This window comes from Mesorhizobium sp. M0106 (assembly GCF_040322715.1).
In the GTDB taxonomy this organism is placed as follows: domain Bacteria; phylum Pseudomonadota; class Alphaproteobacteria; order Rhizobiales; family Rhizobiaceae; genus Mesorhizobium.
This window is the reverse complement of the sequence record NZ_JAMYUA010000036.1, coordinates 1-54529: the sequence shown is the minus strand read 5'-3', so window position 1 is coordinate 54529 and position 54529 is coordinate 1. Positions and strand designations below refer to the sequence as shown.

The following is a 54529-nucleotide window of genomic DNA, read 5'->3' as shown; positions in this document are numbered from 1 at the left end:
GACGTTTCGAAGTAAAACGGCTTTCTCGTGTGGGCCGAATGCCGGCCCGCGTCGTTCGTATCGCGGCGAGCTGTCTTTCGACGGCCCGCCGCTTTCGCGTGATATGAGCGACGGCAATCTGGCAAGGAGGAGCCTTCGTGCCGCACTGGCTGCAATTGATGCTGGAATCCCTGCCTACGCTGCTGTGGGCTGCACTGATCTTCACCGTGCCGTTGACGCTGCTGTCGTTTGCATTCGGTCTTGTCCTAGGCCTGGTTGTAGCGCTTGTCCGGCTGTTCGGTCCCAAACCGCTGGTCGCCGTGGTCCGCTTCTACGTCTGGATATTCCGCGGCACGCCGCTTCTCGTGCAACTGTTCCTTATCTTCTACGGCCTGCCATCGGTCGGCATCCTGCTCGACGCCTTTCCAGCAGCACTGATCGGCTTCACCTTGAACATCGGTGCTTATTCGTCGGAAATCATCCGCGCCGTCATCGGTTCGGTGCCCAAGGGCCAGTGGGAAGCGGCCTATTCGATCGGCATGACCTGGGCCCAGGCAATGCGGCGCACCATTCTTCCACAGGCGGGCCGCGTCGCCGTGCCGCCGCTGTCCAACACCTTCATCTCGCTGGTCAAGGACACTTCGCTCGCCGCCGCCATCACTGTGCCGGAGATGTTCCAGGCAGCGCAGCGCATCGTCGCCACCACCTATGAGCCGCTGATCCTCTATGTCGAGGCAGCGGCCCTCTATCTGGTCATGAGCTCCGTGCTGTCGGCCTTGCAGGCGCGGCTGGAAACGCGGCTCAACCGTTATGGCGGCTTCCTGGAGGCGCGCGCATGATCGGCCTCACCAACATCGAAAAGCGTTTCGGCGACAATTTGGTGCTGAAGGGCGTCACCGTCACGATCGAGGAAGGCAGCGTTACGGCGCTTGTCGGGCCGTCGGGCGGAGGGAAGAGCACGCTTTTGCGCTGCATCAACCTGCTCGAGCTGCCGACTTCAGGCACGGTACGGATCGGCGACGATGCACTCGAATTCCATCCCGGCGGCAGGGTCTCGACCAGGGATATCCAGCGGCTGCGGCTGCAGACCGGCATGGTGTTCCAGAATTTCCAGCTGTTTCCGCATCGCACTGCGATCGAGAACATCATGGAGGGGCTGGTGACGGTGCTGAAATGGCCCAAGGAGAGGGCGCGCGAACGGGCGCTGGCCCTGCTCGAAAAAGTCGGCATGGCGCACAAGGCCGATGCCTGGCCGGCGACCCTGTCGGGCGGCCAGCAGCAGCGCGTGGCGATTGCCCGGGCGCTGGCGCCTTCGCCGAAGGTCCTGCTCTGCGACGAGCCGACCTCGGCACTCGATCCGGAACTGGCGCAGGAGGTGGTTGACGTGCTCGGCAAGCTCGCCAGCGAGGGCACGACCATGGTGATGGCGACGCATGACCTGCGGCTCGCCTCCAAGATCGCGCGGGAAGTGGTGTTCCTCGATGCCGGCAACATCGTCGAACAAGGCCCGGCCGCGGTGCTGTTCAGCAACCCGGAACGCCAGCGGACCAAGCGGTTCATCGCCACGCTGAAGCACGAGGCGGAAAGGGAGGGCGGCGAAGGTTAGATATGCCCGTCGCCGGTCAGCTAAGACAAAAAAACCCGGCGCGAGGCCGGGTTTTCCATGTTTCCTGGGCGAAAAGGCTCAGGCAGCTTCTTCCTGCTCGGCTTCCTCGTTGTCGGCCTTGGCGCCGCGCTTCGGGCCCTTGTTGAGGTTCACCTCGATGAGGCGGACCGCTTCGGTCTCCGACATGCGGTTGACGGCCGCGATCTCGCGGGCCATGCGGTCGAGGGCCGCCTCGTAGAGCTGGCGCTCGGAATAGGACTGCTCCGGCTGGTTATCGGCGCGGTAAAGGTCGCGCACCACTTCCGAGATCGAGATCAGATCGCCGGAGTTGATCTTGGCATCATATTCCTGGGCACGGCGTGACCACATGGTGCGCTTGACGCGGGCGCGGCCCTGCACGACCTTCAGCGCGCGCTCGACATAATCCTCTTCCGACAGCTTGCGCATGCCGATCGAGGTCGCCTTGGCGACCGGCACCTTGAGGCGCATCTTGTCCTTCTGGAAGTCGATGACGAACAGCTCCAGCTTGTGGCCCGCGACTTCCTGCTCGTCGATCGAGACGATCTGGCCGACACCATGCGCCGGATAAACGATGTACTCGCCGGTCTTGAAACCGTGGCGCGCTGCGGTGGACTTCTTCTGCGGGGTGATCGTTGCCATTACGCCCTGAACTCCTTGTTGTGGTACCGGCATCGTGCCGGCCCGAACTCGTGCGACCGGGGTGACCGGTCCTCAGCCACACAACGATGAACTCACCGGAAAGGCCAGGACCGGCAAATCGCAACATTGCGACCGCCTGCCCCAGATCGCTCTGGTCCGGATTGAGAAATTCACCTTTCAGTGATTTGGGGCGTTTGCGCCATAAATCGACGTTGTGTCACCGGCATGTTTGGTTGATATAACACAAAAAGTCGGAAGAATCAAGGTTTTGCTGCACGCGCGAAGGCCACGCGCCGTCGCCGCCTGTCAAGGCGGTTAATGTATCACGGCTGTTACGCGGCGTCAGGCCGCCGCAGCCGGCAGGCTCGTCAGTCGCCTTCGCCGGGCTCGGGGGAGAAATATTTCTCGAACTTGCCAGTTTCGCCATCGAAATTCTTAGCGTCGGCCGGCGGCTCCTTCTTGGCGGTGATGTTGGGCCATTTGTCGGCATATTCGGTGTTGATCTGCAGCCATTTGTCGAGGCCCGACTCGGTGTCGGGCTTGATCGCGTCGGCCGGGCATTCCGGTTCGCAGACACCGCAATCGATGCACTCGTCCGGGTGGATGACGAGCATGTTCTCACCTTCGTAGAAGCAGTCGACCGGACAGACCTCGATGCAGTCCATGTATTTGCATTTTATGCAATTGTCGGTCACGACGTAGGTCATTGGTCGGCTCCGGGACGTCCCATTTTGTTGGGCTTTTTTGGTGAGGTAACGCCTTTGTCCGCCGGTGGCAAGGGCGGCCCCTGCCAGCGGTGCCGCGGTTTCCGGAATGGAATTCCGGAAGGCCGGCAAAGCGGGCGTTCGACCTTGCTCAATCGTCGCCGAGCAGGCGGTCGGTCTGGCGGCGTTCCTTCTTCGTCGGGCGACCGCTGCCGGCCTCGCGCAACGGCGGCACCGCATCCGGAAGCGCCTCGCCCTTGGGCGCGGGGGGCGGCGACATGTCCTCGTAGAGCAGGCGGGCCTCTTCGGCCGGGCCACGCCGTACGCCGGTGCCAAGGACTTTCCAGACGAAGATCCGCCGCTCCAGCGTGATGGTCAAAACGTCGCCCGGCCGGACCGTATCGGAGGCCTGCGCTGCTTTGTCGCGATTGATGCGGACGCGTCCGGCGACGACCAGCTTGGCTGCCAGCGTGCGCGATTTTACCGCGCGCGAGAAGAACAGCCACTTGTCGATGCGCTGGCGGGCATCAGTGACCATTGGACGAGCAGCTTACTTCTTCAGCTGGTCGCGCAACGCGGCGAGCTTGGCGAAGGGCGAGTCCGGATCGAAGCGGACCGGGCGTTCCTCACGCGGCTTTGGCTGGAACGCCGGCTTTGCGCCTTGGGCGCCGCCTTTGCCGTCCTGCCGGCCAGCCTTCCAGTCGGGCCGGTTTTCGCGCCGGTCCGGGCGTTCACCTTGCGGCTTGCCGGCGCGCTGATCTGCCGCGTCGCCTTGCGGCCTGGGCTTGAACTTGCTGCGATCGAAGCGCGGCTTGCCGGCGCCGTCGCGCTGGTCGTGGCGCCCCTGACGGGCGGGCCGGTCGCCCGGCGTCGGTTGCCCGCCGGCATCTACCGGCGCATCGCTGCGGCTGTCCGGCGCAGCTTGACCATTGCGCGCGCGATTGTCCCGATGATTGTCCCGGGGGCGGTTGTCATGCTGGCGATGACGCGGGCGCTGGTCGAAACGACCCTGCCGCCATAACAGGATGGGTTTTGGCTCCTCGGCTTCTGGAGCAGCTTCGCCGGCGACGGCTCCTGCCGTCGCTGCAGGTTCGGCCGGCGATGCTTCCGTAGTGTCGGAAACCGGCGGTTCTGCCGGTGCCGCAGCCTCAGTTTCCGCCCCAGGTTCCGCCGTTGGCTCGGCCGCCGGTTCCGCAGGCGCTTCAGCAGTCGCCTCCGCGGCGGGCCGGGTCTCTTGCGTGACTTCTGCCGCAGCTTCAGGGGCTGGAGCTTCCGCGACAGGCTCTGCCGTCGCTTCGGTCACAGCTTCGGCCGCCGCCTCCGCAACAGGAGCCGCATCCGACACAGGTTCCGAAGCCTCCGCCGGCGGCTCTGCCGCGGCAGATGCTTCCGCCATCCTCGCCTGCTCGACTCGCGCAGCCTCTTCCGCCGCCTGCTTTGCAGCGGCCGCGTCACGCGCGGCATTATCCTGTGCTTCGAGCCGCGCCTTGACCTCGGCCGCCGGTTTGGCATCGGCGCGATAGCCGAGTCCCTTCAGGATTTCTTCCATGTCGTCGGCGGTGGCGCCGAGAATCGACATCATCGGCGGCGTCACCATGAAGGACTGGCCGTCATAGGCGCCGTCGGGGCGAGGACCGAGGCCCGGCTTCCAGTTGGTCGCCGGCCGGATCAGGTCGGCCAGCCGTTCGAGAATATCGACGCGTACAGCACGCCGGCCAAGATTGCGGTAGCCGGCAAGCTTGTAGAAGGTCTTGTCGAAGGTCGGATCGATGACCACCGAGGTGCGGCCGGAGGCCAGTGCGTGAACGACATCGCCGAAACCGGGCTTGTCCTTGCCGTCGTTTCTCAGCGCCCACAGCAGCGTTATCAGCCCGGCCGGCGCCGGTTTGATCAGCGCCGGCACGAAGACATGGTAGGCGCCGAAGCGCACTCCGAGACGGCGAAGCGCCGCGCGGCCTTCCTGGTCGAGCGACTTCATCTCGTCGGCGATGTCGCGACGGTTGATGAGGCCGAAATGCTCGACAAGCTGGAAAGCGATGCCGCGGCCGATGCCGGTGATCTGCTCGGCATTCTTGAGATCGACCAGCGGCTTCAGCAGGGATTCGATCTGGAAATTGACGAAGCGCTCGGCGCGCGCCGCAACCTTGTCGCGGGCCGGGCCGGTGAGTTGCTCGTCGGCCAGCAGAACCAGACGCGGCTTCAAAGCGTCTTCGCCGGCGACCAGCGTGCCGATCGGGGCGCCGATCCAGCGCAGCGTGCCATCCGAACCCAGCGCGATGTCGCCATTGGCCGAGGCGCCGAAGCGCTCGGCCCGCGCCTCGAACTCGGCGGCAAGCGCCTTCTGCGCCGCCGCCCGCACCGCCTTGGCGTCTTCGCCGCCGGCGCTCTGGTCGGCGGTGAAGCGGAAACCTTGCAACTCGCCGACGTGATGGCCTTCGACGAGGACGGTTCCGGTTGGGCTGATTTCGGCTTCAGGCATCGTGTTTTCTCTAAGGCGCCGCATGAGGACGGAAGTCCTGCGGTCTACAAAACGTTTCGTCAACCGCTCATGCAGCGCATCGGACAATCTGTCTTCGATTTCGCGCGTCTTTTCCTGCCAGTGTGCCCGATCGGCCAGCCAGCCGGGCCTGTTGGAAACGAAGGTCCATGTGCGGATCTGGGCAATCCTGTGCGATAACGTGTCGATGTCGCCTTCGGTGGTGTCGGCACGGCGCACCTGCTCGGCCATGTAGTTCTCGTCGACATGGCCATGCCTGGCAAGGTCCATGTAAATGGAGGCAATCAAGTCGGCGTGCTGGGCCGGCGCGATCTTCCTGTAGTCGGGCAGCGCGCAGGCTTCCCACAGCAGCGCCACGCGCCTGGCATCGGTGGTGAGTGCCCGGACGTCCTCGTCGCGCGACAGATGCTCGAGCGCCTGTGCGTCTACTGCCGGCAGCGCGCGCGTCAGGCCTTCGACCGGGGCGTTGGTCTCAATCGACCGCTTCAGCGCATCGAGGTTGGCGAAATCGAAATGCGCGGTGCGCCACTGCAGTACTTTCACCGGGTCGAAATCATGCGCCTCGATTTTGTTGACCAGTTCATCATCCAGCGGATCGACCTGGCCGGTGACGCCGAAGGTGCCGTCGCGCAGATGCCGGCCAGCGCGGCCGGCAATCTGGCCGAGCTCGGCCGCCGTCAGGTTGCGGTACTGGTAGCCGTCGAATTTGCGGTTCTGGGCGAAGGCGACGTGGTCGAGGTCGAGGTTGAGGCCCATGCCGATGGCGTCGGTGGCGACGAGGTAGTCGACGTCGCCCGACTGGAACAGCGCCACCTGGGCGTTGCGGGTGCGCGGGCTGAGCGCGCCGAGCACGACGGCGGCACCGCCCTGCTGGCGGCGGATCAGCTCGGCGATGGCATAGACCTCGTCGGCCGAGAAGGCGACGATCGCGGTGCGCCGCGGCAGGCGGGTCAGCTTCTTCGAGCCGGCATAGGCAAGATGCGATAGGCGTGGCCGGGTCACCACCGACACGCCCCGCAGCAGGCGCTGCAGGATGCCGTGCATGGTGGCCGCGCCCAGCAGCAGCGTCTCCTGCCGGCCGCGCAGATGCAGGATGCGATCGGTGAAGATGTGTCCGCGTTCGAGATCGCCGGCGAGCTGGACCTCGTCGATGGCAACGAAGGCGGCGTCGGTCTCGCGCGGCATCGCTTCCACGGTGCAGACCGAGTATTTCGCGCCCGCCGGCTGGATCTTTTCCTCGCCGGTGATGAGCGCCACCTTATGGGCGCCGACCTTCTCGCAGACGCGCGTATAGACTTCGCGGGCAAGCAGCCTGAGCGGCAGGCCGATGACGCCGCTTTCATGCGCCACCATGCGTTCGATGGCGAGATGGGTCTTGCCGGTGTTGGTCGGGCCGAGCACGGCCGTCACGTCTCGACCCGACAGGATCAGCGGTTCAGTGTGTTTCGGATGGATGTTCATCGGCCTGGAAATAAGGCTCTCTGCCTCGCATTGTCGGGAGCGCGCCCATATTGGCCGCGTATGACAGGCGACACATAGGGATTTCGGGCGCGAAGCGAAAGCGGAATATGCCGAGGGCAGGCCGATTGGTTGGTTCGAAGCCAGAAAATCTGTTCCCGATTAACAGTTGGAACGAGTCTGGAACGAATCAGCGACGAATCACTGACTCGCGCTGATTCAGGGTTTGTTCACGGCTACATCTGGGTTTTCTGTCGGCGTATCTCACCACATGCTGAATCACGGAAACTGGCCCGATTTATGCAAGCGGCATCCAAGCGAGCACTGCGGTTAACCTTTGCCGGTGAATGGTCGTGGCCGGCCAATCTGCTTCGCACAACGTTATGAAATTATTGATGTTTCCTAACGCGCTTTAATCATTTCGAGGGTGTTTTCAGCTCTCGCCGTTAACGTTCCGCTCAAAGCCGGAACGAATCGGCGACGAATCAGAGATAGCCGAAGTTTCTTGGTTTGTTCACCGCAACATGTTGTGTTGTGAACAGCTTTTCCACCGAGAATCCACAGGCTGCCGGGCGGCTTTTGCACAAGCTGCGAGTTTGCCGTTAACCTTTGCGTGCCGGATTGGGGCAGCGTGCTGCATCGAGATCTTGCAACGGGAAGACCGCTATAGAAACGGGCCGTTTTGCAGGCCCGTTCGTCCAAGCGCGGATCTGTCTCAACGTAAAGACAAACGATCAGGCGACGTACTGGCCGCCATTGGCTGATATGGTCGAGCCGGTGATGAAACCGGCATCGTCGGAAGCGAGGAAGACGACGCAGCGCGCGATTTCCTCCGGCTCGCCGAGACGGCCGACCGGGATGTGCGGGATGACCCGCTCGTTGAGGACCTTCTCGTCCATTGCCTTGACCATCTCGGTGGCGATGTAGCCGGGGCAAATGACGTTGACGGTGATGCCGGCGCGCGCGCCTTCCTGGGCCAGTGCCTTGGTGAAGCCGATATCGCCGGCCTTCGAGGCCGAATAATTGACCTGGCCGACCTGGCCTTTCTGGCCGTTGATCGAGGAGATGGTGATGATGCGACCGAACTTGCGGTCGCGCATGCCGCCCCACAACGGATGCGTCATGTTGAAGACGCCGGAAAGGTTGGTGTCGAGGACCTCTTTCCATTGCTCGCGGGTCATCTTGTGGAACATCGCGTCGCGAGTGATGCCGGCATTGTTGACCAGTACCGAGACGGGACCGAGATCGGCTTCGATCTGTTTGATGCCGGCGGCGCAGGCCTCGTAGTCGGCGACCGACCATCTATAGACCGGGATGCCGGTCGCGGCCTTGAACTTTGCCGCCGCTTCTTCATTGCCGGCGTAGTTTGCGGCGACCGAATAGCCGGCGCTTTTCAAGGCGACCGATATCGCCGCGCCGATGCCGCGCGACCCGCCTGTGACGATTGCAACCTTTGTCATATGTCCTCCCGGGAAATGCAGATGACTGAGCGTTGAAGCGGTGGGGTTTGCCCCCTATTCCCTACTCGCTTTGCGCCAGCATCCTATTCGTATCGCTTATCTCATCACAATGCTTCCACGCACATGGCAACACCCATGCCGCCGCCGATGCACAGCGTGGCAAGGCCTTTCTTGGCACTTCTGCGGCGCATCTCGTAGACCAGCGTGTTGAAGATGCGGGCGCCCGAGGCGCCGACCGGATGGCCGATGGCGATGGCGCCGCCATTGACGTTGACGATGGCCGGATCCCAGCCCATGTCCTTGTTGACGGCGCAGGCCTGCGCGGCAAAGGCCTCGTTGGCTTCGACCAGATCGAGGTCGCCAACCGACCAGCCGGCCTTGGCCAGCGCCTTGCGCGAGGAGGGGATCGGTCCCGTCCCCATGATCTGCGGGTCGACACCGGCGGTCGCCCAGGAAACGATACGCACCAGCGGTGTGATGCCGCGCCTTGCGGCTTCCGCTTCGGTCATCAGCACCACGGCGGCGGCGCCGTCGTTGATGCCGGAAGCATTGGCAGCCGTCACCGTGCCTTCCTTGTCGAAGGCGGGCTTGAGCTTGGTCATGGCATCGATTGTCGCGCCGTGGCGGATGTATTCATCCTGGTCGACTACGGTGTCGCCCTTCCTGCCCTTGACTGTAAAGGCAACGATCTCGTCCTTGAATTTCCCGGCTTTCTGCGCGGCCTCGGCCTTGTTTTGGGAAGCCAGTGCGAACTGGTCCTGGTCGTCGCGGGTGATCTGAAACTGGCGGGCGACGTTCTCAGCGGTGTTGCCCATATGATAGCCGTAGAAGGCATCGGTCAGGCCGTCCTTGATCATGGTGTCGATCAGCTTGAAGTCGCCCATCTTGACGCCACCGCGCAGATGTTGCGCATGCGGAGCCATCGACATCGATTCCTGGCCGCCGGCAACGATGATTTTTGCATCGCCCTGGGCGATCTGCTGCATGCCGAGCGCGATAGCGCGCAAGCCCGAGCCGCAGAGCTGGTTCAGGCCCCAGGAGGTCGCCTCCTGCGGTACGCCGGCAGCCATTGCCGCCTGCCGCGCCGGGTTCTGCCCTTGAGCCGCGGTCAGAATCTGGCCGAGAATGACCTCGTCCACCTCCTTGCCGTCGACGCCGGCACGGACCAGCGCTTCCCTGACGGCGACGGCACCCAATTCATGGGCTGGGGTGTTGGCGAAGGCGCCGTTGAAGGAGCCGACGGGCGTGCGCGCTGCACTGGCGACAACGATGGCGTTGGAAGCGGACATGTTCTTCTCCAGGCTTTCGGGGAATGATTTCGGGTGCCGTCGGGGACTTTTCTTGCCCTTTCCACAACCCGAGTCAAACCCGAAATGGGCATGGCGTCCCACTGCCGCAAGTATGCCGCCCGTCGCTGCAACGGCGGCCCGTCCGTGCTGCGCAGCATAAAATGTTCCCGCACTGCACAAACTGCTTGGATTCATGACGCTTTTGCGCATATCCTTTAAAAAGGCGCAATCGTTACCGGCGGCTTACTTAAGCTGCCCGGTGTCCGGGGAGGATGCAGATGGCCGCAAAAGACGAACCTATTGTTATCAAGAAATATGCCAATCGCCGTCTCTACAATACGGGCACCAGCACCTATGTGACGCTCGAGGATCTCGCTGAAATGGTCAAAAGAGGCGAGGACTTTACTGTCCAGGACGCCAAGACCGGTGACGACATCACGCATCCGGTACTGACCCAGATCATCTTCGAGCTGGAGAACAAGGACGGGCAGAACATGCTGCCGATCCCGTTCCTGCGTCAGCTCATCGCCTATTACGGCGACCAGATGCAGATGATCGTGCCGAGCTTTCTCGAACAGTCGATGCTGGCCTTCTCGAAGGAGCAGGAGCGCTTTCGCGAGCAGATGAAAGATGCGCTCGGCAAGTCGCCGATGGACATGATGAAGATCGCTACGCCGATCAAGGTGCTGGAGGAGCAGACGCGGCGCAATATGGAAATGTTCCAGAACGCCATGCGGCTGTTCACGCCGTTCCCGCCCGCGGGCTCGGCGCCGGCAGCAGCGCCGGCCGAACCGGCCAGGAAGGAAACGCCGGAAAAACCCGACGACCTTCAGGAGCTGAAGGAGCAGATCGCCGCGATGCAGCGCAAGCTCGACACGATGTCCTGACTGCCGGCTGGCGAAGTGCAGCGTCGGACCTTCCTTCAGGTGCTGCTGAGACTTCGCAAGCAGCGCGGCTAGACTAGAGCTGCTCCGGCAGCGGTCCCTGGTAGCGGGCGCGTGGCCGGATCAGGCCGTTGCTCGTCACCTGCTCCACGGCATGCGCGGCCCAGCCGACGCTGCGGCCGAGCGCGAACAGGCGGAACGGCGCATCGGACGGCAAACGGAGACCGCGCGTCAGCGCGGCCAAAGCGAAATCGACGTTCGGGCGCATGCCCGTTGCCGCAAAGGCCGCATCGCAAAGCCGTAACAGCCCATCATCGACATCTATCGCGGCCAGCAACGGTTCCGCACGCGGATCGCCGTCGGGATAAAGCGGATGGCCAAATCCGGGCAGCGGCCTGTCGTGACCGAGCCAGCGTCCGACAGCCGCGTCCGGCCCCAATCTCTGCGCATCTTCCGCCAGCATCATGACCGCCTCCGCGGCGCCGCCATGACGCGGCCCGGAGAGCGTGGCGAGGCCGGCAAGCAGGCAGGCCGAAACAGGTGCGCCGGTGGACGCGGCGACCCGTGCGGCGAAGGTCGATGCGTTCAATTCGTGATCGGCCAACAGTACCAGTGAGCGGCGGATCAAGTCTGCGCCGGCCGCATCGAGCGACCATCCCCGCGCCAGCCTTTCGTGCACGGCACCAGTTCCGGGAATCGCGCCGAGCGCCTGGGCCAAAGCGGCGATGGCGCCGGCCGCATCGTGGTTGAGCGAAGCCGATCTTCGGCCGAGCGAAGGCCGGCCGTTGGCCGCCAACGCGGCCAATTCCGCGAAGGCAGCCGGCCGGCCAGTTGCGCCGTTGCCATGGCGGCTCGCCGAGACGAACGACACCGGTGCGTCAGATGCCCAAAGCAGGTTTGCCGTCTGCTCCAGCGTGGCAGCCTCGCAGAGAGCAACCGCATCCTGGCCGCGATAGACAAGGCGGCCATGCAAAACGGTCGAGATCGTGGTGGCGATCGCCGGCTCACCCCAGGCAATTGCACTTTCGGCGATTGCCTGCGGATTTCGGCCACGAGCCCGGCGACTCGCCAGCGCCGCGATGTCGTCGGCGCGATACTGGCTGCGGCGTGGATCCGCCCGGTCCGGCCGCACGCCGATGCGCCCGCGGCTGACATAGGCATAGAGGGTCTGGGCTCGCACCTTGAGACGCTTCAGGGCTTCGTCCCGCGTCAGCCACTCCGTCATGTCAGCCTTGTCATGTTGATTCCATTGATCAAGATTGATGGTCGAGTCACCAACCCTTATCTACCACCCGGAAAGGGTCAAGGAGAAAACCGATGGCGAATGGGCTCGATGATGTGGTGGCGGCGGAAACGGTGCTCTCCGATGTCGACGGTCTTGGTGGCCGCCTGACCATCCGGGGCCATTCGTTGCCCGAACTGGCAGGTCGCTGGAAATACGCCGAGGTGGTTCATCTGCTGTTCGACGGCTTTTTCGACGATCTTCCCGACGGCAGGGAGCTGGCGAACGCGATCGGTCGGGCGCGCAGCGAAGTGTTCGAGCAGATCAAACCCTTGCTGCCGTTTCTCACATCCGTCGATATCTACAGCGCGATGCGCGCCGGTATTGCCCTGCTGCCGGATGGTGACAAATTGTCGGACGCGCTGCGGCTGGTTGCGGCACCTGCCGTGCTGACGCCGGCCTTGCTGCGCTTGCAGCGCGGCGAACGCCCGATTGCGCCCGATAGCAAGGCCGATCATGCCGCCGACATGCTGCGGATGCTGACCGGCATTGCGGCCTCGCCTAAATTGGCGAAGGCGCTCGATGCCTATTTCGTGACGGTTTGCGACCATGGCCTCAACGCATCGACCTTCGCCGCGCGCGTGGTCTCTTCAACGCAGGCCGGGCTTACTTCGGCGGTGCTGGCCGGGCTCGGAGCGCTCAAGGGGCCGCTGCATGGCGGCGCGCCAGGTCCGGTGATCGAGATGCTGGATGCGATCGAGGCGCATGGCGACGCCGCCGGCTGGCTGCGTAGCGAGATCGCGCGTGGCCGCCGCATCATGGGCTTCGGGCATCGCATCTATCGCGTGCGCGATCCGCGTGCCGACGTGCTGAAAGCGGTGGTGCGCCAGCTCGGCGCCAGGGGCGAAAGCGGCCACCGGCTGGCCTTTGCCGAAAGCGTGGAGCAGGCGGCGCTCGAAGTGCTCCGCATCGCCAAGCCGTCGCGCTCGCTCCAGACCAATGTCGAGTTCTTCACAGCGCTCCTGCTGGAAGCGGCGGGCTTTCCGAAAGAGGCGTTCACCAACGTCTTTGCTGCCGGGCGCGTCGCCGGCTGGATTGCCCATGCGCGCGAGCAGCAGACGAGCGGACGGCTGATCCGGCCGCAGTCGCGCTATATCGGGCCGGTGCCGGACCTCGTCGCCTGAGGATTTTTCCCTCGCATACTTGCGAAAACCGGTCGCAACAGCCGGTGCCGAACACCTCTCTCGTCGGGACGAGAGAGGTCTACATGACAAAAATTTCATGTCATTGCTCCACACATCCGCTGTTCTTGGGTGACAGAGAGCCTATATGTTGCAGTGCAGCATGGTTCACGGGAGCCCGCCTCGAAAGGAATAAAGCCGCCTTGACCGCCAGAAAAACCGCCATCGTCACCGGTTCCACCTCGGGCATCGGCCTGGCCATTGCCCACGCGCTCGCGGCCGAAGGCTGCAACGTCGTCGTCAATTCCTTTTCCGACACCGCCGACGATCACGCCATCGCCGACGCGATCGCGAAGCACCACGAGGTGAAGACCGTCTACGTCAAGGCCGACATGTCGAAGCCGGCCGAGTGCCGGGCTTTGGTGGCGAAGGCAGCCGAGGCATTCGGCTCGGTCGACATCCTGGTCAACAACGCCGGCATCCAGCATGTCGCGCCGGTCGAAAGCTTCCCGATCGAGAAATGGGATGCGATCATCGCCATCAACCTGTCATCGGCCTTCCACACCATCGCAGCCGCCATCCCGTTGATGAAACAGGCCGGTGGCGGCCGGATCGTCAACGTCGCCTCGGCCCACGGCCTTGTCGCTTCGCCGTTCAAGTCGGCCTATGTCTCGGCCAAGCATGGCATTATGGGCTTGACCAAGACTGTCGCCCTGGAGCTGGCGCGCGACAAGATCACCTGTAATGCCATTTGTCCGGGCTATGTGCTGACGCCGCTGGTCGAGGCGCAGATCCCCGACCAGATGAAGGCCAACAAGATGGACCGCGAGACGGTGGTCCGTGAGGTCATGCTCGACAGGCAGCCTACCAAGGAGTTCGTCACCGTCGAGCAGGTTGCGGCGGCCGCGGTGTTCCTATGCTCGGATGCGGCGGCGCAGATCAACGGCACGCACATCTCTGTCGACGGCGGCTGGACCGCTTAGTGAGGCTTCCAGCGGTCAAGGGCCACGCCATGCCGAAAAACGGCAAGGCGGAAGAGCCAAAGAAGATCAATGTCGCGCTGCAAGGCGGCGGCTCGCACGGGGCGTTTTCCTGGGGCGTGCTCGATCGGCTGCTCGAGGACGGGCGCCTCGACATAACGGCGGTTTCGGGCACCAGCGCCGGCGCCATGAATGCCGTGGCGCTGGCCGACGGCTTTGTCCGCGGCGGTGTCGAGGGCGCGCGGCGGAAGCTCGACGATTTCTGGCGTGCGGTGGCGGCAAAGGGCCGCTTCAGCCCGGTACAGCGCATGCCCTGGGACGTCGCCTGGGGCAATTGGTCGATCGAGAACACGCCCGGCTATTTCCTGTTCGATACGATGTCTCGGGTATTTTCGCCCTATGTCGCCAATCCGCTCGCAATCAATCCGCTGCGCGACGTGGTCGAACGTGAGATCGATTTCGACAATGTGCGCGCCTGCAAGTCGATGGAACTGTTCATTTCCGCTACCAATGTCGAGACCGGCCAGTTGCGGGTCTTCTCGGACGGCGAGATCGACCTCGACACGGTGATGGCGTCGGCCTGCTTGCCGCAATTGTTCCGTGCCGTCGAGATCAAGGGCGTGCCCTATTGGGATGGCGGTTATGGCGGCAACCCGGCACTGTTCCCGTTCTTCAAGACGGCGGCCACCGAGGACGTGCTTTTGGTGCAGATCAATCCGGTGGTCCGCGAGGGAACGCCGAAGAGCGCCAATGAGATCCAGAACCGCATCGACGAGATCACCTTCAACGCCGGGCTGTTGCGCGAATTCCGCTCGATCGCCTTCGTCAAGGAACTGATCGCCGCCGGCCGATTGCCGCACGGCGAATATCGCGACATCCGCATGCACCGCATCGATGCCGACGAAGCGTTCAAGGATCTGTCGGCATCGTCCAAGGTCAATGCCGAATGGGCGTTCCTTGCCTATCTGCGCGACCTCGGCCGCACCGCAGCCAGTGATTGGCTGGAAGAAAATTATGACGCCGTCGGCAAGCGGCCGACGATCGATCTGTCCGGCGAACTCGACGACGGCTTGAAGCCTTTGCGCGGGCCGGCGCCGGGTCGGCGGGTCAAGGAGTTTCTTGCGGCGCGCAAGCAGCCCGAGGCCGCCCGCCGTCCGGCCTAGCTGCTTCGCAAAGCAGATGGCATTCGCAATCTGTCCAATCATCCTGACACTTGCTGCCATGCCGCTGTTTTGGCAATCAACAGCCGATGCTGCGGCCGCATCTTTGCGGACAAAGCAACAATCCATCAACTTTTCTGACTATATTGCGATGCAACTTTGAGGTAGAAGCGCGCTTCGCCGATCACGGCAATTTGAATACGGCCTCGCGCGCACCCATATCGGCGACGCGCCCCAAGTAGAAGATGCGGCCTGGCCGAACCCCGCGCACTGGAAAAAATGACGATGCCGAAATTCAGGTTTCACAAGCTTGCAGCCATTGTTGTGCTTATCGGTTTCGCCGGCTGGATGGCGACAGGCGAGTTCTCGTCCGTCGGCAGCGCGTCCGCCGACAACAAGCCCAAGGCAGGAGAGGTCGAGCAGCCCAAAACAGCCGACGCAGGCAAGCCCCAAACTGGCAAACAGGGGGCTGCCAAGCCGGGGACTGCCGAGGCGGAACAGCCCAAGGCGCCGTTGCGCACGGTCGCGGTCATAACCCCGCCGCGGCGCACCTATGCACGCGCTATCCGCATTTCCGGACTGACCGAAGCCGATAAGCGCGCCGTCCTGGCGACACGCGTCGCCGGCGTCATCGACAAGCTGCCGGTCAAGCAGGGCCAGCACGTCAAGACCGGCGACCTGATCCTGATGCTTGCCGCCGAGGAAAAAATCTCGGCGGTCGACAATGCCAAGCAGCTTGTCGTGCAACGTGAGGCCGAGCTGGCTGCGGCCCTGGGGCTGACGAAAACCGGCAATCTGCCCAAGTTGCAGCTCGACACAGCCCGCTCCAACCTGACGCTGGCCAAGTCGCTACTGGACGCAGCGCAAGCCGAACTCGACCGCAACGAGGTGAAGGCGCCCTTCGACGGCGTTATCGACCGGGTACCGGTGGAGCTTGGCAGTTCCGTGATGCAGGGCGGCGAGGTGGCGACCATTCTGAAGCTCGATCCGGTGATCGCCCGCGGCGAAGTCAGCGAACGCGATCTCGGCTATCTGAAGATCAGTGACGAAGCCAATGTGCGCCTGGTCAGTGGCCAGACCGTCAAGGGTACGGTGCGCTACATCAGCCGGGATGCATCTTCGGCAACCCGTACCTTTCGGGTTGAAGTCGCTATCCCCAATGCCGATGGGTCCGTACCGGCCGGCATGACGGCAGAAATCGCGCTCAGCGCCCAGCCGACCGACGCCGTGATGCTGCCGCGCTCGGTGGTGACGCTCGGCGACAAGGGCGACCTCGGCATCCGCGCCGTCAACAAGGATGACAAGGTCGTGTTCTTCCCGATCGACCTGGTCGACGACACGCCAACCGGCCTGGTGCTCGGCGGCATTGCGGCCGACGCCCGCATCATCGTCGCTGGCCAGGAGCTGGTGAAGGAAGGCGAGGTGGTCAAGCCGGTCGCAGCCGACCAGGCGACCATCCAAAAGCTGTTGGGCGAAGCGACGGCCGGGACGCAGTAATCATGGACATCGTCAAACTTGCAATCAGCAATGCCCGGCTGACCATTTCGGTCCTGGTCTTTCTCATCCTTGCTGGTGCGGTCGCTTACCAGTCGACGCCGAAGGAAGCGGAACCCGACGTTCCGATTCCGATGATGTATGTCAGTCTGATCTACCAGGGCATCTCGCCGGAAGACTCCGAGCGCCTCCTGCTGCGGCCGATGGAAGCCAAGCTGAAGAGCCTGAAAGGCCTCAAGGAGATGCGCTCGGCCGCCTTCCAGGGCGGCGGTTATGTGCTGGTCGAATTCCAGCCACAGACGGATCTCGCCACGGCGCTGCAGGACACGCGCAGCAAGGTGCAGGACGGCAAGGCCGACCTGCCGCAAGCGGCTGAGGAGCCCGTGGTCTCCGAGGTCAACATCTCCGAGTTCCCCGTCCTGGTCGTGACGCTGTCGGGCGAGGTGCCCGAGCGTGTGCTGACGGCGGCGGCGCGCGAGCTGCGCGACCGCATCGAGGAAGTGCCTGGCGTGCTCGAGGGCTCGCTGCAGGGTGCGCGCGACGACCTCGTCGAAGTGGTCATCGATCCGATGAAGCTGTCTTCCTACGGGCTGCAGCTCGACCAGTTGATCGGTGCGGTCGGCGCTTCCAACAGTCTTGTCGCCGCCGGCAACATCGAAGGATCCGAGGGCAAATACGCGGTCAAGGTGCCCTCGCTTATCGAGACACCAGAGGATGTGGCGGCGCTTCCGGTCGTCGCCGGCCCCAATGCGGTGGTGCAGGCCAAGGACATTGCCACCATCCGCTCCACATTCAAGGACGCCGAGACGGTCACCCGCCTCGACGGCAAGCCGGCGATCGCCATCGAGGTGAAGAAGCGCATCGGCTCCAACCTGATCGATACGATTGGCAAGGTCAGGGAGGTGTCCGACGCCTTCATCAAGACGATGCCGGAGGGCATGCACGTCACCTACACGCAAGACAAGTCGGTCTTCGTGAACCAGTTGCTCGGCGACCTGCAGAACCACGTGATGATCGCCGTGATCCTGGTGTTCATCGTCATTCTCTACGCGCTGTCTGGCCGTGCCTCGCTGCTGATCGGATTGGCCATCCCATCATCCTTCCTGATCGGCATCCTGTTGCTGGCAATGATGGGCTACACGATCAACATGATCGTGCTGTTCAGCCTCATCCTGGCGGTCGGCATGCTGGTCGACGACGCCATCATCGTCACCGAATTCGCCGAGCGCCGCATGAGCGAGGGCATGCCGAAGGAGCAAGCGTTCGCGCTTGCCGCCAAGCGCATGGCCGGCCCGGTCATCGCGGCGACGATGACGCGCATTGCCGCCTTCTCGCCGCTGTTGTTCTGGCCGGGCATCATCGGCGACTTCATGAAATACATGCCGATCACGCTGATCGTGACGCTCTCGGCCTCGATGCTCTATGCGCTGGTCTTCGCGCCGACGCTGGGCGCGATATTTGCCAAGGCGCCGGCCCATCACCCCGACGACAATCGCGACGGCTGGTACATGGCCGTGGTCAAGCAGGCGGTGCATTATCCCATCACCGTGCTTGTCCTCACCGTGGTGCTGTTGTTCGGCGTCGGCTACGCCTATTCGAAATTCGGTGCCGGCGTCGAATTCTTCCCGAATGTCGAGCCTGACTACGGCCTGCTCTATGTCCACGCCCGCGGCAATCTTTCGCTTGCCGAAATGGACGCGGCCACCAAGACCGCGGAAAATCGGCTGCTCGGTTGGCCGGGCGTGAAGTCTGTCTATACCCGTGTCGGCAAGACGCAGGGCGGCGGCCAGGATGTTCCGGAAGACGTGGTTGGCGTGATCCAGTACGAATTCGTCGATTGGCGCGAGCGTAAATCGGCGAACTCAATCCTGGACGAACTGCGGGGCGTGATGGCCGGCATTCCCGGTGTCGACGTCGAGGTTCGCGTGCCGGAAGCCGGCCCGCCTACCGGCAAGCCGATCCAGATCAGGCTTTCGGCCGTCGATCCGAAGGGCCTTGACGACAAGGCCCGCGCCGTCGCCGCGCGCATAGCCAAGGTGCCCGGCGTCATCGATATTTCCGACGGCCTGGCGCCGCCCGGCGTCGACTGGGCGCTCGAGGTCGATCGCGCCAAGGCGGCGCAGTACGGCATCAGCCCAACCGCGGTCGGAACGGTGGTGCAACTGGTGACCAACGGGCTGAAGCTCAGCGAATACCGGCCCGCTGGCGCCGACGATGCAGTCGACATCAGGCTGCGCCTGCCCGAGGATCGGCGCACGCTGTCGACGCTCGACGAACTGCGGGTGCAGACCGCGCAAGGCTCGGTGCCGATCTCGAACTTCGTCGTGCGCAAGCCAGAGCCGACGGTCGGTATCCTCAACCGCATCGACGGCGCGCGAACTGTGGTCGTCCAGGCCAACGTCGCTGCCGGCGCCCAGGTGGCTGCCGTCCAGCAGGAGGTCACCAAAGCTGTCGCCGACATGAACCTCAGCAGCGGCATTCGCTGGAAGCTTGCCGGTTCGAATGAGGACAGCGCAGAGGCTGGTGCCTTCCTCAGCAAAGCCTTCGGTGCGGCGATCTTCCTGATCTTCATCGTGCTTCTGGCGCAGTTCAACAAGTTCACCAGCGTCTGGCTGGTGCTGTCCTGCGTGGTCATGGCGACGATCGGCGTGTTCCTCGGGCTGCTGCTGACGGGAGAGGCATTCGGCATCGTCATGTCGGGCATCGGTGTCATCGCGCTGGCCGGTGTGGTGGTGAACAACAACATCGTGCTGATCGACACCTATGACCGGTTGCGCGAAGAGGGCTGGGACAAATACGAAGCCGTTCTGCAGACCTGCCGCGAACGTGCCCGTCCGGTGGTGCTGACGGCGGTGTCGGCGATCCTCGGCGTGCTGCCGATTGCTTTCGGCCTCGGCCTCGAAATCTTCCATCACGAGACGACGATCAACGCGCCGTCGACGCAATGGTGGATTTCGCTGTCCTCGGCGATCGTCTTCGGCCTGTCCTTCGCCACCGTGCTGACGCTGGTGGTGACGCCGTCGATGCTGATGGTGTTCACTCGCGCCAAGGTCAAACCCGGTGCGCGTCGGGGCTGGTTCAGCCGCCTGTTCGGGCGTCGCAAGGCCGAAATCCCGTCGAAAGGCCTGGACGCCGATCTGGGCGCCGAACCGGCGATCGCCTTCCCAAAGGCCGCCGAATAGAGTCCGGATCGCCGTCCTGATCAAGCAAAGGCCGCCCGGGAACAATGGGCGGCCTTCTGCATTGTTCCGTCATTGCAACCTCAAAGCGAGGATTTTCTGATGACGATCAGCACCATTCTCATCATTATCCTTATTCTTATTCTGATCGGCGCGGTTCCGGCGTGGCCGCATTCGCGGTCCTGGGGTTACGGACCATCCGGCATCGTCGGCGTCATCCTGATCGTTGTCCTGGTGCTGCTGTTGATGGGCCGGATCTGAGCGCAACCTTCCTCCCCGACCAGCGGCGGATGACCGTGAGGCCGTCCGCTTTTTTTGGTTTGTTGTTAGGCAGCTTTTTGCGTCGTCTTGAGCGTGGCGATGCCGATATCCTCGAGCGCTTTCGACACTGCATTTTCCAGCGGCGTGTGCGGGATCGTACCGATGACGCTTTCCAGCCTGCCTGAAACCAGCCGGTGCGGCTCGAAGCGGAGATAGGACATCGAAACGATCTCGCGCCACATCGCCACGAACGGGCCGCCGGCACGCAGCACCCACCACGGCATCGACGTCAGTTTCAGCGTGCGTCCGAGCGCCTTCTCCGCGGCCGCCTTGAGCTGCAGGTCGGTCACCGCATGGCCGGGAAAGTTCAGCGCCTCGTAGAAGCCGAGCTTGTCGAGATTGTCAGCCAGCCCGACGAAGGCCTTGGCCAGGTCGGGCAGATAGGCCCATTCATGCACGAGATCGACCGGCCCTGGGGCGGTATAGACGCCCTTGGTCATCTTGGCGGCAACAACCAGATCGAACCACGATCCGCTGCCGGTGCCGCCGAAGAAATCACCAGCGCGCAGCAGAATCGTGCGAACTCGACCTGCATCAGCCTCGCGGCGAAACAGGTCCTCCATGGCGACGCGGATACGGCCCTTTTCCGTCGTCGGGCGAAACGGCGTGTCTTCGGCGATCACCGCCGGCATCTGCGAGCCGTAATTGTAGACGGTGCCCGGGAAGAGATGCAGCGCGCCGTTCGCCCGGCAGGCAGCCATCACATTCTCGGCCATCGGCAGGCATTTGCTCCAGTCGGTGTAGAGCGGGTTGAGGCCGTTGAAAATGATATCGACGCCTTCGGTCGCGCGGATCAGCGCAGCACGGTCGAGCGCGTCGCCGGCGATCGCCGTAGCGCCTTTGAGCTCGGCCGGCACCTTGCCGCTGCGGGTGATGGCACGGACATCGTAGCCGGCATCGATGAAGGCCTTGGCCACCGTGCGGCCGAGGCGGCCATTGGCGCCGAGAATTGCGATCGTGGTCATGGTTCGTCTCCGTGTTGCGTTACGACGCCAATATTGTCTCTCCGCAAACGAATGGAAATTGACTGCGACTGGCGATGTGATATTCAATTTTGAATGGATATTGACTGGAACCTGATCAAGAGTTTCGTCACGGTGGCGGAGACCGGCAGCCTGTCGGCGGCCGCACGAAAACTTGCCGCAAGCCAGCCGACGCTCGGCCGCCACATCGCCGAGCTGGAACAGGCGCTCGGCGTCACCCTGTTCCGGCGCGGGCGGCGTGGCTACGCGCTCACGGAAGCAGGCAGTACGCTCTTTGAACGGGGCCGCGCGGTGAGCGAGCAGGCGAGCGCCTTTTCGCTGCTGGCGCTGGGATCGGTCGAGGCGATAGAGGGTACGGTGCGCATTGCCGCCAGCGAAGTGGTGGCGGCCTATGTGCTGCCGGAAATCACAGCGAGGCTTGGGACCGAGGAGCCGGGCATCGAGGTCGAGATCGTCGCCTCGAACCAGGTCGAGAATCTGCTGCGTCGCGACGCCGATATCGCCATTCGCATGGTCAAGCCGGCGCAGAATGAATTGGTCGCGCGCAAGGTGACCGACATTCCGCTCCGCGCCTGCGCGGCAAAATCCTACCTCGACCGGCGTGGCCGTCCGCGCGAGGCCCGCGATCTGGCCGGCCACGATCTGGTCGGCTTCGACCGCGGCGATGAGATCATTCGCGGCTTCGCCCAGTTCGGCGTCCCGCTCGCCCGCAATGCCTTCCGCTTCAGGACCGATAATCAGATCGTGCTGTGGGAAGCGGTGCGGGCGGGAAACGGCATCGGCTTTGGCCAGGAGCCGCTCGCCGACCGTGATCCGCTGGTCGAGACAGTGCTGCCGGGTCTCCCGCTGCCGACGCTGCCGGTGTGGCTGGCCATGCACCGCGACGTGCGTACCAGCGTGCGCATCCGCCGCGTCGCGGATTTCCTCTACGAAGAGTTCAAGCGCTATTCAGCCGGTGCAGGCTCGGCAGCGAATTCGGCACGGTGAGCGAGGCCGGCCATCACCAGCACGACGACCAGCAGCCCGGACAGAGCGACGAAGATCGGGCCGAAGCTCGAGTGCTCGGCGATGAAGCCGATCGCCGACGGCGCCACCAGAATGCCTGAGTAACCCATTGTGGTGACGACGCTCATGCCGGTGCCGGACGCCATGCCCTCCTGGTTGCCGGCGGCCGAAAAGATGATCGGCACCATGTTGGCAATGCCGAGGCCGCAAAAGGCAAAGGCGGCAATGGCCAGCCAAGGCGAGGGAGCCAGCCCGGCCACCAGCATGCCGGCAGCAGCGGCAAGGGCCGAGGCGCGCAACGTCGTAACGGCACCGAAACGGTTGCGGACGCCATCGCCGAGAAAGCGCATGATGGCCATGACTCCGGAAAAGGCGGCATAGGCCAGGCCTGCGATGGCAAGATCGGCGCCGAGCTCCTGCCTGAGATACAGCGCCGCCCAGTCGAGTACCGCACCTTCGGAGATCATAGTCAGCAGCGCCATCAGCCCAACCAGATAGACCAGCGGGTTTGCCGGCAGCGCGAATTTGTGGTGCTCGGCGACCGGGTGCTTGTCCTCGGCGATCAGGTAGCGGACCGCTACGGCGATTACGGCAAAGGCAAGAGCCGTCACCACTGTCGCATGGGCGAGGTGACCGTAGTTCTGGATGGCGAAACCGCCCAAAGCGCCGCCAGCGAAACCGCCAAGGCTCCAGAAGCCGTGCGAGGACGACATGATGGCACGGGACAGCCGCCGTTCGACTGCCACTGCATTGGCATTCATGGCGACGTCCATTCCGCCGATCGAACCGCCGAAGATGAACATGGCGACGGCCGCAAGGGGCACGTTGGGGGCCAGAGCCACAACCAAAAGGCCGAAGCTGCCGGCAAGTCCGAACCAGCGCAGCACCGTGCGCGAGCCATGCTTCGAGATCAGATGGCCGCACCAGGTCATGGCGGTGACGGCGCCGGCACCGAACAACAGAATCAGCAAGCCGAGCGTGAACTTCGAAATGTCGAGTCGCGTCAGGAACACCGGGATCTGCGGCGCCCAACTGCCGGTCAAGAAGCCGTTGGCGAGGAAGATGCCGGCCACTGCCCAGCGTCCACGAATCGCGATCTGCGTGATTTTCTGCGCGTCCATCGGGTAGAATCCGGTCCGGAAATGGCGTTGCGCGGCAAATTAGATCGATTCAATTCACAGTCAAGCGCTCTTCGCCGAAAGTGCTTGGACCAGACGCTACGTCCTCTCGCGTCGGCCAACCATCTCGGCGGTCCACTCCGAAATCCCTACGGCTCGGGATAAGGCGCGCCATCCTTGTGCACAAACCGGCCGTCAGCGTTGGTGCTCATCATGTCGATGTCGGAGCAGGTGGCGACGTCGTCGGGCCAGCGCGAACCGACTTCGAGATAGATCGCCATCGCGCCCGATTTATTGATCATGTGATGGCCGTTGCCTGATCCTTTCGGAAAGGCCGCGCAATCACCGGCGCGCAGCACCGTCTCGCCGGCATCTTCGACGAGCGTCAGCTCGCCTTCAAGCACGTAGACGAATTCGTCTTCGTGCGAATGCCAGTGGCGCTGGCTCGACCAGTTGCCCGGCGGCAGGCGCATGAGATTGATGCCGAAGTCGGTGAGCCCGCCTGCGTTGCCTAGCCGCTGCCGCACGCGTTCGGCACAGGGTGCATCGAACGGCGGTGGATAGGATGAGCCCTTGCGTCCGGGCACGTCGGCAACGTCAATCTTAGGCACGGCGTCCCCCTAGTGATCCCTAGGGCGTCTTGCCTCGAACTCGGCCTTCTTGGCGTCGGAGGCCTCGATCTGGTTCCGTGCCTGCCACTCGGCATAGGGCATGCCGTAGATGATCTCGCGCGACCGGTCCTTGCTGAGTTCGACACCTTCGGCTTTCGCCGCATCGCGGTACCAGTTGGACAGGCAGTTGCGGCAGAAGCCGGCGAGGTTCATCAGGTCGATGTTCTGTACGTCGGAACGCTCGCGCAGATGCGCGACCAGCCGGCGGAAGGCAGCGGCTTCGAAATCGCGCTTTTGTTCGTCGCTGAGTTCGGTCATGTCATGTTGGCCTCCCTTGGGCCTCATCATACCGGCCCGGTGCGAGAGCCGAATATTTTCACCGCATGTATATCGGCACGTCGATCTATCGCGTCAACGATCGGCGCCAGCCGTTCGGCCCAGGCGAGGGCACCCTTGCGGTCGGCGATCAGGTCCTGGCGGACCTCGAGCAGCGCATGGGCAAAGCCGTTGACGATGGCGTGCCTGAACATGGTATCGCCGCGCAGTGCGCCGTCATAGGGTTCGTTGTCGCCGACGATGAGGCTCTTGTCCTCGGCGAGCATGTCGATCAGCGGCCGCGCAACGCGGTCGTCCAGGTCCCACAATATGCCGGCGTGCCACGGCCGCACGAATCCCTGCATGGTCGGTGTGAAGGAATGCACCGAAAAGATGAAGGGTGCCTGCGCGGATGCTCGCGCCACAGAGGCGATCATGGCGCTGACGGCATCATGATAGGGGCGGTAAAAGCGGTCCAGCCGCCTTTCGCGCTCCTCCGGCGCGATGGGGTAATTTCCCGGGATGACGGTTCCGTCATAGAGCTGGCGAATCAGCGTTGGATCGTCCTCGCCGCGATTGGAGTCGATCAGCAGTCGCGAAAAATTGGCAAGCACCGCCGGAACGCCGAGCAGACTTGCGAGTTCGCGGGTTACAGTCTCGACGCCGATGTCGTAGGCGATGTGGCGGTCGAACTCCGCCGCCGGCAGGCCGAGACTGCCATACTCCTCCGGCAGGTCGCGGCGGGCGTGATCGGCGAGAAGCACCAAGCCGCGCTTGCGATCGCCTTCGACGATATCGAAAGGCGCGAAAACTGTGGATCGGGTCATTGGCGGGAAAGGTCTGTTCGCTGGCTTTCGGGGAGGGTGGTATCGTCATTCCACGAAGAGACCGCTTGCGCAATGCCGTTGTTTGGCCACGGTTTCTGCCAAAAAACTGAGCAGGGGCGACCGCAAGCGCGCCAGAGCCTTCTAAATCGATTGGAATTGGACAGATCGGCGCGTTGACATGCGTACGGACTTTTCCGAAAAGGGGCGTTGAGAGATGCAAATGTGGTTCTTGAGGGGTTTCAGGATGGGTTTCGCCGGCAGGCTGCGTGTGCGCCACGCCTCGGCCATGCCGCTCCTGGTACCGGCCATGGGTCTTTTCGCGGTGATTTCGGCCTCGCCGGCACGGGCCGATTTCCGGGTCTGCAACGCCACGCAGAACCTGGTCGGTGTCGGCATCGGCTATCGCGCCAAAGCCGGCTGGATCACCGAAGGCTGGTGGCACATCGAAGGATCGAGCTGCAAGACGCTGATCGAGGGACCGTTGTCATCAAGGTTTTACTATCTTTATGCAGAAGACGCCGAGCGCGGCGGACGCTGGGATGGCCCGATCAACATGTGCGTGGCCGAAAAAGAGTTCAAGATCGCCGGCGTTACCGATTGCGTCGCCCGGGGCTTTCAGCGCGCCGGATTCCAGGAATATGACACGGGCGAGCAGGCAAGCTGGATGGTCCAGCTGACTGACGAGCCCGCAACGGATGGCGCTCCAGCCGCCCCGGGAACAAACAGTCAATGAGACGCAGCCGCAAGGTCAAGATCCTCGCCACCATCGGTCCGGCCTCCTCGTCCGAGGAGATGCTGAAGAAGCTGTTCGAAGCCGGCGCCGACGTGTTCCGCATCAATATGAGCCACACCGACCATGAATTGATGCGTACGCTTGTCGGCCGCATTCGTGCCGTCGAGGAGGCGGTCGGCCGGCCGATCGGCGTTCTCGCCGACCTGCAAGGGCCAAAGCTGCGCGTCGGCAAGTTCGCCAACGGCAAAGAGGTGCTGACCGTCGGTCAGACCTTCACGCTCGACGACAATCCCGAGCCCGGCAATTCGACGAGGGTCTACCTGCCGCATCCCGAAATCCTGCGTTCGGTCGAGGCTGGTCATCGCCTGCTGATCGACGACGGCAAGCTCGAGCTCAAGGCGGTCAGCAGCAACGGCAAGGCGATCGTCTGCACCGTCGTCGCCGGCACCACCATTTCCGACAAGAAGGGCGTCAGCCTGCCCGACACCGACCTGCCGGTCGGCGCGCTGACGGAAAAGGACCGCCGGGATCTCGACGCGGTTCTGGCGACCGGCGTCGACTGGGTGGCGCTGTCCTTCGTGCAGCGGCCCGAGGACCTGGCCGAAGCGCGCAAGATCGCACGCGGCCGGGCGCTGATCATGGCCAAGATCGAAAAGCCGCAGGCCGTCGCCCGGCTGGCCGAGATCATCGAGCTTTCGGATGCGCTGATGGTCGCCCGCGGCGATCTCGGCGTCGAGATGCCTCTCGAAGCCGTGCCTGGCATTCAGAAGCAGATCACCCGCGCCGCGCGCCGTGCCGGCAAGCCGGTGGTGGTCGCCACGCAGATGCTGGAATCGATGATCACCGCGCCGGTGCCGACGCGGGCCGAGGTATCGGACGTGTCGATCGCCGTGTTTGAAGGCGCCGACGCGATCATGCTTTCGGCGGAGTCCGCCGCCGGCGCCTATCCGGTCGAGGCGGTGGCGATGATGAACCGGATCGCCACCAAGGTCGAAACCGACCCGACCTATGCCGGCATCATCAACGCGCAGCGCTCGGAACCGGAAGCGACCGGGGCCGACGCGATCTCGCTCGCCGCCCGCGAAATAGCCGAGACGCTGAAGCTGTCGGCGATCATCACCTATACCGCGTCCGGCACGACCGGCTTGCGCGCCGCGCGCGAGCGGCCGCAAGTGCCGATCGTGGCGCTGTCGCCGATCCTCAACACGGCGCGGCGGCTGTCGCTGTTGTGGGGCACGCATTGCGTCGTTTCCCCCGACGCCATCGACCTCGACGACATGGTCGACCGCGCCTGCCGCATCGCCTTCGATGAAGGTTTCGGCAAGCCGGGCGACCGCGTCATCATCACGGCCGGCGTGCCGCTGAGGACGCCCGGTTCGACCAACATGTTGCGCATCGCCTATGTCGGATCGGAAGTCGGCCGCTAATGTCGGCCGCGGCTGCCGGATAGGCCGGCTGCATGGCGCGTCGTAAACACGGCGCCAGCCGGGCGCATCGACGGCAGTCGGGTTAGGATAGACGCCGAACTCCGCCAGCTTGCATCAGCCTGTGACCGGCCGTGAAGCGGTTCGAAGGCCCTATCCGACTTGAGCTGGAAGTCAGTTAAGGTAATCTCTCCTGGGAGAAAGAGGAGGGTGATCCAATGTGGATGCGCACTGATCTTCTGGAACTCCTCGGCATTGAGCACCCGATAATCCAGGCGCCGATGAGCGGCATCACCACGCCGGAACTGGCGGCGGCAGTCAGCAATGCCGGGGCGCTTGGCTCGCTCGGATGCGGCATTCTGCCTGCGGCGGCTATCCGCGAGCAGCTCACGGCGACACAGCACGCCACCAATCGTCCGATCAACGTCAACTTCTTTGCGCACCCGGCGCCGATACACGATGATGCGGCAGCCCAAAGTATGCGAGACCGCCTTCGCGGCTGGTATGAGGAGGTCGGCCTCGGACCGGTGCCCGAGCCGGGCGAGCCCTTCCCCACCTTCGATCGTGAGCGTCTCGAAATTGTGCTCGAGCTGCGCCCCAAGGTGGTCAGCTTCCACTTCGATCTACCCGACACCGCAATTGTGCAGCAGTTGAAGGCGGCCGGCTGTACTGTCTTGTGTTCGGCCACCACCGTCTCGGAAGCGCGCCAGCTTGAGGCAGGAGGGGTGGACGCCATTATCGCCCAGGGATACGAGGCGGGTGGGCATCGCGGCACATTCACTGTCGACCCTGCTATCGGCACAGCCGGCACTATGGCACTCGTACCGCAGATTGTTGATGCCGTGCGGGTGCCTGTAATTGCCGCTGGCGGTATCTTCGACGGTCGCGGCATCGCTGCCAGCTTTGCACTTGGTGCATCTGGTGTGCAGATCGGCACGGCTTTCCTGGCCTGTCCTGAAGCCAATGTGCAGCCAGTCTATCGCGTAGCATTGCGCTCGGCCAACGACGAGAGCACGTCGGTGACTCGCTGCTTCACTGGCCGCCCAGCGCGCGTGGTGCGCAACCGGTTTGTGATGGAAATGGCTGGTGAGGAAGATGCAGCGTTGGCGTTTCCGCTGCAGGCGAGTCTGGTCATGCCGCTTTCGATGGCAAAGGATGAAAGCAAGCGGGCTGACTTCTTGCCTATTTGGGCCGGGCAGGGCGTCGCGAAGCTGCGGGAGATGCCGGCCGCCGCCCTTGTGGAGAAACTCGTCACGGAGGCAAACGGCATAGATCGGGCCTATAGGGGAGTAGGGGAGTAGGGGAGTAGGGGAGTAGGGGAGCAGGGGAGCAGGGAGCATGCGTTCCACAGTGCAATCTACACCACTCACATACTGCCTTACTCCCCTACTCCCTTACTGGCTTCAAATGCCTTCGCCGGCAAGCTCCTCGGAAAGTGCGGCGACCTGGTCCTGGGCGCTGCGCATCATCGGGTAGATGCCGAGCACGCGCTGCCAGGCCTCAAGTGCCGACTGCTTGTGGCCGGTTTCGGCCATGATCTGAGCCAGGCCCGAAAGCGCGCCGAAATGGCGTGGTTCGAGCTGCAGGGTGCGGTCGATGTCCGCCATCGACTTCCCGTAGTTCTTCATCATGAAATGAACAGTGGCGCGGCGGTTCCAGCCTTCCGCATAGGTCGGCTGCAAAGTCACCACCTGATCGAGGAAATCGAGTGCAACATCGAATTTCTGGTTTTCGATCGCCTTCTGCGACCATTGCATCATCAGGTCGATAGAGGCGCTGCCCGACTGGGACCACTCGCTGCCGATCCGTCCGGCGATGCGCTCGGCCGCCTTTTCATTGCGTTCGCGCTTGAGATCGGCAAACAGCTGATCGAGCCGCGCCTGTTTCGTCTTGACGACCGGAGGTGCTGTCGGCGGAGTTGTGGTCGGATCTTCAGCCCACGCCGGCAGCGAGACAGCGCCGGAAACGAGGAAAGCCGTGAAAAATGCAAGAAGAATCCGCATCGCGGGAATCTAGCCCCCGGCGCCGGATCGTCAAACTGAATTTAGCGTGAGAGTCGTATCATGCGAACGGAGGCGCGCAGCCTCCGTCGAAAACTCAACCTTGGCGCGCTTTGTAGCGCGGCGCGGTCTTGTTGATGATGTAGATGCGGCCCTTGCGACGAACCAGCTGGTTGTCGCGGTGACGCGCCTTCAACGCCTTGAGCGAATTCTTGATTTTCATGGTCTTGCCCGTCGGTCTGGGCCCGGTCACGGGCCGAATTATTAAGGCGCGCCCACAGACGCGCCTTTGAACTGTGCGTGGCTCATAGACGAGGAGCGTTGCCCGTGTCAACCGCAAGCGCGTTGCCTAAACGATACGGACCGTTTCGTATCATCAAATATCCGCCACTGGCGTCTTGCGGCGTTGCGCAGGGTTGAGACGGCTGGAATGATGCGGTTGCGAATTGGAGATCGTCATGCGCCGAATTCTTGTGTCCGCCTGTCTTGTCGTCCTCGCGGCAGGTTCTGTTGCCTATGCGCAGGAATGCGACCGCAACGACGACAGCCAGCAGATGATGAACATCTGCGCCGACGCGGACTACAAATCCGCCGACGCCAAGCTCAACAAGGCCTACCAGGATCTCATCGGCGGAAGTGACGCAAATGCCAGGAAGCTGTTGCAGACGGCGCAGCGCGCCTGGATCGCTTTTCGCGACGCGGAATGCAGCTATTCCGCCGCGGACAGCGAAGGCGGCTCGATCTATCCGATGCTGATATCGGAATGCCTGACGCGGCTGACCGACGATCGCACCAAGCAGCTCACCGCCGATTCGACCTGCGCGGAAGGCGATGTGAGCTGCGCCAGCCCCGACGAGGACGAGAGCGGCGAAATCCAGTAAGCGTAGGTTCTAACTTTGTGTTTGAGCATGATCTTTTCCGAAATCCGGATTCCACTTTTCGCTAGCGCGGACCTTCGGTTCGGGATCATGCTCTAGCTGCGGCGGCTCACGCGCGTAAAATGGCCCATCTTGCGGCCGGGCCGCGCCTCGGCCTTGCCATAGAGGTGCAGCATCAGATCGGGCTCGGCGAGCAGATCAGGAACGCGCCTGACATCGTCGCCGATCAGGTTTTCCATGACGCAGTCGAACTGCCGGGCGGGACTTCCCAGCGGCAGGCCGGCGACGGCTCGAATATGCTGTTCGAATTGCGAGATGGTGCAGGCGGCCTCCGTCCAGTGGCCGGAATTATGGACGCGCGGCGCGATCTCGTTGGCCAGCAGCGAACCGTCGGCGAGGACAAAGAATTCGACGCCGATGACACCGACATAGTCGAGCGCCGCGAGTATCTCGGCCGCCGCCGCTTGAGCCGCAGCCGCCGTCTCGGACTTCACCCCGGCCGGCAGCGTCGAGCTGTGCAGAATACCGTTGCGATGGACATTCCAGGCCGGATCGTAGGCGGCGAGCGAACCGTCGATGCCGCGGGCGGCGATCACCGAAATCTCGCGCTCGAAGGTGACGAAGGATTCCAGGATCAACGGCACGTTGCCCATCGCCTCGCAAGTGCCGGCAAAGCCGCCTGTTTCCATGTTGCGGAAGACACGCTGGCCCTTGCCGTCATAGCCCATGCGGCGCGTCTTCAATATGCCGCTGCCGTTGAACTGTTTCAGCGCAGCCGTCAGTTCCTCGTCATTGTCGACGGGGCTGAAATCCGCGGTCGGTATGCCGATGCCGTTGAGGAATTTCTTTTCCGCCAGCCGGTCCTGCGCCACTTCCAGTGCGCGTGCCGGCGGATAGACCGGCACCGTAGAGGCAAGTGCCGCGGCGGCCGCGACCGGTACGTTCTCGAATTCATAAGTAACGACGGCACTGGCCGAAGCCAGCTCGCTAAGCGCGGCCGCGTCGTCATAGGCGGCGACGATCTGCCGGTTGGCGACCTGTGCCGCCGGGCAATCCGGCTGCGGCTCCAGCACGACGATGCGGTAGCCGAGGCGGGCCGCGGCCATCGCCAGCATGCGGCCAAGCTGGCCGCCGCCGATGATGCCGATGCTCGATCCCGCCGGCAGGCTCACGGCGCGTCCGTGGGCTCGGCGGCCACCTTGGCGGTCTGCGCGGCGCGCCAGCTATCCAGCCGGGCGGCGAGCTTTTCGTCGCTCAGCGCCAGCACCGCGGCGGCCAGAAGGGCAGCGTTGGCAGCGCCGGCCTTGCCGATGGCCAAAGTGCCGACCGGAATGCCGGCCGGCATCTGCACGATCGAAAGCAGCGAATCCTGGCCGGACAGCGTCTTCGATTCCACCGGCACGCCGAACACCGGTAGCGGCGTCATCGCCGCCGTCATGCCGGGCAGATGCGCCGCACCGCCGGCACCGGCGATGATCACCTTGTAGCCGGCCGCCTTGGCGCCCTTGGCGAAGTCATAGAGCCGGTCGGGCGTGCGGTGGGCCGAGACGATCAGGCGCTTGTGCGGAATTCCAAGCGCCTCAAGCGTTTCGGCGGCGTGGCGCATCGTCGCCCAGTCGGACTGGCTGCCCATGATGATGGCGACGTCGGCGCGGTGATCGTCCAAGCTTCTGCTCTCCGGCGGCAAAAGCGCGCATTAGCGGAATTCGGGTGGAACAGCAAGGATGGCCCGAAACGGGTAGTGTCTCAGTTTGAAATTTGCGAACGTCGCCGCCGCTAAGCAGGTCCCTTCTATCCCGCAACCATACCGTGAAGGAAACGCATACCGTCGCTTGCGAGTCTCTTTGAGATTTCGGATAAAACCATCTTTGCAGGTGGAGTGGGGTCGTGGTGGAATCGAAGTACGACAGTCACCAAGGTTCCCGGATACCTCTGCCGAAAATGATCGCTTCTCGCAATCTGCAGGTAAGAGTCCGCTCTCGCCGATATGATCGCCAGGTGCGCAGTTGTCGCCTCGTCATCTGTCCAAGGTAACGTATCAGTGATGACGAACCGAAGATTATTATTTGTGTAACGAACTTCCAAATCGTTCGAGAAGTCATCCTTGATAGCAAAAGTCTCGTTATTCATTATCCCTCAATTGTTCTGTACGGCATATAGGAGTTCGGCGCGTCGAGCGACAGTTGGTTGACGACGATTGACGCCGCGGCAAATTCAAACTGAGAGACTACCCGGAACGGGTGGCCGCTTCCACGGTTTCTGTCGCTGCGCCGGCACGGTCGCTTCACCGGGCGGCTGCCGCCCGGAAACGCGTGACGAAATCGTCGAGCTCGGGCCGTTCCGTATCGGAAATCGCCCAATAGGAAAAGGCGCCGTCGCTCCAGTGCACCAGCGAGAAGCCACCGGCAGAAAGATCGACCGGCGCGGTTGTCGAGCCGGTTTGCTGTGGCGCGGCGACGAGGGTGATCAGGTGCTCGCGATGGCGGTAGACCAGTGCCGGCACCGGCTGGTCGGCGATCACCTCGACCCGGCCGCCGAGCAATGCGAAACCGTCATTGGCAAGGTCTGGCGCAGGCGGCGACAGACCGACCCTGCCATCGAGCCAGGGTTTGACCGTATGCCTGTCCGACGAGACGACGTCCACCGGGCTGGCGGCCAGCAGGCTGCGGCGGTGGCCGCTGGCGACCGCCGTTGCAAAGCTGTCGGGCGCCCCGCTGAGCATCACCCATTGCGTCGCGCCGCTGGCCAGCACGGCGGTGACGAGGATCGATGCCGCCATTGCGCGCCAGTCGAACGCGCCGAAGCGGCCCGGCCGCGTTTGGGTTGGCCGCATGTGGGTTGGCACGGTTTGCGGCGGCCGCGTCGGCGCCGGCCGATCCTGTGCCTCGCCAGTCGCGCCGATCGCCGCGATGCGCGCATTGAGGGCGTCGCTGACCTGTGGCAGCGCCAGCCTGCCGACAGCGGACTGCAGCGCCACGATGCGGGCATGCTCGGCGGCGAGCGCCGGATCGGCCGCGATGCGTCGCTCGACAGCCAATGCTGCTGCTGCGTCGAGCTCGCCATCGACCAAGGCATGGATCATCAGCTCCACGCCCGCCGGGTCATCGGGCAGTCCATCGTTGTGCGCGCTCATGGCGCCCTCCCAAGTTGGGATATCAGCAGACCGCGCGCCCTCGCCAGCCGCGACATCACCGTGCCTAGCGGCACGCCAAGCAGCGTCGCGATCTCGCGATAGCTGAGGCCGTTGATGTCGCGCAGCACCACAGTCTCGCGAAATTGGTGCGGCAGCGCGGCGATCGCCGCCTCGAGTGCGGCCGTGTCGGCCTTGGCGATCAGGCTTGCCTCAGGACTATCCGTATCCGGCAGGCCGGCGCCATATGCAGCCGTCATGTCATCGAGGTCGCTCAGGTCGCCGACGGCGACGATACTGCGCGGCCGGTTGCGCGCCAGCCAGGAGTAAGAGGCGTTGCGCACGATCGCCAGCAGCCAGGCGCGCGCATTGCCGCCGGCATAGCCGGCGATGCCCGCATGCGCCTTCAAACAGGCCTCCTGCACCACATCCTCCGCGTCGGCGGCGTTGCCGGTCAGCCAGCGGGCAAGCGCAAGCGCATCCGCGAGATGGGGCAGAACCACCTCGCGAAAGCGCTCGGTCGCGGCCTCTTGGTTCAACACCGTCGCATCGCCCGGCATCCCGGGCAGAACCTTCCGAAAATCCTCACGGAGCGACGGTGATCCTGCCCTGCATGTGCGGGTGAAGCCCGCAGAAATAGGCATAGTTGCCCACTTTGGTGAAGGTGAAGGCATATGTGTCACCGGTGTCAAGCGCCTTGGAGCGAAACGAGGCATCGTTGGCGACCACCAGATGCGGGATGTCGTCGTCATTCTCGAAGGTCACGGTAGTGCCCTGCTTTACCGTCAGCACCGCCGGTGTGAAGGCAAAGTTCTCGATCTTGACCATTGGCTGGCCTGCTGCGTTCAGTGGCATGGCAACCATTATCAGGATCGCCGCCAAACCGAACGTGACAGGGGATACGACCAAGACGCGGGATGGGAAGCGGATCATCGCATTTCCCTCAGGCCAGCGTGCTGTCGATGATGGCGAGGTCCTGCCCGCCTTGCTTGACTGTCACGCTGCTCGTGCCGAGCAGGCTGCGCAACTGGCCGGCAGGTACCGTCATCGGCCCGGGTGAGGCTGCGGTGCCCGGCGCCGGTTGCGGGAAAGCGGTCGAGCGCGCGGTATGAAAGGTAACGTTGCCTTCGACCTTCTGCATGATCTGGTGGATATGGCCGTTGAGTACGGTGACAGAGCCGAAGCGCTTGAGCAGCGCCAAGGCCTGCGCCGCGTCGTCGGTGCCCCAGCCCCATTCGGGATAAACAGCCCATAGCGGGATATGGGCAAAGACGACGATTGGCGTCGAGGCGGTGACCGCCTTCAGATCATCGGCCAACCATGCCAACTGGTCGGCGCCGAGATTGCCCAGCCCGCCAGCCTTCAGGTTGACGACGTTGACCAGCCCGATGAAATGGACGCCGTTCTGGTCGAACGAATACCAGCCAGCGCCCTTGGTGCCCTTGCCGTAGCGGTCGAGATAGGCCTGGCCATTGCCGTCATCGATCAGGTCGTGCTCACCGGGCACATAATGCACGTCGAAGCCTGCGCCGCCGATGATCTGGGCAGCGTTGTCGAACTGCGCGGCTTTCGACAAATGGGTGATGTCGCCGGTGTGGATCATGAAAGCGGGCTTTTGCGGCAACGCCTGGATCTTGCCGATGGCCTCCTTCAGCGTGTCGATGGCGTGCGGGTTGGCAGCCTTGTCGAAGCCGATGTGGCTGTCGGAGATCTGGAGGAAAGTGAAGCCGGTGGCCAAGGCCTCGGCGGCTTGCGACGCACCGAGCAGGCTGAGCGAGACCGGCACGCCGGCCGAAATTGTCCACAGCACTCCCGTGCCGGCCCAGATCATGCATTCCAGTGCATGACGGCGGCTGATGCCGTCAGCTTCATTGTCGTGGTGGTGGATCATACCGGTCTCCTGCACGCCGGAAATGGCGTCTGTTTGGGAGACCAATGGGCGGGGTGGTTTATTCCGCCCGAAGACTAAAAGTTCATTCACACTGCCGTGATGGCGCACTGGCCCGATGCGAAGCCGGTGCTGGAAGGCACTGGCTCGACCACGCTCTGGCGATGTCTAGTCCGGCCAGCGCAGCGCTCCGGCGGACTGCTTGCGAGCGGGTTTCATCGCATCCGCGGGCCGATCGGCAGCACTCAACACCGCCCGCAGGCGTTCGGCAACGATCTCCGCCTCGCCGGGATGGAGATTGCACGGATCAAGGAAGAAGTGACCGCGCTCGACCTCGTGGTTGCGCACGATCACGGGCGGTGAACCCGCCGCAAGCGCCGAGGCGAGGCCGGCGGCGGTGAAGCGGCTTTCCGGCGCAACAAACACCTGCAGGCGGTCGAGAGGATTTCTGGTCGGATCTGGAATGATACGTGCCTCGATGCCAGGCAGGCCCTGCAATGCGGTTTGCCACAGATGCAGTGCGGCTTCTTCCCGCTGGCGAATGCCGGCATGGTCGCGCCGCTCCCAGGCTTCCAGGGCCGCCATGGTGCCGGCAATGCTCTCCTTGCCGACCTTCATGGCGCGCGCAACGCCGCGGTTCTGGAGATAGGCGGCCCGTACCAGATCCTTGCGGCCGGCAACGATGCCGCTTGTCGGCCCTGAGAGAAATTTGTGCCCGCTGTAGACAACAATGTCGGCGCCGCGCGCCAGAAAGCCACGCAAATCGTACTCCGAGGCGGCGTCGACGATCACCGGCACGCCCTTGGCGTGGCAAATCTCGCAGAACTCCTCAAGCGAGAGCATGCCGTATTGCACGGTGTGGTGCGCAACGACGTAGAGGGCTGCCGCCGTCCGGTCCCGGATCGCCTCGGCAACATGATAATCCTGGGTGACGCTGACCGTGCCGGCAGGCACTGCCTTGGCTCCGGCAAGCCGGATCGACTGGTCGATCGGCGCGCCGTAATTGACGATGTGACCAAGCTGAACGATGACCTCCGATTTGAGGCCCTCGGTGTCGTGCGGCAGCCGCTCGATCGCAAGAAGGCTGGTCCCGGTCATCGCGCCGGCAATCGCCATTGTTATGCCGCTGGCGCAGCATGCGGTGATGAAGCCGGCCTCGCCGCCGGTAAGGCGTGCAATCACCCTACTTGCGGCGCGCTGCAGATCGTCCATCTCGACCCATTGCGAGGCCATTTCCGACATTGCGGCAATCGCTTCTGGCACGATGATCGAAGCACCGAGTGCCGTCATCGTGCCGGAGACATTGATGATTGGGCGAAGGCCAAGCCGTTCGCGGATTGTCGTGTTGGAACGGTCAGCGGCATAGGTCGTCATCTCTGTAGATCCTGTTTAAGATTTCAGGCGGCGATCTCGACGACCGCCTCGATTTCAACTGTGATGTTGCCCGGCAGCGAGCCGACACCGATCGCGGAACGGGCATGTCCGCCAAGCGTATCAAAGACGGCCGCGAAAAGATCGGAACAGCCGTTCACCACCTTGGGATGCTCGCTGAATGTCGGCGTCGCATTGACAAAGCCAAGCAGCTTGACGACGCGCACGATGCGGCCGAGGTCGCCGGCCGCCGCATGCATGACGGCGAGCAGGTTCAGGCCGGTCAGACGCGCATGCCCGTAGGCCTCTTCAACGCTGACATCCTCTCCGACCTTGCCGGTGCAGAGCGCGCCATCGGCGCGCAACGGCCCCTGGCCGGAGAGGAAGATCAGCCGTCCGCTCTCGGCATAGGTGACGAAGTTGGCGATGGGCTTCGGCGGCTCGGGCAGTGTCAGGCCCAATTCCGCGAGCCGGATGTAAGGCGTCATAAAAGCTCCTTGCGACAGCTTTCGCCGTCCGATGTCAAAAATGCGAGGCGCGAAACCGCGCCAGGAAACTGCGAAGGCGTTCATTGCCGAACCCCGCCGCCAGAATCTCGGCGGGTGGTCCGACGGCACTGACGCCGCCATCCGCCATGAAAACGATGCGGCTCGATGCGTCGCGTGCAAAAGCCATTTCATGCGTGACCATCAGCATCGTCATGCCGTCTTCGGCGAGGCTGCGCACGACCTCGAGCACCTCGCCAACCAATTCGGGGTCGAGCGCCGAGGTTATCTCGTCGAGAAGCAATATCTTCGGCTCCATCGCCACGGCGCGGGCGATGCCGACGCGCTGCTGCTGGCCGCCGGACAGCTCGGCCGGCAGACTGTCGGCTTTGTGGGCGAGGCCCACGCGGCCGAGCCAGTGCTCGGCAATGGTGCGGGCCTCGGCATTGCTCTTGCCGCGCACCTTGCGCAGGCCAAGCATGATGTTGCCGGCCGCAGTCAAGTGCGGAAACAGATTGAAGCTCTGGAACACCATTCCGGTCTCGGCTCGCATCGCCGCCAGGTCGCGCTCGCTGCGTCGCTGGCGCGTTCCCGTCTCGCGATAGCCGACTTCTTTGCCGTCGATACGGATCGAGCCGCTGTCGTAGCTCTCCAGGAAGTTGACGCAGCGCAGCAGCGTGGTCTTGCCGCTGCCGGAGGGGCCGATGACAGTCACGACCTCGCCGCGTGTCACTTGCAGGCTGACGGAGCGCAGGACCTCGACGGATCCAAAGGCTTTGGAAACCTCGGTGACATCGAGAAGTGCCGGATTCTGGTGCGAGGCATTGGACATCGTGCTATTCCCGGATGAAGGAGAAACGCCGCTCCAGGCGCCGGCTGGCCAAGGAGAGGGCGTAGTTGACGGCGAAGTAGACGAGCGCACCGAGAATGTAGAGCGGCATCGCCTCATAGGTGCGGCCGATGACCTGGTTGATAGCCTGCATGAGGTCGGTGATGCCGAGCAGCGAGACCAGCGCGCTACCCTTTACCGCGTCGGTGACGCCATTGATCCAGGGTGGCAGGAAACGCCTGAACGCCTGCGGAAAAATGACGTAGGCCAGCCGCTGGCGAAAGGTCAGTCCGATCGCCAGCGCCGCCTCGGACTGACCCTTGGGAATCGAGCCGACGGCGCCCCTGAGATATTCGACCACCTGTGCGGTCTTGAAGAGGGTGAGGGCGAACACGGCCGCCCAAAAGGATTCCAGATGCAGCCCCACCGCGGGCAGGCCGTAATAGACGAAGAAGATCAGCACCAGGATCGGAATGCCGCGGATGGTGTCGCTGAAGATGCGCACTGCCCAGCGCAGCGGAAAAGGACCATAGACAAGGCCGACACCCATCAGCACGCCGGCGATGAGCGATAACACCACGACCAGCAGCGACACCCACAAGGTTACGGCAAAGCCTTCGGCGAGGAACGGCAAGGCGTAGATGATCTGGCTCAGCATGTCAGCGCGCCGCCTTGAACCGGCGCTCGACGAGCCGCAGCGCGAAAAGCAGCGTGTAGCCGGTCAACAGGTACATTGCCGTCACCACCAGATAGACTTCGACAATGCGGAACGTGTTGAAGTTGATCCACTGGGCGCCATAGGTGAGTTCGGGTACCGAGATGACCGACGCCACGGACGTATCCTTGAAGAGCGATATGAATGTGTTGGAAAGCGCCGGCAGGGTTATGCGCAGCATCGTCGGCAGGCGCACATCGAGCAGCCTTTGCCATGGTGTCAGGCCGATTGCCTTGCCGGCGTCGAGCTGACCGCGCGGCACCGCCTCGAGCCCCGAGCGAAACACCTCGACCAGGTAGGCGCCGCTGTAGAGCGACAGCGTGGCAATGAATGAGGTTTGCGCGCTGTAGGCAATGTCGACCACCGTCGGCAAGCCGTAGAAGACCAGATAGACGAGCAGGATCAGCGGCACGTTGCGGATGAACTCGACATACCCCGCGATGATGGTCCGCACCGCACGTCCGGCCGACACGTACCAGACCGCCAGAACGAGCCCGATGACGATGCCGATCGCGATCGAGATGACGGCCAGTTCGAGGCTTAACAGCAGTCCGCCCCAGAGCTTGTCGAAATGCCGCCAGATAAGGTTGAAGTTGAGAGTATAACCCATGCGTCCTCGTCATGGAGGGCTGTGATGAGAGAAGGCGGAAGGACGTTGTCCTTCCGCCTGCTTGCATCAAATGACCGGGAAACCGGGATGGCGCGCCGGCGGCTCCTGTCCGAAATAATCCTTGAACGCAGCGTCGTAGAGTGCCGTTTCATGGCCGAACATGGCGATGGTGAAGGTCTGGTTGACGAAGGTCAGCCAGTCGAGGTCGCCCTGCCGCAGCGCGGCACCATAAAGCATCGAGAACCAGCTCTTGCCGGCATCGAAGTATTTGTCCGGATTGCGCGAGGCGAGCCAGCGCACCGTTGACAGGTCGACCGCGGCGGCGTCGACGCGCTTCGATTCCAGGGCCTGCAGCACGTTGGCCTGCGTGTCTATCTGCATCACCTGCGACTCCGGCAGGACGATATGCACGTTAGCCTCGGCATCGACATTTTGCAGGATGGAAATCCGCGTCGCCGAACCGCCGGCAAGCAGCTTGTCGAAGGTCTTGTTTTCGGCGTTCGGAAGGGTCAGCAAGGCGATGCCTTCGACGTAGTAGGGTCGGGAGAAGTGGATCAGCTGCGAGCGCTGGGCGGTCATGGTCATGAACTGGATGGTGATGTCGACCTTGTTGGTGGTCACGTTCGGAATGCGCTGAGCCGGATCCTGCATGACGAATTCCACTTTGGTCGGATCGTCGAAAAGCCCCTTGGCGAGAATGCGACCCATGGTGATGTCCATGCCCACCAGTTCGCCGGCGTCGTTCTCGAAATGCCAGGGCGCATTGGTACTGCCGGTGCCGACGATCACCTTGCCGCGCTCGAGGACGGTGCGCAGCAGGCTGTCCGGCGCTGCCTGGGCCGCCGCTTTCTGAACGTCGACCGCGGTAGCGGCGCTCATCACTCCGGCCGTTGCAAGCCCGGCCATTCCCAGTTTCAGAAATTCACGCCTTTTGGATGTGTCGTTCACGGCGACCTCCTTTCGTGTTGAGTTCCCCTTTGGACCAGCAGTACAGGCATCAGTTGCAACTGACATCATTGTCCCTTACAAGAGACGCCTGTACTCTGTACAAGACAGATTAACATCAGGGATCGATAATGCAAGAAGGTAATGCCTTGGCCGCTCGACCGGACGCCGGTCTGGACGAAGACAAGAACTCGGGTTCTCGGGAGAAGGGCCTCAACCGGGTCCTCCAGATTTTGGAGTTTCTTCACGCGACCCAGCGCGCGATCGGCATCGGCGATCTTGCCAAGGGGGTAAACGCGCCGCGTTCGACGACTTATACGCTTGTGCGCTCGCTGGTCGACGCAGGCCTGCTGGAAATGGCCGGAGACGGCAATCGGGTCTATTTCGGAAAGAAGCTCTATCTCTACGGAATGGACTATGTGCGGGGCAACGACCTGCTCAGGCGAGGGCGCCAGGAAGTCGACCATCTGTCACGCGAGACCGGCGAGACCTCGGAGTTGTGCATGCTGCAAAGCGGCCGCTACACCATCGTCCATTCAAGCCCGGGGACGAGGCCATTCCGGATCAGCTCGGCGACCGGTCTGCAAATACCGCTCCCCTGGACAGCTTCCGGGCGACTGCTCCTCGCCGGCTTCGACAGGGCAGCGATTGAGGATATGGTCTCCGAGGACGATCTCGTGCTGCCGGACGGCCGCAGATTGCAACTCGACGATTTCATAGACGACATCGCCGTCGCCAAGTCGGCCGGCTACTGCGTCACCTCCGGCCTTGTCGATGCCTACACGAAATGCCTGGCCGCGCCGGTCTTTTCAGCGCCGGGCAGGGTCGAGGCGACGATGTGCCTGGTGGTTCCGATCGATACCTCGACCGAAAAGACCGACAACCTGATAGCGTTGTTGCGCGAGCGCGCCGCACGGCTTTCGATCGCGGCATAACCGCTTTTCCAGCAGGCCCCGCCGGCGTTCGTTCAAACAATGGCGTTCGTTCAAGCAATAATGTCTGGAATGATCTTGTCTTCCAGCGCCATCAGCCTGTCCTTCAGGAAAAGCTTCTTTTTCTTCATGCGCTGGATCTGCAGCGGGTCGCAATTCATGGCGATCATCGCATTGATGGCCGCGTCGAAATCGGCGTGTTCCTGCTTCAGCCGGGAATATTCGAGGCGGATATCTGCCTGTTCCTGATCGGACATTTTTACCGTCTGCACGTCTGCGGCGCCCAAACTATGGGCCTGATTGGGCGGGACCGGGGCTTCTTGCACCGGCGCGCAGCCCATATCACATTTCATATTGGCGTGGAATGCTACCACGCAGCATTCGACATCGGTGCGCGATGGTGGCACACTGTCATTATGCCGTCATAGAAGCGAGCCTGCGGTGGACGTGCCATGACGGCTGCAATCCGAGGAAACCATGAAAGGGAGAACCAATCATGTCTCTTGCATCCCATCTTGATGAGCTGCAGCGGAAACACGGCGACATCGAACGGGAAATCGACGATGCGATGACCCATCCATCGGTAGACGACCTCGAAATCGTGAATCTCAAGCGGCGCAAGCTGGCGCTCAAGGACGAGATTGAAAAACTGAAGGCGAAACCGACGACGCACTGAAACCCTTCCAGGACTAGAAGCGCCACCCGGCGCGCGATCTTTCCGGTGGCATGTCTCTATGCTGCCGGAAACGCCCATGGATTTGCGGTAAGCTGCCATCTTGTTGTTTCCGATTTGCTGGGCCTGCGCGCCAGTCGCCATTGACAAGCCATCTTTGCTCCTCCACCTCATGCCCGGACCTTCAAGATTAAAGGCAGCCGGCATGACCGGATATTTTTCCTCACCCTTCCCACGCCGCAGGTCGGTCGGTGTCGATGTCGGCGGCGTGATGGTCGGCGGCGGCGCGCCGGTCGTCGTCCAGTCAATGACCAACACCGATACGGCCGATGTCGACCAGACGGTCGCGCAAGTGGCGGCGCTGCATCGTGCCGGCTCCGAGATCGTGCGCATAACCGTCGATCGCGACGAAAGCGCTGCGGCCGTACCGGCCATCCGCGAGCGGCTGGAACGGCTCGGCATCGACGTGCCGCTGGTCGGCGATTTCCACTATATCGGCCACAAGCTCCTGGCCGACCACCCGGCCTGTGCCGAGGCACTGGCCAAATACCGTATCAATCCCGGCAATGTCGGCTTCAAGGACAAGAAAGACCGGCAGTTCGCGGCGATCGTCGAGATGGCGATCAAATACGACAAACCGGTGCGCATCGGCGTCAATTGGGGTTCGCTTGACCAGGAGCTGCTGACCCGGCTGATGGACGACAACCAGGCCCAGGGCTTTCCGCTGACGGCGCAGGAAGTGACGCGCGAGGCAATCGTGCAATCGGCGATCCTGTCGGCCGGAATGGCCGAAGAGATCGGCCTTGCGCGCGAGAAAATCATCCTGTCGGCCAAGGTCAGCGGCGTGCAGGATCTGATCGCCGTCTACACCGAGCTTGCCACCCGATCCGACCATGCGCTGCACCTCGGCCTGACAGAGGCCGGCATGGGCTCGAAAGGCATCGTCGCCTCGTCCGCTGCCATGGGCATCCTGCTCCAGCAAGGCATTGGCGACACCATCCGCATCTCGCTGACGCCGGAGCCGAACGGCGACCGCACGCGCGAGGTGCAGGTGTCGCAGGAACTGTTGCAGACCATGGGCTTCCGGCAGTTCGTGCCGATCGTCGCCGCCTGCCCGGGCTGCGGCCGCACAACCTCGACCGTGTTCCAGGAGCTTGCCCAGAACATCCAGGCCGACCTGCGCAAGAACATGCCGGTGTGGCGCGAACAATATCCCGGCGTCGAGAACCTCAAGGTCGCGGTGATGGGTTGCATCGTCAACGGTCCGGGCGAATCCAAACATGCCGATATCGGCATTTCGCTGCCCGGCACCGGTGAGACACCGACCGCCCCGGTGTTCGTCGACGGCAAGAAGGCGGCGACCCTGCGCGGCCCATCGATTGCCGCGGATTTCGAGAAGATGGTCGCCGACTATATCGAACGGCGGTTCGGGCAGCACGACAAAGCCGCGGCGGAGTAGTTCGATGCGGCGTTTGCTGGGCGCGGCGCTGGTTGTCATTTGCGGGCTGATCTGGGCGACAGCCGTTCAGGCCGATCCACCACGGCCCGCCAAAAAGAAGCTGATCGACCAGGTTTGCAACCTGATCGAGACGCATGCCGACCAGAACGGGCTGCCCCGGGATTTCTTTGCCCGGCTGATCTGGAAGGAAAGCCGTTTCGATCCCAATGCGGTCAGCCCCGTCGGCGCTGAGGGTATCGCCCAATTCATGCCGGGTACCGCCAAGATGCGCGGGCTCGCCAATTCCTTCGACATCGAACAGGCGATCCCGGCCTCGGCAAAATACCTCGCCGAAATGAAATCCGGTTTCGGCAATCTCGGCCTCGCCGCCGCAGCCTACAATGCCGGCGAGAGCCGGGTGACGCGCTGGCTGAATTCCGGCGGCTTCTTGCCGATGGAGACCGAAAGCTACGTTCTGGACGTCATGGGCGAGCCGGCCGACAACTTCACCAATACCGCCTACGCCGGCGTCATCCGGCCGCTCGACAAGAAGGCGAGTTTCGCTGCCGCTTGCCGCGAGCTGCCGGTGATCATGTCCAGAACCGTGCCGATGTCGTCGATCAACATCAAGCCGTGGGGCGTGCAGGTGGCCGGCAATTTTCGCCGCGCCGCGGCGCTCAACCAGTGGCTGAGAGTGAAAAGCCGGTTCCCGGCACTGCTTGCCGGCCACGATCCGGTGGTCAGCCGGGTCCGCACACCGATCGGCAGGCGCGGCATCTATGCCGTGCGGATCGGCGCCGATAGCAGAGCCAAGGCCGACACAATCTGCGACAAGCTGCAAAGCGTCGGCGGCGCCTGCATCGTGGTGCGCAACCGGTAAAGCCATATGTCGGTGCGTTTTGCGCCATTGCTGCCCATCTCGCTCCCCGTGGGCACTTCGTCCTCGATACGTGAATCATATTTTCGGTGAACCGTTAGGCAGGTCTTGCATCGTCGTCGATGCGGGGTAAGGTCCCCGCGATTTTTCGCGAAAGGGATCAGCATGGCCGGCTTCAAGACACTGGACGACATCGGCAATATCAGCGGCAAGCGTGTGCTGGTGCGTGTCGACCTCAACGTTCCCGTCACCGAGGGCAAGGTCACCGACGCCACCCGCATCGAGCGCATTGCGCCGACCATTGCCGAGCTCTCCGGCAAGGGAGCCAAGGTCATCCTGCTTGCCCATTTCGGCCGGCCCAAGGATGGACCTGCGCCGGAATTCTCGCTCGAGCCGATCGCCAAGGCGACGGCGGACGTGCTCGGCCGTCCGGTTGGCTTTGCCGCCGACTGCATCGGTGACAAGGCGGCAAATGCCGTTGCTGCCATGAATAATGGCGACGTGCTGCTGCTCGAGAACACCCGCTTCAATAAGGGCGAGGAGAAGAACGACCCGGCCTTCACCGAAAAGCTCGCCGCTAACGGCGATATCTTCGTCAACGACGCCTTCTCTGCTGCGCACCGTGCCCATTCGTCGACGGAAGGGCTGGCGCATGTGCTGCCGGCGTTCGCCGGCCGCACCATGGAGGCCGAGCTCGATGCGCTGGAAAAGGGGCTTGGCAATCCCGTCCGCCCGGTTGTCGCCATCGTCGGCGGCGCCAAAGTCTCGACCAAGATCGACCTGTTGATGAACCTGGTGAAGAAGGTCGACGCGCTGGTCATCGGCGGCGGCATGGCCAATACGTTTCTAGCGGCGCGCGGCACCGACGTCGGGAAATCCTTGTGCGAGCATGATCTCGCGACCACCGCCAAGCAGATCATGATCGAGGCGGCCGAGGCCGGCTGCGCCATCATCCTGCCCGCCGACGGCGTTGTCGCCAGGGAGTTCAAGGCCGGCGCCGCCAGCGAGACCGTCGCCATAGCAGACGTGCCGGCCGACGGCATGATCCTCGACGTAGGCGCAAAGACCGTGAAAACCATTGCCGAATGGATCGACCGCGCCGCGACGCTGGTCTGGAACGGGCCGCTCGGCGCCTTCGAGATCGAGCCGTTCGACCATGCAACGGTGGCGACGGCCAGGCACGCGGCAGCGCGCACCAAGGCCGGCAGACTGATCTCGGTCGCTGGCGGAGGCGACACGGTGGCGGCGCTCAATCATGTCGGCGTCAGCGATGATTTCACTTATGTCTCGACGGCCGGCGGCGCTTTCCTCGAATGGATGGAAGGCAAGCCCTTGCCCGGCGTCGACGTCTTGAAGCGCTGAGCGCGGCCGCAAGAGCAGCGCGAAGGAGTGCGCCCGCGACTTTCAATCGATTCGCGCTTGTTTGACGAAATGGTTCGACTTGAACCTGCGTTGCTCTGGTGGTCTGCTGGGCGCGTATCAATTCTTTCAGGAGAAGCACGATGAGCGAACGTCTCGAGGACATTGCCGCCGCGATGGTGGCCAATGGCAAGGGCCTGCTGGCCGCCGACGAGAGCTCCGGCACCATCAAGAAGCGCTTCGACGTCATCGGTGTCGAGTCGACCGCCGACAGTCGCCGCGACTATCGCGAGATGATGTTCCGCGCCAGCGATGCAATGACCAAGTACATTTCCGGCGTCATCCTCTACGACGAGACCATTCACCAGAAGGCCGCCGACGGCACACCGCTGGTCGACATCATCAAGGCATCAGGCGCCATCCCCGGCATCAAGGTCGACGCCGGCGCCAAGCCGCTGGCCGGCTTCCCCGGCGACACCGTCACCGAGGGCCTCGACGGCCTGCGCGAACGCCTTGCCGAATACTACAAGCTCGGCGCCCGCTTCGCCAAATGGCGCGCGGTGATCGACATCGATGTTGCCAAGGGCGTGCCTTCCGCCACCTCGATCGGCTCGAACGCCCATGCGCTCGCCCGTTACGCCGCGCTTTGCCAGGAGGCCGGCATCGTGCCGATCGTCGAGCCGGAGGTGCTGATGGACGGCGCCCACGACATCGACACCTGCTACGAGATCAGCAAGGCGACACTGACAAAGTTGTACACCGAGCTCTATGCGGCCCGCGTCGTGCTCGAAGGCACCATCCTGAAGCCGAACATGGTGCTGGCCGGCAAGAAATCAGGCAAGGTCAGCAGCCCCGAGGAAGTCGCCGAAAAGACCATAAAACTGTTCCGCGAGACGGTGCCGGCCGCGATCGGAGGCATCGCCTTCCTGTCAGGCGGACAAACGGACGAGCAGGCGACCGCCAACCTCAATGCCATCAACGCTATCGGCCCGCATCCGTGGAAGCTGACCTTCTCCTACGGCCGCGCCTTGCAGGCCGCTCCGCAGAAGGCCTGGAGCGGCAAGCCGGCGAACGTCGCCGCCGCGCAGGCCGCCTTCGCCCATCGCGCCCACATGAACCATCTGGCAGCGCTTGGACAATGGCAGCCGACGCTGGAGCAAGCCGCCTGACGGAATTCAGGTTGCGTTCCCTCCGACCCGGGCCATGTGCCCGGGTTTGTTTGAAAGCAGCAAGGTCTGCGATTTCCTGCAACTGAAATGCAGCTCTGTGTCGGCATTCCTCGCTGCCGATCGTCCTCCGTGAAAAGAGGAGCAGACCTATGCCAAACAACAAGACCGTATCGCAGGAAAAATGGTTTCAGGCGCACAAGGCGCATCTGGCGCGCGAAAAGGAATTGACGCGCTTTCGCGACCGCGTCGCCGCCGAACGCCGCGAACTGCCGTGGCTGAAGATCCGCAAGGACTACGTCTTCGAGACCGAGCAAGGGCCAAAGAAACTGCCCGACCTGTTCGGCGGCAACAGCCAGCTGATCGTCTACCATTTCATGTTCGGGCCGGGCGCCGATTATCGCTGCGAGGGCTGCTCATTTCTTGCCGACCACATCGACGGCGCCAACCAGCATCTCAGGCATCACGATGTCTCACTTGTCGTGGTAGCGCGCGCGCCACTGGCTGAATTGCTGCCCTACAAGCAGCGCATGGGCTGGAAATTCGACTGGGTGTCGTCCTACGCTTCGGACTTCAACTTCGACATGCAGGTGTCATTCACCGACAAGCAGATCGCGGCCGGCGACACGACCTACAATTTCGAGCAGCGCGCGCTGAGATCGAAAGACCTTCCCGGCACCAGCGTGTTCTATCGCGACGAGAAAGGCGACATCTTCCTGACTTTCATCTCGCGCTCCAGAGGCGGCGATCCGCTGATCGGCGCCTATCACTATCTCGACCTGACGCCGAAAGGCCGCAACGAAACTGGCCCGCATCATAGCCTCGGCGACTGGGTGCGGCTGCACGACGAGTATGAAGACCGATCCGGAACACATGACTGCTGCCATTGAGGCGACAAGGGTGTCGCTGCAAGGTCGTTCACCTTCAGTGCAACATGCGCTAAGTGCTGTTCGCTATGCCCTAAAAGGGACTTGCCATGCGGCGCTTTCCGACCCTTCTCACCTGGCTCGCCTTTCCGGTTTATGTCTGGCAAGGACTTGGCGTGCGTCGCCGCACCGCCCGCATGCTGCCGGCACAAGGTCCGGTCATGCACGAGATATCTGGCCTGGCGCCAGCAATCTCGGTTCTGGTGCTTGGCGATTCCTCCGCCGCCTCGGTCGGCATCGGCAATTCCGAAAACGGATTGGCCGCGCAACTGGCAGTTCTGATTGCGCAACGCACCGGCCGCACCGTGCGCTGGCGGGCGGCCGGCTTCAACTCGGCAACCTCTGGCCAGATCCGCGATCATGTGCTGCCCAATCTATCGGCCGATCCGTGGACGCATATCGTGCTGGCCATCGGTACCAACGACACCAAGAATTTTCATTCCGTACCGCGCTTCAAGCGCGAGTTTGGCGGCCTGCTCTACGCGCTGCGCGCCAAATGGCCGGAAGCGCGCGTGGTGTGGTCGCCGGTGCTGGAGTTCACCCGGGCTCCGGCAATGCCGCCATTGCTCGGCAAGATCCTCGAAATCCGCGCCGTCGAGGTGAACCGGATGGCGAGCGCCTTTGCCTCGAACGCGGCGCCATACCGGCGCCCCGGCTGCCGATCACGGATGCCGATGCCGGCTTCGCATCGGATGGATTTCACGCTTCGGAAGCCGGCTACCGAGCCTGGGCGGAACATCTGGTCAGCGTGGTGCTCGCCAACGAACCGGGCGTCGCGTAGCGGGCCGCCCGCACTAAAGCGCGTCGCGTTCGATTGGTCTCATCCGACGCGCTTCAGGTTCTTGTTTTTATGCATGTCGTTGTCGCAAAACCGCTGCACAATTTTGCGCGACATGCATTACGTCCAGTGCCCGAGCACCGCCGTAATCGAAATCGCCGCCATCGCCAGCAGCGCCAGCTTCCAGAAATCGCTGCGCCGCTTCAGCCCGGGCCAGCCGAGCGGCTTGATGAGCTGGATGACCATCATGAAGATGATGACGAGCGCGAGAAGTTTCGACATGCAGCCTTTGATCAGCATCGCGGCTGGCTGTCAAAGCGGCTCCGGGATCGCCGGCTTCCACTGCGGCAAGCCTCTTTTCAGCACTGCCTTGTCACTTCGATGGATAAATCGGAACGCCGGTCATGAGAGCCGCACCCTCCTGACAGGCTGCTGTCAGCAGGGGTGTGCGATAGTGCCTGCATCGAAAGAGAGGAGACCAGCCATGAACGGTATTACCATTCTGCGTAGCGTGCAGCACTATGTCGGCAAGATCCGGACGATCCGCAATGAGATCCGCACCCAGCGATTCATGAACACCCTGCCGGCGGACATCCGCAAGGATATTGGTTGGCCGGACATGTATGGCGACCGCCGCAATGGCGGCAATTGAGGCAAGCTTTCCGCGTGGCGTTTGGATGCGACCTGGCGACGAGCTGAAATGGGCATGCTGAAGCCTCCTGACAGTATGGTGTCAGGAGGCTCGTGCCATAGTGCAATGGCCGCCGGAGCCGGATGGCCGAGAGGACGATCGATGAAAAGCTGGAACGACAGGCTGAACACGCTTGGCATCAACGGCATAACACCGTCGCCACGCACCATCGGCGACGTCGTCGAAGGCCAGCCGATGCTGGTTCCTACAGCTCGCCAGGTCCACGCATTCATCCGCTCTATCCCCGAAGGCATGGACATGAATATCCGCGCTTTGCGCACCGCTCTCGCCATCGAGCACGGTGCCGAGATGACATGTCCGGTCACCATCGGCTATCATCTGCGCACCGTCGCCGAGGCCGCCAACGAGGATCTTGAGCGTGGTATGGCGCTGGGCGATGTTGCGCCGTTCTGGCGGGTGGTCGACGCAAGCACGCCGACAACGAAGAAACTGTCCTTCGGCGCGGCCTTCGTCGCGCAGCGCAAGCGCGAAGGGCTGGAACGATAGACGCCGAGGGACCATACGATGCGCCGCGCCGACAGGCTCTTCCAAATCGTGCAGCATCTGCGTGGTGGTCGTCTGGTCACCGCCCAGAAGCTGGGCACGTGGCTCGAGGTTTCCGAGCGGACGATCTATCGCGACATCGCAGACCTGCAGTCGACCGGCGTGCCGATCGACGGCGAGGCCGGTGTCGGCTACATGATGAGGGAGGGTTTCGACCTTCCGCCGCTGATGTTCACGCGTGACGAGATCGTCGCGCTGGTCGCCGGCGCCCGCATGGTGCGCGCCTTTGGTGGCGCGGCCATGGCGCGAGCCGCCGACGAGGCGCTGGTCAAGATAGGCGCCGTGTTGCCCGACGCCGAAAAGGACCGCATCGCCCGTACCGAGATCCACACGCCGATGTGGGTGGTAAGCGATGCCGCCCGCGAAGCCATCGACCTGATCGAGCGGTCCATCGAGAAACGTCAGGTGCTGACCATCGACTATTCGGATGAGGCCGGCCGCAGCACCGCGCGCGACATCCGCCCGCTCGGCCTGTGGTTCTGGGGCAAGGTGTGGACCTTGGTCGCCTGGTGTGAGATGCGCGGCGATTTCCGCGCCTTCCGCATCGACCGCATCGCTTCGGTGGTCATCGCCGGCCGCACCTTCAAGCCGGAGCGCGGCAAGCAGCTCGCCGATTTCTATCGCGCGGTGGAGCGCAGCGAGGATTACGGCATGGCGCCGGACCGGGCGGCGCGAAGCTGACACGGAAGATCACAAAAAAGCCCGCTTGAAAGCGGGCTTTTTGTTTTGGATGCCAGACCTATTCCTCTTCGTCGGCGTCCTTGTCCTTCGACTTCAGCGCTGAAAGCTTGGCGAAGACGGCGTTGGCGTCAAGTTCGCGGTCCTCGTCCTTCGGCTTTTCGGGCGCCGGCACCAGCCGTTCGGTCAAGGCGGCCGGCAGCAGCGTATCGCCGACCGGCTGCGCCTGCTCGCGGCCGCGCGAGGCGCGGTTGATTTCCATATCGAGGTCGATCTGCGACGTCAGGCCGAGCGTCACCGGATCCATCGGCTGGAGATTGGCGGAGTTCCAGTGCTTTCTGTCGCGGATCTGGTCGATCGTCGACTTCGTTGTGCCGACAAGGCGGGCAATCTGCGCATCCTTGAGCTCGGGATGGTTGCGCACCAGCCAGAGGATGGCGTTGGGCCGGTCCTGGCGCTTCGACAGCGGCGTGTAGCGCGGACCCTTGCGTTTGGATTCCGGCACCCGCACCTTGGGATCCGAGAGCTTCAGCCGGTGGTTCGCGTCCTTCTCGGCGCGCGCGATCTCGTCGCGAGTGAGCTGGCCGGTCATGATCGGGTCCATGCCCTTGATGCCTTGCGCCGACTCGCCGTCGGCGATCGCCTTGACCTCAAGCGGATGCAGTCCGCAGAACTGCGCGATCTGCTCGAAGGAAAGCGCTGTGTTGTCAACCAGCCAGACGGCGGTCGCCTTTGGCATCAGCAGCGTATTGGCCATTACAAAAATCCTTCTCGTTCGCCCGCGTTCCCGCGCGGGCGGTGGTTTAGAGCCACCAAAATGGGAAAATCGCGGTCTATATAACCGCTCGCTCGCCGTTTCGCAATGTTTTTGGCAGGCGCGCGTCAAGGACGGCACGGCAGCGCGACCAGCAGACCGCGAAGGGTCGGCAGATGACGCCATGCAGTCGAAAGCTTCAAAAAGACAAAGCCCGCCAGACCAAGGTCGGGCGGGCTCGGAACCGGCGACGGAAATCCGTCTGCTGCGGCTCTGGCTTCTAAAGCTTGATCCCGAACCGCGGCTCGGCGTTGCCGAAAAGCAGCGCCCGGTCTTCGAGCGGGATCGTGCTCGAGATTAAAGCCCTTTGCGGGCGATTCTCTCGATGTCGCCGCGGTTGATGCCGAGGTCGTTGAGCTGACGAGCATTCAGCCGGTTCAGTTCGCGCACGGTTTCGTTGTACATGCGCCAGTTACGGAAAGCGCGGATCGGGTTCATGATAGTCCTCCATCGTTTTGATGCCGCGTAAATAGGCATCGGCGATGAAAAATTGAACAGACGCTTTTGCATGGCCGCAATGCGTTTGTTGCATTGCACCATTAAGCTTTCGTTCAGCCTGTTTGCGGGCCGTCAGGCGACATCGAGCACAATCTTGCCGATGTGCTCACCCTCCTCCATCCGCTCATGCGCCCGCCACGCTTCCTTGAGCGGGAAGATCGTATCCATCACCGGCGCAACCTTGCGCGTGCCGAGCAGCGGCCAAACCTGCGCCTCCAGCGCAGCCGCAACTGCCGCCTTGAACTCCACGGTGCGTGGCCTGAGCAGCGATCCTGTGTGCACGAGCCGCTTGGCCATGATCTTGAAGAAATCGGCGCTCGCCACCGCCCCGCCCTGCGTCGCGATCTGGACGATGCGGCCTTCCATGGCTGCAGCCTCATAGTTTCGCGCCACATAGTCGCCGCCGACCATGTCGAGGATGACATTGGCACCCTTGCCGCCGGTTGCCTCCTTGACTGCGGCGACGAAGTCCTCCTCGCGGTAGTTGATCGCCCGGTCGGCGCCGAGCTTGAGGCAGGCGTCGCATTTCTCCTTGCTGCCGGCGGTGGTGACGACATAGGCGCCGAAAGCGGCAGCAAGCTGGATCGCCGTGGTGCCGATACCCGACGAGCCGCCATGCACGAGCAGGGTCTCGCCGCTCTTCAGGCCGCCGCGCTCGAAGACATTGTGCCAAACAGTGAAGTAGTTTTCCGGCAGCGCCGCCGCTTCGGTGTAGGTAAAGCCGGCGGGCAGCGGCAGCACGCTGCCGGCGTGCACTCTGACATATTCGGCATAGCCGCCGCCCGCCGTCAGCGCACAGACCCGGTCGCCGACGCGCCAGCGCGATATCTCGTCACCAAGGGCAGCGACTTCGCCTGCTGCTTCCAGGCCCGGCAGATCCGACGCTCCCGGCGGTGGCGGATAGGCGCCCTTGCGCTGTTGCACGTCCGGCCGGTTGACGCCGGCGGCGCGCACCCGGATCAGGATCTCGCCGGGACCGGGAACCGGTACGTCGCGGGTTTCCGCTTTCAGCACCCGCGGCCCGCCCGGTTCCGATATGGCGATCGCCATCATCTTCGCCGGAATTTTCTGTGCGTTCGCCATGAATTTTCCCGTCGTGCTCCGCCGGTTTCTCGTGCCAGCTCTTGCCCGCCATTTGCATCCATACCCTTGCCCTATGTATGCTCATTGGCAAATCAGGCAAATGGGCAATCACGGAGGAGCGACGATGGCGATCTTCGACGACGAACCCAAGAAGAAAGCGCGCCCGCACGAGATCGGGCAGGATCTGTCGCTGCTTTCCGTCGATGAATTGTCCGAACGGATCGGCATCCTGCGCGACGAGATCGCCCGGCTGGAAGCCGAGCTCAAGACCAAGGGCTCGACCAAGTCGGCGGCAGAGGCGCTGTTTCGCCGCGGGTAGTTACTGCGGGTAATTCCAAAAGCTCGGGCACGCCGCCGAAAAGCCCGAATGCCGCTGTCTCCAGACTTGTGCCCTAACCCCCAGCCGGATTGAAAAATGTTCGCAAGCTACAGACCGATCCTCTCGCTGCTGCGCGGCACCGCGTTCCTGTTGGCGGCATCCGGACTGCACGGTCTGCTGTTGCCGCTGCGCGGCCAGGTGGAGGGCTTCTCGACGGCATCGCTCGGCCTGATGGGCACGGCTTGGGCCGGCGGCTTCGTCACCGGCTGCTTCTTTGCGCCACGCATCGTGCGCCGCGCCGGTCATGTCAGGGCTTTCGGCGCCTTTGCCGCATCGGGAGCGATCGTCGCACTGCTCACCGGCCTGATCATCGACGAATATACCTGGATCCTGCTGCGCGCCTTCACCGGCTTCACCATGGCCGGCGCCTTCATGGTCATCGAAAGCTGGCTCAACGAGAAGGCCACCAACGAAAACCGCGGCACCGTCTTCGGCCTCTACATGATGGTCACCTATGCCTCGATCATGGGCGGTCAGATGATCGTTGCCGGCGGCGATGTGAGATCGGCGTCGCTGTTCATGATCACCGGCATTCTGTTCTGCCTGTCGCTGATCCCGACGGCGGTCTCGACGGCGTCTCACCCCAAGCCGCTGCAGGACGTGTCGCTTGACGTCAAGGGGCTCTACGTCAATTCGCCGGTGTCGGCGATCGCTTGCGTGCTGATCGGCATCGCCAACGGCGCCTGGGGTACACTTGGTGCCGTCTATGGAGCGCGCATCGGCATCTCGACAGCCGAGATCGCGCTGATGATGAGCCTCGTGGTCATCGCCGGCGCTGCCATGCAGCTTCCGGCCGGGCGGCTCTCCGACACGACGGACCGTCGTTTCGTGCTGGCGGGCGCGGCCTTCGGCGCTGCGCTGTTTGCCATCGCCATCTTCCTGTTCGAACCGCGCTCCGGCGTCTTCGTCATCGTCTGCACCGCCGCCTACGGCGCCTTCGCCTACACGCTCTATTCGATCGCGGTGGCGCATGCCAATGACCATGCGCGATCGGAGGACTTTGTCAAAGTGTCGGGCGGCCTGCTGCTGCTTTATGGCTTCGGCACGATGATCGGTCCGCTGGTGGCCGCCGGCCTGATGGGCTGGATGCGCCCTGAGGGGCTGTTCCTGGCCACTGCGCTCGCGCATCTCAGCCTGGCTGGCTATACGCTGCTGCGCATCAGCCGTCGCGCGCCGGTGCCGATCGAAGGCCGCGATGCCTTCAAGACCCAGCCCGCCGATCGCTCGGTGACGCCGGAAGCGTTGCGGCTCGACCCGCGTAGAAAAGCTGAAGCCGACAGTTGAGATTCGAGGCGCTTTGCCCCACAAATAAGGCATGATGCTTTCCGACGCCTTCATGGCGATTGCCGATCCCAACCGGCGCCATCTCTTGGAAGAGCTCCGGCGCGGACCGAAGACCGTCAACGAATTGGCATCCGGCTTGCCGGTGTCCCGCCCGGCCGTTTCGCAGCACCTGAAGGTGCTGCTTGATGCGGGGTTGGTCAACGCCAAGCCGGAAGGCACCAGGCGCGTCTATACGGTCAGCAATGCCGGCTTCCTGAAGCTCAACATCTGGCTTGACCAGTTCTGGGATGCGGAGCAGCTCGGTTCACCCGGAAGCTGAGAGGCATCGTCAGCGCGTCGAGCAACTATGCAGCATCGGGCCTAGAGTATCCGTGTTGGTCAAGGGAGAGATGGTGTCCAGGTCCGATTGTCCCTGAGTAGTGCGTTTGCGAGGATGATGAGCTTTCGC

General features: G+C 63.2%; 60 protein-coding genes and 1 pseudogene (1 of these 61 cut by a window edge). 30 read left to right on the top strand and 31 right to left on the bottom strand.

All coding sequences use genetic code 11. From position 1 onward, the window contains the following. The 3 genes from NKJ55_RS26895 to NKJ55_RS26885 form a co-directional block, all read left to right on the top strand. Positions 1-15: the 3' portion of an amino acid ABC transporter substrate-binding protein gene (locus NKJ55_RS26895; protein ID WP_352452514.1), read on the top strand. Its footprint begins 759 nt before the window's first position; only the last 15 of its 774 coding nucleotides appear in the window; the start codon falls outside the window, past its left edge; the stop codon is at positions 13-15. 122 nt (positions 16-137) lie between these two features. Continuing rightward, the gene (locus NKJ55_RS26890) at positions 138-818 is read left to right on the top strand and encodes an ABC transporter permease subunit (protein WP_023721020.1); all 681 of its coding nucleotides are present in this window, start codon (positions 138-140) and stop codon (positions 816-818) included. Next, positions 815-1585 (top strand): amino acid ABC transporter ATP-binding protein, encoded by a 771-nt coding sequence (locus NKJ55_RS26885; protein ID WP_352452513.1) that lies wholly within the window; start codon positions 815-817, stop codon positions 1583-1585. Before NKJ55_RS26890 ends, NKJ55_RS26885 begins: the two co-directional genes overlap by 4 nt. Positions 1586-1663: 78 nt before the next feature. Here the strand turns inward: NKJ55_RS26885 and NKJ55_RS26880 are convergent, their stop codons facing one another. The 6 genes from NKJ55_RS26880 to NKJ55_RS26855 all read right to left on the bottom strand — a co-directional run bounded on the left by NKJ55_RS26880 (position 1664) and on the right by NKJ55_RS26855 (position 9653). Next, positions 1664-2245: a CarD family transcriptional regulator gene (locus NKJ55_RS26880; RefSeq protein WP_006327799.1), complete on the bottom strand. Its 582-nt coding sequence runs from the start codon at positions 2243-2245 to the stop codon at positions 1664-1666. A gap of 368 nt (positions 2246-2613) precedes the next feature. Beyond that, positions 2614-2952, bottom strand: a complete 339-nt coding sequence (gene fdxA / locus NKJ55_RS26875; RefSeq protein ID WP_352452512.1) for a ferredoxin FdxA — start codon at positions 2950-2952, stop codon at positions 2614-2616. 148 nt (positions 2953-3100) lie between these two features. Beyond that, positions 3101-3487 (bottom strand): RNA-binding S4 domain-containing protein, encoded by a 387-nt coding sequence (locus NKJ55_RS26870; protein ID WP_352452511.1) that lies wholly within the window; start codon positions 3485-3487, stop codon positions 3101-3103. 12 nt (positions 3488-3499) lie between these two features. Continuing rightward, the gene (locus tag NKJ55_RS26865; RefSeq protein ID WP_352452510.1) at positions 3500-6907 is read right to left on the bottom strand and encodes a helicase-related protein; all 3408 of its coding nucleotides are present in this window, start codon (positions 6905-6907) and stop codon (positions 3500-3502) included. 731 nt (positions 6908-7638) lie between these two features. After that, positions 7639-8364 (bottom strand): acetoacetyl-CoA reductase, encoded by a 726-nt coding sequence (gene phbB, locus NKJ55_RS26860; protein WP_352452509.1) that lies wholly within the window; start codon positions 8362-8364, stop codon positions 7639-7641. A gap of 104 nt (positions 8365-8468) precedes the next feature. Beyond that, entirely contained in the window at positions 8469-9653 is a 1185-nt protein-coding gene (locus tag NKJ55_RS26855; RefSeq protein ID WP_352452508.1) for an acetyl-CoA C-acetyltransferase, read from the bottom strand. A gap of 278 nt (positions 9654-9931) precedes the next feature. On the opposite strand from NKJ55_RS26855, the gene phaR reads away from it, so the two are divergent. Beyond that, positions 9932-10540: a polyhydroxyalkanoate synthesis repressor PhaR gene (gene phaR, locus NKJ55_RS26850; protein ID WP_023678449.1), complete on the top strand. Its 609-nt coding sequence runs from the start codon at positions 9932-9934 to the stop codon at positions 10538-10540. A gap of 73 nt (positions 10541-10613) precedes the next feature. Here the strand turns inward: phaR and NKJ55_RS26845 are convergent, their stop codons facing one another. Then, a complete protein-coding gene (locus NKJ55_RS26845; RefSeq protein WP_352452507.1) occupies positions 10614-11762 on the bottom strand; it encodes a citrate/2-methylcitrate synthase in 1149 nt (382 codons plus the stop codon). 92 nt (positions 11763-11854) lie between these two features. Between NKJ55_RS26845 and NKJ55_RS26840 the strand changes: the two genes are divergently transcribed. The 7 genes from NKJ55_RS26840 to NKJ55_RS26810 all read left to right on the top strand — a co-directional run bounded on the left by NKJ55_RS26840 (position 11855) and on the right by NKJ55_RS26810 (position 20014). Then, on the top strand, positions 11855-12943 hold the full coding sequence (locus NKJ55_RS26840) for a citrate synthase/methylcitrate synthase (RefSeq protein ID WP_352452506.1): 1089 nt from the start codon (positions 11855-11857) through the stop codon (positions 12941-12943). A gap of 200 nt (positions 12944-13143) precedes the next feature. After that, positions 13144-13923, top strand: coding sequence for a 3-hydroxybutyrate dehydrogenase (locus tag NKJ55_RS26835; RefSeq protein WP_352452505.1), 780 nt, complete (start codon positions 13144-13146; stop codon positions 13921-13923). A 29-nt stretch (positions 13924-13952) separates the two neighbouring features. Further along, the gene (locus NKJ55_RS26830; protein WP_352452521.1) at positions 13953-15083 is read left to right on the top strand and encodes a patatin-like phospholipase family protein; all 1131 of its coding nucleotides are present in this window, start codon (positions 13953-13955) and stop codon (positions 15081-15083) included. Positions 15084-15099: 16 nt separating this feature from the next. Beyond that, entirely contained in the window at positions 15100-15243 is a 144-nt protein-coding gene (locus NKJ55_RS26825; protein ID WP_352452504.1) for a hypothetical protein, read from the top strand. A gap of 122 nt (positions 15244-15365) precedes the next feature. After that, positions 15366-16577 carry an efflux RND transporter periplasmic adaptor subunit gene (locus NKJ55_RS26820; RefSeq protein WP_352452503.1) on the top strand — a complete coding sequence of 404 codons (1212 nt, stop codon included), beginning with the start codon at positions 15366-15368 and terminating at the stop codon, positions 16575-16577. A 2-nt stretch (positions 16578-16579) separates the two neighbouring features. Next, positions 16580-19756, top strand: coding sequence for an efflux RND transporter permease subunit (locus tag NKJ55_RS26815; protein WP_352452502.1), 3177 nt, complete (start codon positions 16580-16582; stop codon positions 19754-19756). A gap of 99 nt (positions 19757-19855) precedes the next feature. Next, the gene (locus NKJ55_RS26810; protein ID WP_023678456.1) at positions 19856-20014 is read left to right on the top strand and encodes a DUF3309 family protein; all 159 of its coding nucleotides are present in this window, start codon (positions 19856-19858) and stop codon (positions 20012-20014) included. A 65-nt stretch (positions 20015-20079) separates the two neighbouring features. Here NKJ55_RS26810 and NKJ55_RS26805 read toward each other — a convergent pair whose 3' ends face one another. Beyond that, a complete protein-coding gene (locus NKJ55_RS26805; protein ID WP_352452501.1) occupies positions 20080-21039 on the bottom strand; it encodes an SDR family oxidoreductase in 960 nt (319 codons plus the stop codon). A 93-nt stretch (positions 21040-21132) separates the two neighbouring features. Here NKJ55_RS26805 and NKJ55_RS26800 point away from each other — a divergent pair, with 93 nt between their 5' ends. Continuing rightward, positions 21133-22044 (top strand): LysR family transcriptional regulator, encoded by a 912-nt coding sequence (locus tag NKJ55_RS26800; protein WP_352452500.1) that lies wholly within the window; start codon positions 21133-21135, stop codon positions 22042-22044. Here the strand turns inward: NKJ55_RS26800 and NKJ55_RS26795 are convergent. The 4 genes from NKJ55_RS26795 to NKJ55_RS26780 all read right to left on the bottom strand — a co-directional run bounded on the left by NKJ55_RS26795 (position 22002) and on the right by NKJ55_RS26780 (position 24933). Further along, positions 22002-23183, bottom strand: a complete 1182-nt coding sequence (locus NKJ55_RS26795) for an MFS transporter (protein ID WP_352452499.1) — start codon at positions 23181-23183, stop codon at positions 22002-22004. The two genes, NKJ55_RS26800 and NKJ55_RS26795, sit on opposite strands and share 43 nt — an antisense overlap. A gap of 146 nt (positions 23184-23329) precedes the next feature. After that, entirely contained in the window at positions 23330-23791 is a 462-nt protein-coding gene (locus NKJ55_RS26790) for a cupin domain-containing protein (protein ID WP_352452498.1), read from the bottom strand. 9 nt (positions 23792-23800) lie between these two features. Then, positions 23801-24109: a DUF1244 domain-containing protein gene (locus tag NKJ55_RS26785; protein WP_352452497.1), complete on the bottom strand. Its 309-nt coding sequence runs from the start codon at positions 24107-24109 to the stop codon at positions 23801-23803. A gap of 26 nt (positions 24110-24135) precedes the next feature. Continuing rightward, a complete protein-coding gene (locus tag NKJ55_RS26780; RefSeq protein ID WP_352452496.1) occupies positions 24136-24933 on the bottom strand; it encodes an N-formylglutamate amidohydrolase in 798 nt (265 codons plus the stop codon). Positions 24934-25219: 286 nt separating this feature from the next. Between NKJ55_RS26780 and NKJ55_RS26775 the strand changes: the two genes are divergently transcribed. From NKJ55_RS26775 to NKJ55_RS26765, 3 genes are all read left to right on the top strand, one after another. Further along, complete coding sequence (locus tag NKJ55_RS26775; RefSeq protein ID WP_502894514.1) at positions 25220-25666, top strand: DUF1036 domain-containing protein; 447 nt, start codon at positions 25220-25222, stop codon at positions 25664-25666. Further along, positions 25663-27093, top strand: a complete 1431-nt coding sequence (gene pyk / locus NKJ55_RS26770) for a pyruvate kinase (protein WP_352452495.1) — start codon at positions 25663-25665, stop codon at positions 27091-27093. The genes NKJ55_RS26775 and pyk overlap by 4 nt, the downstream gene beginning before the upstream one ends. 215 nt (positions 27094-27308) lie before the next feature. Then, positions 27309-28391 carry an NAD(P)H-dependent flavin oxidoreductase gene (locus NKJ55_RS26765; RefSeq protein WP_352452494.1) on the top strand — a complete coding sequence of 361 codons (1083 nt, stop codon included), beginning with the start codon at positions 27309-27311 and terminating at the stop codon, positions 28389-28391. 102 nt (positions 28392-28493) lie between these two features. Here NKJ55_RS26765 and NKJ55_RS26760 read toward each other — a convergent pair whose 3' ends face one another. Further along, the gene (locus tag NKJ55_RS26760; RefSeq protein WP_352452493.1) at positions 28494-29093 is read right to left on the bottom strand and encodes a tetratricopeptide repeat protein; all 600 of its coding nucleotides are present in this window, start codon (positions 29091-29093) and stop codon (positions 28494-28496) included. Positions 29094-29187: 94 nt separating this feature from the next. Continuing rightward, complete coding sequence (gene ykgO / locus NKJ55_RS26755) at positions 29188-29313, bottom strand: type B 50S ribosomal protein L36 (RefSeq protein WP_006203764.1); 126 nt, start codon at positions 29311-29313, stop codon at positions 29188-29190. A 235-nt stretch (positions 29314-29548) separates the two neighbouring features. On the opposite strand from ykgO, the gene NKJ55_RS26750 reads away from it, so the two are divergent. Beyond that, positions 29549-29971 (top strand): lysozyme inhibitor LprI family protein, encoded by a 423-nt coding sequence (locus tag NKJ55_RS26750; RefSeq protein WP_352452492.1) that lies wholly within the window; start codon positions 29549-29551, stop codon positions 29969-29971. Positions 29972-30063: 92 nt separating this feature from the next. Here the strand turns inward: NKJ55_RS26750 and NKJ55_RS26745 are convergent, their stop codons facing one another. From NKJ55_RS26745 to NKJ55_RS26685, 13 genes are all read right to left on the bottom strand, one after another. Beyond that, entirely contained in the window at positions 30064-31140 is a 1077-nt protein-coding gene (locus NKJ55_RS26745; RefSeq protein ID WP_352452491.1) for a 5-(carboxyamino)imidazole ribonucleotide synthase, read from the bottom strand. Continuing rightward, entirely contained in the window at positions 31137-31634 is a 498-nt protein-coding gene (purE, locus tag NKJ55_RS26740) for a 5-(carboxyamino)imidazole ribonucleotide mutase (RefSeq protein WP_023678468.1), read from the bottom strand. Before purE ends, NKJ55_RS26745 begins: the two co-directional genes overlap by 4 nt. Before the next feature lie 125 nt (positions 31635-31759). Continuing rightward, entirely contained in the window at positions 31760-32098 is a 339-nt protein-coding gene (locus NKJ55_RS26735) for a DUF6572 domain-containing protein (protein ID WP_352452490.1), read from the bottom strand. Between the two features lie 154 nt (positions 32099-32252). Next, positions 32253-33101, bottom strand: coding sequence for an anti-sigma factor family protein (locus tag NKJ55_RS26730; RefSeq protein ID WP_352452489.1), 849 nt, complete (start codon positions 33099-33101; stop codon positions 32253-32255). After that, positions 33098-33658, bottom strand: a complete 561-nt coding sequence (locus NKJ55_RS26725; RefSeq protein ID WP_352817726.1) for a sigma-70 family RNA polymerase sigma factor — start codon at positions 33656-33658, stop codon at positions 33098-33100. The genes NKJ55_RS26730 and NKJ55_RS26725 overlap by 4 nt, the downstream gene beginning before the upstream one ends. A 25-nt stretch (positions 33659-33683) precedes the next feature. Continuing rightward, the gene (locus NKJ55_RS26720; protein WP_352452488.1) at positions 33684-34031 is read right to left on the bottom strand and encodes a cupredoxin domain-containing protein; all 348 of its coding nucleotides are present in this window, start codon (positions 34029-34031) and stop codon (positions 33684-33686) included. Between the two features lie 10 nt (positions 34032-34041). Then, positions 34042-34986: a metallophosphoesterase family protein gene (locus NKJ55_RS26715; RefSeq protein ID WP_352452518.1), complete on the bottom strand. Its 945-nt coding sequence runs from the start codon at positions 34984-34986 to the stop codon at positions 34042-34044. 168 nt (positions 34987-35154) lie between these two features. After that, positions 35155-36360 carry an aminotransferase class V-fold PLP-dependent enzyme gene (locus NKJ55_RS26710; protein WP_352452487.1) on the bottom strand — a complete coding sequence of 402 codons (1206 nt, stop codon included), beginning with the start codon at positions 36358-36360 and terminating at the stop codon, positions 35155-35157. A gap of 23 nt (positions 36361-36383) precedes the next feature. Then, entirely contained in the window at positions 36384-36845 is a 462-nt protein-coding gene (locus NKJ55_RS26705) for a RidA family protein (RefSeq protein ID WP_023678474.1), read from the bottom strand. A gap of 34 nt (positions 36846-36879) precedes the next feature. Continuing rightward, entirely contained in the window at positions 36880-37674 is a 795-nt protein-coding gene (locus NKJ55_RS26700; RefSeq protein ID WP_352452486.1) for an amino acid ABC transporter ATP-binding protein, read from the bottom strand. Between the two features lie 4 nt (positions 37675-37678). After that, entirely contained in the window at positions 37679-38329 is a 651-nt protein-coding gene (locus NKJ55_RS26695; protein ID WP_352452485.1) for an amino acid ABC transporter permease, read from the bottom strand. A gap of 1 nt (position 38330) precedes the next feature. Further along, positions 38331-38996 (bottom strand): amino acid ABC transporter permease, encoded by a 666-nt coding sequence (locus tag NKJ55_RS26690; protein ID WP_023678477.1) that lies wholly within the window; start codon positions 38994-38996, stop codon positions 38331-38333. A 66-nt stretch (positions 38997-39062) separates the two neighbouring features. Then, entirely contained in the window at positions 39063-39944 is an 882-nt protein-coding gene (locus NKJ55_RS26685) for a transporter substrate-binding protein (RefSeq protein ID WP_031212143.1), read from the bottom strand. Between the two features lie 128 nt (positions 39945-40072). Here NKJ55_RS26685 and NKJ55_RS26680 point away from each other — a divergent pair, with 128 nt between their 5' ends. After that, positions 40073-40876 carry an IclR family transcriptional regulator gene (locus NKJ55_RS26680; protein WP_352452484.1) on the top strand — a complete coding sequence of 268 codons (804 nt, stop codon included), beginning with the start codon at positions 40073-40075 and terminating at the stop codon, positions 40874-40876. A 50-nt stretch (positions 40877-40926) separates the two neighbouring features. Here NKJ55_RS26680 and NKJ55_RS26675 read toward each other — a convergent pair whose 3' ends face one another. After that, positions 40927-41130 (bottom strand): YdcH family protein, encoded by a 204-nt coding sequence (locus NKJ55_RS26675; protein WP_023678480.1) that lies wholly within the window; start codon positions 41128-41130, stop codon positions 40927-40929. 239 nt (positions 41131-41369) lie between these two features. On the opposite strand from NKJ55_RS26675, the gene NKJ55_RS26670 reads away from it, so the two are divergent. The 9 genes and pseudogenes from NKJ55_RS26670 (at position 41370) to NKJ55_RS26630 (ending at position 50026) form a co-directional block, all read left to right on the top strand. Further along, positions 41370-41549 carry a YdcH family protein gene (locus NKJ55_RS26670; RefSeq protein WP_023678481.1) on the top strand — a complete coding sequence of 60 codons (180 nt, stop codon included), beginning with the start codon at positions 41370-41372 and terminating at the stop codon, positions 41547-41549. Between the two features lie 202 nt (positions 41550-41751). After that, positions 41752-43005: a flavodoxin-dependent (E)-4-hydroxy-3-methylbut-2-enyl-diphosphate synthase gene (gene ispG / locus NKJ55_RS26665; RefSeq protein WP_352452483.1), complete on the top strand. Its 1254-nt coding sequence runs from the start codon at positions 41752-41754 to the stop codon at positions 43003-43005. Between the two features lie 4 nt (positions 43006-43009). Next, complete coding sequence (locus tag NKJ55_RS26660) at positions 43010-43864, top strand: transglycosylase SLT domain-containing protein (protein WP_352452482.1); 855 nt, start codon at positions 43010-43012, stop codon at positions 43862-43864. Positions 43865-44026: 162 nt separating this feature from the next. Beyond that, positions 44027-45223, top strand: a complete 1197-nt coding sequence (locus NKJ55_RS26655; protein WP_352452481.1) for a phosphoglycerate kinase — start codon at positions 44027-44029, stop codon at positions 45221-45223. A gap of 140 nt (positions 45224-45363) precedes the next feature. Further along, positions 45364-46389 (top strand): class I fructose-bisphosphate aldolase, encoded by a 1026-nt coding sequence (locus NKJ55_RS26650; protein WP_352452480.1) that lies wholly within the window; start codon positions 45364-45366, stop codon positions 46387-46389. A 149-nt stretch (positions 46390-46538) separates the two neighbouring features. Continuing rightward, positions 46539-47276: a DUF899 domain-containing protein gene (locus tag NKJ55_RS26645; RefSeq protein ID WP_352452479.1), complete on the top strand. Its 738-nt coding sequence runs from the start codon at positions 46539-46541 to the stop codon at positions 47274-47276. 86 nt (positions 47277-47362) lie between these two features. Further along, positions 47363-48093, top strand: a pseudogene (locus NKJ55_RS26640) (SGNH/GDSL hydrolase family protein). A gap of 790 nt (positions 48094-48883) precedes the next feature. Beyond that, positions 48884-49288, top strand: coding sequence for a hypothetical protein (locus NKJ55_RS26635; protein WP_352452478.1), 405 nt, complete (start codon positions 48884-48886; stop codon positions 49286-49288). An 18-nt stretch (positions 49289-49306) separates the two neighbouring features. Next, positions 49307-50026, top strand: coding sequence for a helix-turn-helix transcriptional regulator (locus NKJ55_RS26630; RefSeq protein ID WP_023678491.1), 720 nt, complete (start codon positions 49307-49309; stop codon positions 50024-50026). Between the two features lie 58 nt (positions 50027-50084). Here NKJ55_RS26630 and NKJ55_RS26625 read toward each other — a convergent pair whose 3' ends face one another. Next, on the bottom strand, positions 50085-50780 hold the full coding sequence (locus tag NKJ55_RS26625; RefSeq protein ID WP_023678492.1) for a DUF1013 domain-containing protein: 696 nt from the start codon (positions 50778-50780) through the stop codon (positions 50085-50087). Between NKJ55_RS26625 and NKJ55_RS26620 the strand changes: the two genes are divergently transcribed. After that, positions 50773-51138 (top strand): hypothetical protein, encoded by a 366-nt coding sequence (locus NKJ55_RS26620; RefSeq protein WP_352452477.1) that lies wholly within the window; start codon positions 50773-50775, stop codon positions 51136-51138. The two genes, NKJ55_RS26625 and NKJ55_RS26620, sit on opposite strands and share 8 nt — an antisense overlap. On the opposite strand, the gene NKJ55_RS26615 is transcribed toward NKJ55_RS26620, so the two are convergent. Continuing rightward, a complete protein-coding gene (locus NKJ55_RS26615; protein WP_023678493.1) occupies positions 51135-51275 on the bottom strand; it encodes a DUF1127 domain-containing protein in 141 nt (46 codons plus the stop codon). The genes NKJ55_RS26620 and NKJ55_RS26615 overlap by 4 nt on opposite strands. Before the next feature lie 132 nt (positions 51276-51407). Then, positions 51408-52418 (bottom strand): NAD(P)H-quinone oxidoreductase, encoded by a 1011-nt coding sequence (locus tag NKJ55_RS26610; RefSeq protein ID WP_352452476.1) that lies wholly within the window; start codon positions 52416-52418, stop codon positions 51408-51410. 124 nt (positions 52419-52542) lie between these two features. Here NKJ55_RS26610 and NKJ55_RS26605 point away from each other — a divergent pair, with 124 nt between their 5' ends. From NKJ55_RS26605 to NKJ55_RS26595, 3 genes are all read left to right on the top strand, one after another. Next, entirely contained in the window at positions 52543-52737 is a 195-nt protein-coding gene (locus NKJ55_RS26605) for a DUF1192 domain-containing protein (protein ID WP_023678495.1), read from the top strand. A gap of 96 nt (positions 52738-52833) precedes the next feature. Continuing rightward, entirely contained in the window at positions 52834-54081 is a 1248-nt protein-coding gene (locus tag NKJ55_RS26600; protein WP_023678496.1) for an MFS transporter, read from the top strand. A 31-nt stretch (positions 54082-54112) separates the two neighbouring features. Further along, the gene (locus tag NKJ55_RS26595) at positions 54113-54400 is read left to right on the top strand and encodes an ArsR/SmtB family transcription factor (RefSeq protein ID WP_023678497.1); all 288 of its coding nucleotides are present in this window, start codon (positions 54113-54115) and stop codon (positions 54398-54400) included. The last annotated feature ends 129 nt before the right edge of the window (positions 54401-54529 follow it).

What these genes read in the sequence shown, in the direction of transcription:
- NKJ55_RS26775 (WP_502894514.1), top strand. Translation starts at nt 25,220, where the DNA reads ATGCCGCTCCTGGTACCGGCCATGGGTCTTTTCGCGGTGATTTCGGCC.
- NKJ55_RS26815 (WP_352452502.1), top strand. Translation starts at nt 16,580, where the DNA reads ATGGACATCGTCAAACTTGCAATCAGCAATGCCCGGCTGACCATTTCG.
- NKJ55_RS26695 (WP_352452485.1), bottom strand. Translation starts at nt 38,329, where the DNA reads ATGCTGAGCCAGATCATCTACGCCTTGCCGTTCCTCGCCGAAGGCTTT.
- NKJ55_RS26750 (WP_352452492.1), top strand. Translation starts at nt 29,549, where the DNA reads ATGCGCCGAATTCTTGTGTCCGCCTGTCTTGTCGTCCTCGCGGCAGGT.
- NKJ55_RS26720 (WP_352452488.1), bottom strand. Translation starts at nt 34,031, where the DNA reads ATGATCCGCTTCCCATCCCGCGTCTTGGTCGTATCCCCTGTCACGTTC.
- NKJ55_RS26595 (WP_023678497.1), top strand. Translation starts at nt 54,113, where the DNA reads ATGATGCTTTCCGACGCCTTCATGGCGATTGCCGATCCCAACCGGCGC.
- NKJ55_RS26800 (WP_352452500.1), top strand. Translation starts at nt 21,133, where the DNA reads ATGGATATTGACTGGAACCTGATCAAGAGTTTCGTCACGGTGGCGGAG.
- NKJ55_RS26780 (WP_352452496.1), bottom strand. Translation starts at nt 24,933, where the DNA reads ATGACCCGATCCACAGTTTTCGCGCCTTTCGATATCGTCGAAGGCGAT.
- NKJ55_RS26650 (WP_352452480.1), top strand. Translation starts at nt 45,364, where the DNA reads ATGAGCGAACGTCTCGAGGACATTGCCGCCGCGATGGTGGCCAATGGC.
- NKJ55_RS26885 (WP_352452513.1), top strand. Translation starts at nt 815, where the DNA reads ATGATCGGCCTCACCAACATCGAAAAGCGTTTCGGCGACAATTTGGTG.
- NKJ55_RS26670 (WP_023678481.1), top strand. Translation starts at nt 41,370, where the DNA reads ATGTCTCTTGCATCCCATCTTGATGAGCTGCAGCGGAAACACGGCGAC.
- NKJ55_RS26865 (WP_352452510.1), bottom strand. Translation starts at nt 6,907, where the DNA reads ATGAACATCCATCCGAAACACACTGAACCGCTGATCCTGTCGGGTCGA.
- NKJ55_RS26700 (WP_352452486.1), bottom strand. Translation starts at nt 37,674, where the DNA reads ATGTCCAATGCCTCGCACCAGAATCCGGCACTTCTCGATGTCACCGAG.
- NKJ55_RS26635 (WP_352452478.1), top strand. Translation starts at nt 48,884, where the DNA reads ATGAAAAGCTGGAACGACAGGCTGAACACGCTTGGCATCAACGGCATA.
- NKJ55_RS26825 (WP_352452504.1), top strand. Translation starts at nt 15,100, where the DNA reads ATGGCATTCGCAATCTGTCCAATCATCCTGACACTTGCTGCCATGCCG.
- NKJ55_RS26690 (WP_023678477.1), bottom strand. Translation starts at nt 38,996, where the DNA reads ATGGGTTATACTCTCAACTTCAACCTTATCTGGCGGCATTTCGACAAG.
- NKJ55_RS26660 (WP_352452482.1), top strand. Translation starts at nt 43,010, where the DNA reads ATGCGGCGTTTGCTGGGCGCGGCGCTGGTTGTCATTTGCGGGCTGATC.
- phaR (WP_023678449.1), top strand. Translation starts at nt 9,932, where the DNA reads ATGGCCGCAAAAGACGAACCTATTGTTATCAAGAAATATGCCAATCGC.
- NKJ55_RS26600 (WP_023678496.1), top strand. Translation starts at nt 52,834, where the DNA reads ATGTTCGCAAGCTACAGACCGATCCTCTCGCTGCTGCGCGGCACCGCG.
- NKJ55_RS26830 (WP_352452521.1), top strand. Translation starts at nt 13,953, where the DNA reads ATGCCGAAAAACGGCAAGGCGGAAGAGCCAAAGAAGATCAATGTCGCG.
- NKJ55_RS26605 (WP_023678495.1), top strand. Translation starts at nt 52,543, where the DNA reads ATGGCGATCTTCGACGACGAACCCAAGAAGAAAGCGCGCCCGCACGAG.
- NKJ55_RS26795 (WP_352452499.1), bottom strand. Translation starts at nt 23,183, where the DNA reads ATGGACGCGCAGAAAATCACGCAGATCGCGATTCGTGGACGCTGGGCA.
- NKJ55_RS26760 (WP_352452493.1), bottom strand. Translation starts at nt 29,093, where the DNA reads ATGCGGATTCTTCTTGCATTTTTCACGGCTTTCCTCGTTTCCGGCGCT.
- NKJ55_RS26725 (WP_352817726.1), bottom strand. Translation starts at nt 33,658, where the DNA reads ATGCCGGGCGATGCGACGGTGTTGAACCAAGAGGCCGCGACCGAGCGC.
- NKJ55_RS26655 (WP_352452481.1), top strand. Translation starts at nt 44,027, where the DNA reads ATGGCCGGCTTCAAGACACTGGACGACATCGGCAATATCAGCGGCAAG.
- NKJ55_RS26645 (WP_352452479.1), top strand. Translation starts at nt 46,539, where the DNA reads ATGCCAAACAACAAGACCGTATCGCAGGAAAAATGGTTTCAGGCGCAC.
- NKJ55_RS26680 (WP_352452484.1), top strand. Translation starts at nt 40,073, where the DNA reads ATGCAAGAAGGTAATGCCTTGGCCGCTCGACCGGACGCCGGTCTGGAC.
- NKJ55_RS26785 (WP_352452497.1), bottom strand. Translation starts at nt 24,109, where the DNA reads ATGACCGAACTCAGCGACGAACAAAAGCGCGATTTCGAAGCCGCTGCC.
- NKJ55_RS26855 (WP_352452508.1), bottom strand. Translation starts at nt 9,653, where the DNA reads ATGTCCGCTTCCAACGCCATCGTTGTCGCCAGTGCAGCGCGCACGCCC.
- NKJ55_RS26735 (WP_352452490.1), bottom strand. Translation starts at nt 32,098, where the DNA reads ATGAATAACGAGACTTTTGCTATCAAGGATGACTTCTCGAACGATTTG.
- NKJ55_RS26820 (WP_352452503.1), top strand. Translation starts at nt 15,366, where the DNA reads ATGCCGAAATTCAGGTTTCACAAGCTTGCAGCCATTGTTGTGCTTATC.
- NKJ55_RS26805 (WP_352452501.1), bottom strand. Translation starts at nt 21,039, where the DNA reads ATGACCACGATCGCAATTCTCGGCGCCAATGGCCGCCTCGGCCGCACG.
- phbB (WP_352452509.1), bottom strand. Translation starts at nt 8,364, where the DNA reads ATGACAAAGGTTGCAATCGTCACAGGCGGGTCGCGCGGCATCGGCGCG.
- NKJ55_RS26765 (WP_352452494.1), top strand. Translation starts at nt 27,309, where the DNA reads ATGTGGATGCGCACTGATCTTCTGGAACTCCTCGGCATTGAGCACCCG.
- NKJ55_RS26625 (WP_023678492.1), bottom strand. Translation starts at nt 50,780, where the DNA reads ATGGCCAATACGCTGCTGATGCCAAAGGCGACCGCCGTCTGGCTGGTT.
- NKJ55_RS26610 (WP_352452476.1), bottom strand. Translation starts at nt 52,418, where the DNA reads ATGGCGAACGCACAGAAAATTCCGGCGAAGATGATGGCGATCGCCATA.
- ykgO (WP_006203764.1), bottom strand. Translation starts at nt 29,313, where the DNA reads ATGAAAATCAAGAATTCGCTCAAGGCGTTGAAGGCGCGTCACCGCGAC.
- fdxA (WP_352452512.1), bottom strand. Translation starts at nt 2,952, where the DNA reads ATGACCTACGTCGTGACCGACAATTGCATAAAATGCAAATACATGGAC.
- NKJ55_RS26630 (WP_023678491.1), top strand. Translation starts at nt 49,307, where the DNA reads ATGCGCCGCGCCGACAGGCTCTTCCAAATCGTGCAGCATCTGCGTGGT.
- NKJ55_RS26705 (WP_023678474.1), bottom strand. Translation starts at nt 36,845, where the DNA reads ATGACGCCTTACATCCGGCTCGCGGAATTGGGCCTGACACTGCCCGAG.
- NKJ55_RS26840 (WP_352452506.1), top strand. Translation starts at nt 11,855, where the DNA reads ATGGCGAATGGGCTCGATGATGTGGTGGCGGCGGAAACGGTGCTCTCC.
- NKJ55_RS26710 (WP_352452487.1), bottom strand. Translation starts at nt 36,360, where the DNA reads ATGACGACCTATGCCGCTGACCGTTCCAACACGACAATCCGCGAACGG.
- ispG (WP_352452483.1), top strand. Translation starts at nt 41,752, where the DNA reads ATGACCGGATATTTTTCCTCACCCTTCCCACGCCGCAGGTCGGTCGGT.
- NKJ55_RS26675 (WP_023678480.1), bottom strand. Translation starts at nt 41,130, where the DNA reads ATGTCCGATCAGGAACAGGCAGATATCCGCCTCGAATATTCCCGGCTG.
- NKJ55_RS26730 (WP_352452489.1), bottom strand. Translation starts at nt 33,101, where the DNA reads ATGAGCGCGCACAACGATGGACTGCCCGATGACCCGGCGGGCGTGGAG.
- NKJ55_RS26845 (WP_352452507.1), bottom strand. Translation starts at nt 11,762, where the DNA reads ATGACGGAGTGGCTGACGCGGGACGAAGCCCTGAAGCGTCTCAAGGTG.
- pyk (WP_352452495.1), top strand. Translation starts at nt 25,663, where the DNA reads ATGAGACGCAGCCGCAAGGTCAAGATCCTCGCCACCATCGGTCCGGCC.
- NKJ55_RS26810 (WP_023678456.1), top strand. Translation starts at nt 19,856, where the DNA reads ATGACGATCAGCACCATTCTCATCATTATCCTTATTCTTATTCTGATC.
- NKJ55_RS26615 (WP_023678493.1), bottom strand. Translation starts at nt 51,275, where the DNA reads ATGAACCCGATCCGCGCTTTCCGTAACTGGCGCATGTACAACGAAACC.
- NKJ55_RS26870 (WP_352452511.1), bottom strand. Translation starts at nt 3,487, where the DNA reads ATGGTCACTGATGCCCGCCAGCGCATCGACAAGTGGCTGTTCTTCTCG.
- NKJ55_RS26880 (WP_006327799.1), bottom strand. Translation starts at nt 2,245, where the DNA reads ATGGCAACGATCACCCCGCAGAAGAAGTCCACCGCAGCGCGCCACGGT.